A 57671-nucleotide genomic window follows, 5' to 3' on the forward strand; every position below is an offset into this window, starting at 1 on the left:
AACTTACCTTCTTTACCTGCGAAAGGAGAGGTGTTCACCTGGAAAGTCATGGTCACAGTTGGTTCGTCAACAGACAGCGCTGGCAGCGCTTCAACCGCGTTCACGTCACAGATGGTGTCAGAGATTTTCAGCTCACCCAGACCTGTGATTGCGATGATGTCACCAGCTGCTGCAGATGCAACGTCATGACGCTCAAGGCCCAGATAACCCAGTACAGTACCGACTTTACCATTACGGGTCTTACCGTCAGCACCTACGATGGTCACTTGCTGGTTAGGTTTTACAGAACCACGGGTCACACGGCCAACACCGATAACACCAACGTAAGAGCTGTAGTCCAGCTGAGAGATCTGCATTTGCAGAGAGCCGTCAGTATCAACTTCTGGTGCTGATACATTGTCAACGATAGCCTGGAACAGTGGTTCCATGTTCTCGCCGGTTTCGCCTTCTTCCAGCGTCGCCCAACCGTTCAGTGCTGATGCGTAAACCACTTGGAAGTCCAGCTGCTCGTCAGTAGCACCCAGGTTGTCGAACAGGTCAAATACCTGATCCATTACCCAGTCAGGACGTGCGCCAGGACGGTCGATTTTGTTGATAACAACGATTGGCTTCAGACCGTGTGCGAACGCTTTTTGCGTTACGAAGCGAGTTTGTGGCATTGGGCCATCAACTGCGTCAACGATCAGAAGTACAGAGTCAACCATCGACATGATACGTTCCACTTCGCCACCGAAGTCAGCGTGTCCTGGGGTATCTACGATGTTGATGCGGTAATCATTCCAGTTAATCGCGGTGTTCTTCGCCAGAATGGTAATGCCACGCTCTTTCTCGATGTCGTTCGAGTCCATGACGCGTTCTTCGTGCTCGCCACGGGTTTCCAGGGTGCCAGACTGCTGAAGCAGTTTGTCAACCAGGGTGGTTTTACCGTGGTCAACGTGCGCGATGATCGCGATGTTTCTCAGTTTATCTATCTGTAAAGTAGACATGGGTTCTCTTTCACTCAAAAAAGATGTGCCGCCAAAAGCTCCGGCTTTGCCGAAAGCGCTCACCGCCACTGATTAAAAATCCGGCCGTAATTTACCAGATTTTTATTGAAAACCCACGAAATATGTGACTTAGGATCAATTTATATTCGTTCTGCCTTGTTACCGACACAAAACGCCTACTGTGGAAGTCTGTCTCCATCCCTTATCCAATACTGCCTGCGGGCGAACAGTGCGCTACATTTGGGCAACATTTTTCTCCCTTATCACGGGTAGACTTCTTGCGCTTTTTATTGCGCCACAATAGGCCAACTTTCGATCCACATCACAGCTCCAACATTGTCTTTTCTTTACGTCCGCTCAGTCGTTGACAACCATAACGAACCGCTGCTGAATGAGTTGGTTGGCACGCAATCCTTCCCAATTGCACCACATTGGTGCGGACGCGCACCAAGATTGAACACTGCAACGCACTTTTTTAAGTCATTATCGTGTAACTACTGGTAATGACAGGGATTAGAAACTTGGCACACTTTTCGCTTTAGTGGAGCCAGACCAACTTTTTGGTGGAGCGCATAGAAGCAACTTCACCAAGTTAGAGAACAATGACACCGGAGGTTTATTCACATGTCAGTAGAAAACGTACTCGCCTTAATCCAAGAGCACGAAGTTAAGTTTGTTGACCTGCGCTTCACCGATACCAAAGGTAAAGAGCAACACATCTCAATCCCAGCACACCAGATCGACGCGGACTTCTTCGAAGAAGGTAAAATGTTCGACGGTTCATCTGTTGCAGGTTGGAAAGGCATTAACGAGTCAGACATGGTGATGATGCCTGACGCGTCTTCAGCAGTACTTGACCCATTCACGGAAGATGCAACGCTGAACGTACGTTGTGACATTCTTGAGCCAGCAACTATGCAAGGCTACGACCGTGACCCACGTTCTATCGCAAAACGCGCTGAAGACTACATGCGCTCTACCGGTATCGCAGACACTGTTCTGATCGGTCCTGAGCCAGAGTTCTTCCTGTTTGACGATGTGAAATTCGCGACTGACATGTCAGGTTCTTTCTTCAAGATTGACGACGTAGAAGCAGCATGGAACACAGGTTCTGATTTCGAAGGCGGTAACAAAGGTCACCGTCCTGGCGTTAAAGGTGGTTACTTCCCAGTAGCACCAGTTGATTCATCTCAAGACATCCGTTCAGCAATGTGTCTGGTAATGGAAGAGATGGGTCTGGTTGTTGAAGCACACCACCACGAAGTAGCAACTGCAGGTCAGAACGAAATCGCAACGCGTTTCAATACCCTGACCAGCAAAGCGGATGAAATCCAAATCTACAAGTACGTTGTTCACAACGTAGCGCACGCATTTGGTAAGACTGCGACCTTCATGCCTAAGCCACTGGTTGGCGATAACGGTTCAGGTATGCACGTTCACCAATCTCTGGCGAAAGACGGTCAAAACCTGTTCGCTGGCGACAAGTACGGCGGCCTGTCTGAAACTGCTCTGTACTACATCGGTGGTATCATCAAGCACGCTCGCGCAATCAACGCATTCGCGAACGCGTCTACCAACTCATACAAGCGTCTGGTTCCAGGCTTCGAAGCTCCTGTTATGCTGGCATACTCTGCACGTAACCGTTCTGCTTCTATCCGTATCCCAGTGGTACCAAGCCCGAAAGCACGTCGTATCGAAGTTCGCTTCGGCGATCCATCGGCTAACCCATACCTGGCGTTCGCAGCAATGCTGATGGCTGGTCTTGACGGTATTAAGAACAAGATCCACCCTGGCGATGCAATGGATAAAGACCTGTACGACCTGCCAGCAGAAGAAGCTGCAGAAATCCCAACTGTTGCTGAGTCTCTGCAGCAAGCTCTGCAAGCACTGAGCGACGATCGTGAGTTCCTGACTTCAGGCGGCGTATTCTCTGATGACTTCATCGATTCTTACATCGCACTGAAATCTCAGGACGTTGAGAAGGTGAACATGACCACTCACCCACTGGAATTCGAACTGTACTACTCAGTATAATTCAACGGGTTTTATACCAAATCAAAGGGCTCGCTCACAGGCGGGCCCTTTTTCTATTGTCTGGATTTCTCCCCCACGGAAAATAGGTTTGTTGGCATCCCGCCAGAAACTCAAGGAATTCATGATGCGCAAAATCGGCATGCTCCTTTTTGGTGCACTGTCTGTGTCCGCCAGCGCGGGGGAGTATTACCGCTGGGTTGATGAAAATGGCACTCTGCATTTCAGCGATTCGCCACCTTCCGCGAGTTTGGAGCTCGAGGTGGAGTTAGGTACGATTCCTCTACCCGCTCAGGGGGCATCCAATGTTGCTTCACCTGCCACGCCGAAAGCGCCGCCCATACCTGATGCCCCCGAAGCGCCGCCGCTGGCCAGCTCAATTTCCCTGCTCTCTCCTGGCGATGAGGCCACCATTCGCAGTAATGAAGGCAGTATCACCCTCAACATTTCTACCGATCTGCCACTAGGGAAAAATCAATCTGTTCGCGCCGTGATTGATGGAAAGAAACAGCCCGCCTCAAAAGGTGCATCTTTAACCCTAACCAACGTTGATCGGGGCACCCACACCATAAAGGTGCAATTACTACAAGATGGCAAGGTAATTGCAGCATCCCATTCAGTTACTGTGTATCTGCATCGGGCAACCAAGAAGAAAGCACTGCCTCCGGGCAAGCCAAGCCCCAGATAACACAGGCTGAGACGCTATTTGGCAGCGCTGCTGTAGAAAGTGGATTTTCTTCGCTGCACAACATCGCACTATCGAGTAAACTGGATTGCACCATATTAGTGCAATCAAAAGGAAGGTAATGTGGCCACGCTGACCGAAACTGTTATGGATAACCTGATCACTGCGGTGTTGGTGCTTGATAATGATCTTGTTGTCACCTATGCCAACCCTGCAGCCGAGCAACTGCTCTGCCTGAGTGCACGTCGTTTACTGGAGCATCCCCTTCCCGAACTATTGCAACACTGTTCAATCGACCTCAGCCTGGTCAAGGAAACGCTTTCTGGCGGTCAAGGACTCACCGACAGCGATGTCACCATCGTCGTAGATGGCCATCAGCGGAAAGTAGAACTGAGTGCCAGCCCTTTGATGTGGGCACGCAGTCCATCCATGCTGATTGAAATCAAAGCCATTGGCCATCAACAGCAAATCAGTAAAGAGTTGCAGCAGCAGGCACAACAACAGGCAGCTAAAGAGTTGGTGCGTGGCCTAGCTCATGAAATTAAAAACCCGCTCGGTGGCCTTCGAGGTGCGGCGCAGCTTTTGGAGAAAATGCTGCCTGATCCAAGCCTTGGGGAATATACCCGCATCATTATCGAGCAGGCCGATAGACTTCGGAATTTGGTGGACAGGTTACTGGGGCCCCAAAAGCCCGGTCACCACCAGCAAGAGAACATTCACGTGGTGCTTGAGAAAGTCCGCCAACTGGTCGAGCTCAGTGCAGGCAAGATCAATCTTGAGCGTGACTATGACCCGAGCTTACCCGATATAGAAATGGACCCTGAACAGATGGAGCAGGCCATTCTCAACGTGGTGAACAATGCGGCGCAAATTATGGGAGACAGCCCAAATGCCGAAATCACCCTCCGCACCCGCACTGAACATCAAGTCGTGATTGGCGGGAAGCGCCACCGTTTGGCTGCACGTATAGATATTTCTGACAATGGTCCTGGCATCGCCCCTGAGCTCCAGGACACCTTGTTTTATCCCATGGTGTCAGGGCGCCCCGGAGGCACAGGGCTTGGACTTTCCATTACCCGAAACCTCATAGATCAGCATAAAGGCAAGATTTACGTTAATAGCTGGCCGGGACACACCACTTTCACCATTTTGTTACCAATTCGTCGCTAAGGGGAGAATATGAGCAAAGGACTAATCTGGGTCGTCGATGACGACAGCTCAATCCGCTGGGTACTGGAACGCACCCTGAGCGCAGCCGGGCTTGCTTGTGAAACTTTCGCCGACGCTGACAGCGTGCTGGATGCATTAAACCGGGAAGTCCCGGATGTTCTTGTCTCTGATATCCGCATGCCTGGCACCGACGGCTTCACCCTGCTAAACCGTCTGCAATCTGAATACCCGACATTACCCGTCATCATCATGACGGCCCACTCGGATCTGGATGCTGCGGTGAGCGCCTATCAGAAAGGGGCATTTGAATACCTGCCAAAGCCGTTTGATATTGATGAAGCCGTTGCGTTGGTTGAGCGCGCCGTCTCCCACAGTCAAGAACAGAAGCGCCAGCGCTCCCCCAAGGAAACGATGGAAGCTGCGCCGGAAATCATTGGTGAAGCGCCGTCTATGCAGGAAGTTTTCCGCGCCATCGGTCGCCTTTCCCGTTCATCAATTTCCGTATTGATCAACGGTGAGTCAGGTACGGGTAAAGAATTGGTTGCCCATGCTCTTCACCGCCACAGCCCACGCGCGTCAAACTCTTTTATCGCGCTTAACATGGCGGCAATCCCTAAAGACTTGATTGAATCAGAACTGTTTGGTCACGAGAAAGGGGCCTTTACCGGTGCCAACAATGTCCGTCAGGGTCGCTTTGAGCAGGCCAATGGCGGCACCCTTTTTCTGGATGAAATCGGTGATATGCCGCTGGATATCCAAACCCGTTTGCTGCGCGTGCTGGCCGATGGGCAGTTTTATCGTGTCGGTGGCCATCAGGCCATTAATGTGGATGTCCGCATCATTGCAGCAACCCACCAGAACCTTGAAAGGTTGGTAGCCGAAGGCAGTTTTCGTGAAGACTTGTTCCACCGCCTGAACGTGATTCGTGTTCACCTGCCACCGCTTCGTGAGCGTCGTCAGGACATCGGTCAACTCGCCAAACACTTTCTCAAACGTGCTTCTGATGAGCTCGATATCGAAGTCAAATCACTGCACCCAACCACGCTGGATTTAATGTCAGGTCTTTCCTGGCCCGGTAACGTACGCCAGCTTGAAAATACCTGTCGCTGGCTAACAGTGATGGCGAGCGGTAAAGAAATTTTGCCCGAAGACTTACCGCCAGAACTGATGCAGCCTGAATCAATGGAAAATACCGGCGAAGGCGACAGCTGGCAGGCAGCGCTATCCCAATGGGCTCGTCTGTCGCTGGATAACGGTGATGACAACCTGCTCCGTGAAGCCTTGCCTGAATTTGAACGTATCTTGCTGCGTGAAGCACTCAGCCACACCCGGGGGCACAAGCAGGAAGCAGCAAAACTGCTTGGTTGGGGACGTAACACCCTGACCCGTAAGCTGAAAGAGCTTCAAATGCCTTAAAGTCTAGAAATAGCTCACCATTTAAACAAATTTGGTAAATAATTATTTCAAAACCGCCTTTTTCGGCGGTTTCCTTTTCCTGTCCTACTGACGGCCTTGTATTTAGTCCTTATACTTGCCAAAAGTTGATTTAAGGATATTCACATGATCGCAACCCACCTTCCTTTAACGGATCTGCACCGTCACCTTGATGGCAATATTCGTATTAATACTATTCTGGAACTGGGTCAGAAGTTCGGCATGACGCTTCCTGCTGACACTATCGACGCTCTCCGCCCACATGTTCAGGTTATGTCTAACGAGCCGGATTTGGTTGGTTTCCTGTCCAAGCTGGATTGGGGTGTCGCTGTACTGGGCGATCTGGATGCGGTCCGCCGTGTTGCCTATGAAAACGTCAAAGATGCCCTGAATGCGCGCATTGACTATGCAGAGCTGCGCTTCTCGCCTTACTACATGGCGATGAAGCACCAACTGCCAGTTCAAGGTGTGGTGGAGGCTGTTATTGATGGCGTTCAGGCTGGTAGCCGTGACTTCGGCGTGAAAACCAACCTGATTGGTATCATGAGCCGTACTTTTGGTGTGGAAGCCTGCATGCAGGAGCTGGATGCGCTGTTGGCACTGAAAGAACACCTGGTTGCTATCGATTTGGCCGGTGACGAGCTGGGCCAACCAGGTCACCAGTTCAACGACCACTTTGCCAAAGTGCGCAAAGCTAGCCTGAATGTGACTGTGCACGCTGGCGAAGCGGCTGGTGCAGAAAGCATGTGGCAGGCAATCAATGAGCTCGGGGCTACCCGTATCGGCCATGGTGTGAAAGCCATCGAAGACCCATCTTTGATGGAGTTTCTGGCGAAGAACCGTATCGGCATTGAGTCTTGCCTGACCTCTAACATGCAAACCAGCACCGTGGCTTCATTGGAAGCACACCCAGTGAAACAATTCCTGGCACAAGGCATTCTGGCGACGCTGAACACCGATGACCCTGCGGTATCAGGTATTGAGCTACCGTACGAGTACGAAGTGGCCGCACCACAGGCTGGTCTGAGCCAAGCGCAAATCACTCAGCTTCAAGCGAACGGCATGGAAATCGCGTTCCTGTCTGATAGCGAAAAAGCGGAACTGAAAGCCAAAGCGGTATCCCGTAGCTAAGCGACGACGAATAAAAATATCCTGAAAACACCGGCAAAATCCGGTGTTTTTTTGTTCAAAACTCAAGTAGAATGCCGCCGAATTTTAAGCAACCAAGGTCAATGCAAAGCCTTTGCTTTGATAATCCCCTTGGTTGAAAACCCATATTTACGCCGGATGAGAAGTATCATGTTCGACGCACTGTTTACCGCAAATGAAATTGTTGCTGCTGGCCCAGGTCAACTGGCAGCGGCAGCTCTGGCTGTGGTGCTGGCTATTTTCAGCATCAGCAGCGGCATATAACGCCCCATCAACAGCCAACAAAAAAGCCGCTATCAGCGGCTTTTTTCGATTCTTGTGGCGTGAGACAGTACTAAATCACACGGGAAAACTGCTGCTGACGCGCTCTGTCACGCAAGTAAGTGTCGAAGCACATGCAGATGTTGCGAATCAGCAGGCGCCCTTTCAGCGTTACTTTGATGGTATCTGCATCAACGCTCACCAGCTCGTCATCGACAAAGCACTGCAGCAATTCCAAATCTTCCGCAAAGTGGGTGTCGAAGGAAACATCGAACTCTCGTTCAATCGCACGTTTGTCGAGGGTGAAGTTGCAGATAAGCGATTTGATGACTTCGCGGCGAAGCAAGTCATCACCATCCAACATCACGCCTTTCCACAGCGCATGGCGTTGCTCGTCGACCTGACCGTAATATTTCTTCAGTTCTTTCTGATTCTGTGCATAGCAATCACCAATCATGGAAATCGCTGACACACCCAAGCCCAGCAGATCGCAATCGCCTTGAGTGGTATAACCCTGGAAGTTTCTGTGGAGGACACCTTCACGCTGCGCTACCGCCAGTTCATCATCCGGTAAGGCAAAGTGGTCCATACCGATAAACTGGTAGCCTGCACCAGTCAGGGTGCTGATGGTTTGCTCCAGCATCGCCAATTTTTCCTGAGGCGATGGCAAGTCGTCTTCTTTGATTTTTCGCTGCGCCGCGAAAAGTTGTGGCAGGTGCGCATAGTTAAAGACCGACAGGCGGCCCGGCTGCATCGTCAGAACCTGCTCCAACGTCTTAGCAAACGTCGCACCATTTTGGTGCGGAAGGCCATAAATCAGATCCAAATTGGTCGAGCGGAAGCCCAACTCTTTGGCACGCACCACCATGGCTTTGATAAAGTCTTCATCTTGCTCACGGTTCACCGCTTTCTGAACTGTCTTATCGAAATCCTGTACACCAATACTCAGGCGATTGAAGCCTTCAGAGCGCAGGTGGTCGAGCATGTCGAGTTCAATCTCACGCGGATCCACTTCGATACTGATTTCTGCATCGGCATTGAGGCGAAACTCTTCACGCAACAGGGACATCAGACGGGAAATCTGTTCCTTGGTCAGGAAAGTAGGCGTGCCGCCGCCCCAGTGCAGTTGAGTCACGTTGCGGTCGCGAAGCAGGTATGCACGTTGACGGATTTCCAGTTCCAGCGCATCTAGATACTGATCCGCTTTGTGTGCATGACGGGTGATCACCTTGTTACAGCCACAGTAGTAGCAAAGGGTGTGGCAGAACGGGATATGCACGTACAACGACAGATTGCGATCCGGGTATTGGGTACACGCCATATCAAACTCAGCCGCCGTGAAAACCTCATGGAATTCCAGTGCAGTTGGGTAAGAGGTGTAACGCGGCCCTGAGTAGTTATACTTCTCGATCAGTGCCTGATCCCAGATAATTTGCTGCTTAGACATGTATGTTCCCGCCAAAATGAGCAACCGGAAAGTGTAAGTTGGCTAATTCTGCCACACTCTCCGGCTGCTAAGAATTGTTCCCGCACAAGGAACGGGAAAATTGTTGGTCAGATCGTACCTTTAAGGGTGAGTCGTTAACTCGCCAAAGTACGCACTGGCGTCATTTTCGCACCAGTGAATGCAAGGATTTCTTCAAGTTCAGTATGAATGGCCTGCTGCAGACGGGATTCCGCCTTCATGCGCTCCATGTCATGGCGCATACGTTCACGCTTTTCGATCTTCTTACGCGCATCGCCGCGTGGCATGTCTTTGACCACATCATACAGCTCGTAAAGTGCTGGGAAGCGCTCTGGGAACTCCACACGCTTCTCTCCCTGCAGGTGGTCCATGATCATGTAAAGGCGGATAGCCGCTTCTGACAGGTCGCACTGCTCTTGCAGTGTCGCCATGGCAATCACATCCACACTCTCAATGATTTTCTCGTTGCGTTGTTTAATCGCGGCGTTCATCGCCTTTTCCTGCATTTTGGTTTGATGGCGAAGTTTCGACAACAACCAGCCTGCATAAACAGCCAAACCGAGAATGATGGCACCACCAAGTGCCACAACACCTATAGGAAGAGTTTCCAACACTTACTCCTGGTCAAATTTGAAGTTTTCAAACTCCGCCAGCAAATCGTCGTCGCCGCGGCGTTTGTTTTTCTTCGGTGCTTCTTCCACTTCAGGCTCGTCCTCTTCGAACAGACCCAATTGCTTCATTAGCACCTCAATGCGATCCAGCTTCTCATCAACATATTGCTGAAGGCCTTCGCCCAAACTGTCACCGTTTTCAATACGGTCGAGAAGCACATTTAGTTGCGCATCATTTTCCAACATTTCCAATTCCTGCTCAGCGCTCAGGCGACGGGCCTTCTTCGCTTCTGCAGATTTTGGATGTGGTTTGGCTTCTACCTCCAACTGGATAGGCTTTTTGCTGCCCAGACGTGGATCGCGCTGCGCTTGCGCCTGACGCTGTTGTGCGGTTTTGCCTTCCGAATGGCGTGAGCCAGACTTCAGACCTTTACGCTTACTCTTACGCTTGCGTGCCAGCGCAGCAATGTCTTCTTTAGTCAGCGACTTATCGCTGTATTGCGCAGGACCTTCAGAGCCAACTTTGCGGGCTTTTTTCTTGCGGGTCATTCGTTTTTCTTCCTCAGTAAAATTACGTCGTTACCAACAAAGTCCACGTCAAGACCATCACGCTCGGCCAAAAAGCGGAACGTTTCGCGACTGAAAAAACTCACGTGGGTTGGGTCATTTTTGTAATGCCAGCTTTTGAAAGCTGGAGCATCAATAACGAGCTTGGTCATAATGGCTAACCAGCCTCCCGGCTTGACCAAGTTCAGCAATTGTCTCCATTCCCTGTGAGGCATATAAAAGTGTTCAATAGCTTCTGTACAGGTCACGAAATCATACGTGGCGTCCAACGCAATGAGGTTAGGCGCAAAATACGGATCGTAAACAGCCATTTGATGTCCGGCTTCTTCCAGCATTGCGGCTAAAGCCGGACCGGGACCACATCCAAAGTCTAAGCCTTGCTTGGCACCCTCACCCATTTTTTCCATAAGCGGTGTCGCGAGACGGCTTAGGAAACGTCGATAGCCTTCATCTTCCACGACATTTTCGTGTTTGTCGTAAACGGCTTTTTCTTCTTCCGGTGACAACAGGCACTCAGGGTCAGCAAAGACCAGGTAGCATTCCTGACAACGGAAGTAACGGCGACGTCTATCCTGCTCGAAATCGGCTATATCAGCAGATTTACATAGAGGGCATTCAAGGGACATGGGGATTTCTGCACCAAATTGAATGGCGGGAAATGTAGCAGAAAGTTGAATAAGAAAAAAGCGACAGGCAAGACCTGTCGCTCTATAGCGTTCTAATGAACGGATTTACCGTTTTTATCCCTAACAGTAACACCACATCCCAGTGAATAAGGGTCCTTCTAAACGCGGGCGTCCTGCCGTTTTTATTTGAGTTATTACTCGCAACGTCCTGTCGTCATCACCGTCCTAGTGTGTGTCCTAACCTTTCTTCCTGAAGGTGGTCCATGCTGAGTGTGAATCCTTCACACTTTTGAATGCCTTCCTGACAACATAACGTCCTGGTGTTCCTGAGGCTTTCCTTAGCCAAAGTCCGTTTGAATCCTTGCCGCAGCCCTGCGAAATCGTCCTGATTGTCCTTTCCGTGTCGTGCTCCTGTCGACATGAATAAGTCTACGCTTTCTCACTTATCAAAACAGGCAATAACTCTCAATTCAAACAACCACCAAATTCACCCAAAAAGTATCTTTATGAAATATAGAAGAAAAAAACAAAAACCAGCAAATATTTAAGCACCTGTCTCTATAAATAATGGTCAATCGCTTACAAGATCATGGGAAAGAATAGAAACTAAAACGAAAAAAGGCAGCGAATGCTGCCTTTTCGACGTGTTATTGCGCAATCTCGCTATTGCACAATCTGTTAGTGCAGACCACCAACATAATTAGAAATGGCTTCGATCTCTTTGTCTGACAGCTTCTGCGCCACAATACGCATCATGCCGTTGAGGTCGTTGTTACGCTTACCGTCACGGAATGCCATCAGCTGTGCTTTCATGTAATCAGCATTCTGGCCGGAAATTTTCGGGAAGCCTGAAAGCGCGGTGCCATTACCTCGAGGGCCGTGACACGCGATACATGCTGCGATACCACGTTCTTGATCACCTGCCATATAAAGCTCCCTACCAATTTCGATAGACGATTCCGGCGTCGAACCCGGCTTAGCTGTTTGTGATGCGTAGTATGCCGCCAAATCTGCCATGTCTTGCTCAGACAGTGCAGCCACCATGCCAGCCATTACGGCATTGTTACGACCTTGTACACCACCAGTCGTCATACCCAGCTTGAACTCTTTGAGCTGTTTAAGAAGGTATTTTTCGTGCTGACCTGCAAGGCTAGGGTTGGCGGGAATGACGCTGTTACCATCCGCACCGTGACAAGCGGCGCAAGTGGCTGATTTTGCTTTACCTGCTTCCGCATCGCCTTGTGCAAAGGCGGTAAAGCTCGCGAATAAAGTGAGTAGTAGCGCTAATCTCTTCATGACATTCCATTTATAATTATCAAGCTTCCAATACCACGATGCCCACGCCATCATGATACAATCATCGAGCAAAAACCGAGCACGGTTATTTTACACAATTTCACATAAAAGTAATCAGTCGACTACATAAAGTCGAGACGGAGTTAACAGTGAATCCTTCACTCAACTATCGAAACACCCACTTTATTACCAGTGCACCAGATATCAGGGCTTTACCTCATGATACTGGCATCGAGATCGCGTTCGCAGGTCGTTCCAATGCTGGTAAATCTAGCTCAATAAACAGGCTTTGTGATCAAAAAAGCTTGGTGAAAACCAGTAAAACGCCGGGTCGCACACAATTAATCAACCTGTTTAAAGTTGATGAGGGATGCCACATTGTTGACTTGCCGGGTTACGGCTACGCGCAAGTTCCGTTGGAAATGAAGCTCAAATGGCAGAAATCTCTGGGCGAATACCTGCAAAAGCGTAACCAGCTAAAAGGGCTAGTGGTGTTGATGGACATCCGCCATCCGCTGAAAGAGCTGGATCAGGATTTGATTTTCTGGGCGGTAGACAGCAACTTGCCGGTGCTGGCGCTGTTGACCAAGTGTGACAAGCTGAAAAGTGGCGCACGCAAAGCAGAACTTTTGAAAGTGCGTGAAGCGGCCAAAGACTTTGGCGGGGATGTAGAAGTTGAGCTTTACTCGTCTTTAAAGGGTATTGGTGTCGATAAACTACGTAAAAAGCTGGATGGTTGGTACGCTCCGGCCCTTGAAATCGCGCAAGAACCAGACCTGCAAGATACTGAAAACGACGACGCTTAATCTGTCAGGACGCTGAAAATAAAGACCCCACCATGTAGGTGGGGTAACGGGAGAGAAATAGGAGGTTTTTTTAGTCGTTATAAGTCTAGTGTCAGTGATTTTCCCCAACCCCGCAAGTTCGCCCCGCCCAAACTATTACCATATTTGCCTCAAAGCGCAGTCATTTTATAGCTACCATATTTCAACCTAATGATTTCTATTCACTTTATTGTTATTCTCAAAACTTATTTTTTAATAAAAAAAATCATCTATATCGCATGGATGACAATCGATAAGATCTTGGAAGTGAATTACAGGATTGATTGGATAAAAAAAACCGAATCGATCGCTCAATTCGGTCAGAAATAACGTGTGAGTCGCCTATCGTAAGTTGGATTGCAGACCACTCTGACACATCAAGAACAAGAAGCAGTGGTCATTATAGCGCCAATGCATTCAAATTAAAGCAATTACTCTAATGAGTGGTAAGAAAATACATACAGACCAAAAAGATAAAGATATAAATAACTGTATTTAAAGTAAATAATGAAGTTATCACAGAGACGAGAAAAGATAGGGAAAGTACAATAAAAAATGCCCCGGCTGACATTTGTCAACCGGGGCTGCTGAATCAGCTAAATCCAATAACGTGAAACAAAAGGTCTGAAAGATAGAACATCTTACCTCTGTACCCTACGCCTCTTACTGTATATCAAATGGCCGATTAAGAAAACCCTTTACGTAGTTTTTTTTCATAAAATTATAAAAATGGACACCTGATGTATTCATATTGTTTCATTCAAGGAATAAAAAAGCCCGCAGTAGCGGGCTTTTTTCGCGTTAAATTTTAAGTATTTGTGCGAGTCAGGTCGGAATCAATCGCCTGATTTAATGCGCCTGATCCCAGTTTTCGCCGCTACCAGACTCAGCGACCAGCGGAACTTCCAGCAGCGCAGCAGATTCCATTAACTTACAAACCTGTTGCTCAATGTCAGAAAGGTGTTCGGTATCTACTTCCAGCACCAATTCATCGTGAACCTGCATGATGAGCGCCACACGCCCCTCAGGTTGGGTTTGAATCCACGCATCCACCAAAATCATCGCACGTTTGATAATGTCAGCCGCGGTTCCTTGCATCGGGGCGTTGATTGCAGCGCGCTCTGCCCCTTTACGGCGCATGGCATTACTGGATTTTATTTCCGGCAGGTGAAGACGGCGGCCAAAGATTGTTTCTACATAGCCCTGCTCCGCCGCCTGCAATCGGGTGGTTTCCATGTATTGGCGCACACCTGGGTAGCGCTCGAAGTAGCGTTCCATGTATTGCTGCGCTTCGCCACGAGGAATACCCAGCTGTTTTGCCAGACCAAACGCACTCATGCCATAGATAAGGCCGAAGTTAATCGCTTTTGCACGGCGACGCATTTCAGAGGTGACGTCACTGATATCAATCCCCATCACCTCTGCAGCAGTCGCCGCATGAATGTCTTTGCCGTGACGGAAAGCGTCAATCAGGGCTTCATCACCCGACAGATGCGCCATGATACGAAGTTCGATTTGCGAGTAGTCGACTGCCAGGATGGTCTTACCTGCCGGTGCGATAAACGCCTGACGGATACGACGCCCTTCTTCATTACGGATTGGAATGTTCTGAAGGTTCGGATCGGTTGATGACAAACGACCCGTTGCCGTGACTGCCTGATGATAAGAAGTGTGCACACGGCCAGTAGCCGGCTTAACCATCTTCGGCAGTTTGTCGGTATAAGTGGATTTCAGCTTCGCCAGTCCGCGGTATTCCAGAATGCGTTTTGGCAGCGGGTAATCCAGCGCCAGCTCCTGAAGCACTTCTTCATTGGTAGAAGGGGTGCCTGATGGTGTCTTCTTCAACACTGGCAGACCCATTTTCTCGAACAGGATCGCCTGAAGCTGCTTGGGTGAACTCAGGTTAAATTCTTCGCCAGCAATCTCATAAGTTTCCTTTTCGAGCTCATCCAAGCGAATCGCAATTTCCTGAGATTGCTTCGCCAGCATTTCCGCACTGATCAACACACCATGGCGCTCAATACGCGAAAGAACTGGCACCAGCGGCATTTCGTACTGCTCGAAAATAACTTTCAGTTTCTCGTCATTGTTGAGCTGTGCCATCAGGGCATTGTGCAAACGCAGGGTGACATCAGCGTCTTCTGCTGCGTAAGGAGACGCCTGATCCATTTCAATCTGATTGAACGTCAGCTGCTTCTTGCCCTTACCGGCAATCTCTTCAAAGCTGATGCACTTATGCTGCAGGTAGCGAAGTGCCAGACTGTCCATGTCATGCTTACCTGCCACGCTGTTGAACACGTAAGATTCCAACATGGTGTCGTAAGCAATGCCGCGCATCGCGATATCGTAACGAGCAAGCACGCTCGCATCGTATTTCAGGTTCTGGCCGACTTTCAGGGCACCAGCGTTTTCGAGCCAGGCTTTCATTTCTTCCAGCACCCAGTCTCGGTCGAGCTGCTTCGGCGCATCCAGATAGTCGTGAGTCAGCGGCAGGTAAGCCGCTTCGCCTTCAGCAACGGCAAAGGAAATCCCCACCAGATTGGCTTCCATGTAGTCTAGGCTATCGGTTTCGGTATCGAAAGCCACGACATTGGTTTTCTTCAGCTTCTCCATCCAGCGCTGGAAGTCTTCTTCTGTCAGGATGGTTTCGTATTGGCCGCGATCAATCGCAGCGGCCTCGAATGTCGCTTCTGCTTTGGCAGACGATTTCGCTGATGAAGCGCCAGAAGCTGCGCGCTCTGCAACAGCATCGACACCTGCGATGCCACTTTGGGCTTCTGCCAGCCAGCGCTTGAAGTTCAGTTCAGTGAAAAGCTCAACCAGCTTTTCGTTATCTGCCGCGCGGTTGATCAGCTCTTCCGGCTTAAACGGCAACTCACAATCAAGCTTGATAGTCGCAAGCTGATAAGAGAGGTAAGCATTCTCTTTATTATCTTCCAGCTTCTTCGCCATGGTTTTTGAGCCACGAAAGCTAAGGTCTGCGATCTTATCAAGGTTGTCATACAGCGCATCGATGCCGCCGATACCAGCGATAAGCGCAGTAGCGGTTTTCTCACCCACACCCGGTACACCCGGGATGTTATCCACTTTATCGCCCATCAGAGCGAGATAGTCGATGATGTGCTCTGGGCCAAAGCCGTATTTGTCATGCACGCCCTGTGGCGTCATGATCACGTTGGTCATGGTGTTGATCAGGGTGACGTTTTCATCCACCAACTGCGCCATGTCTTTATCACCGGTACTGATAAGAATTGGCATCCCTGCTTTGGAACCTTGCACCGCTAATGTGCCGATAACGTCATCCGCTTCAACGCCTTCAATCACAAGCATCGGGAAGCCCATGGCTTCGATGATTTGATGCAGCGGGGCAATTTGGCTGCGCAGATCATCCGGCATTGGCGGCCGGTGCGCTTTGTATTCCGTATACATGTCGTCACGGAAGGTTTTGCCTTTGGCGTCGAAAATCACCGCCACATGAGATTGCGGATACTGTTTCACCAAGCTGCGCAGCATATTCACCACGCCATAAACGGCACCTGTTGGCTCGCCATTGGCATTGGTCAGGTTGGGAGAAGCGTGGTACGCGCGGTAGAGATAAGAAGAGCCGTCGACCAGGATCAACGGGTTATCAGAAGTCGTCGCCATAACGTTATAAGCTAACCGGAAAATGATTGATGGGTAAGGATGCCACGAGTTCCGGAGTCTGTTAACCCGAGATTTCGCTCTTCGGCTCAGGAATGCCAAGGTGATCGCTTTGGATTTACACCATTATTCCTTGCTGTTTAATCGACCCCACCTACCCTGTGTATGAGCCTTATACACAACTCACTCACTGAAATTATCTGTGGATAAGTTTGTTGGTATTTATTTTAAGGTCTTTAGATCAGATTAAAAATATCACGGAGAAAAGATTTTTACCTTTTATTTTTCTGATACTTAACCTTAAGTTATTGATCGTGATCAGGATCGATCGCCGATCATCGACTGTGGAAAAAGAAATTAGTGCCATGATCGAGTTATCCAGAAAAATTTTCTTTTATAGATCTGTAAGGATGTGATCCGGTTAGATTCAAATCCCTACCAGTTTGCTCATAAACTAGCCTAGCATTGATGAGCTGACAGGCTAGGAATAAGCGGTGATTGCCTGTCCCGAATTTATGATGAGGACGCATTTATGAAGAAAGTGGCAGTCATTCTGGCTGGTTGTGGTGTTTACGACGGCGCAGAGATCCATGAGTCCGTTTTATCCCTGCTAGCAATTGAGCAGGCGGGGGCTTCCTGGCATTGTTTCGCGCCGGATGTTGACCAACACCATGTGATTAATCACGCCGCCGGTGAAGAGTCCGGTGAAACACGCAATGTTCTGGTAGAGGCGGCACGCATTGCCCGTGGTGATGTAAAGCCACTTAGTGAACTCAATGTGAATGAGTTTGATGCCCTTCTGCTACCTGGCGGATTTGGCGTGGCTAAGAACCTGAGCACCTTTGCCACCGGCGATGAGGAAATGGAGATCGAGAAAGAAGTGCTTCGCGTGTGTAAGGCGTTTGCCACCGCGGAAAAGCCAGCTGGTTATGTTTGTATATCTCCGGTACTGATCCCGAAAGTATACGGCCCGGGAGCAAAAGGTACGATTGGCAACGACCCACAAACAGCCGCCGCTTTCAATGCCATGGGCGGTGAACACATTGATTGTCCGGTGGATGACTTCGTGCTGGATCAAAGCCGTCGCCTACTCTCAACGCCAGCATACATGCTCGCCACCTCTGTCAGTCAGGCAAATGCGGGGATCGCTAAGCTGGTCAGTAAGCTGGTTGAACTGGCGTAAGCGTTTCGAAAGACCGGAAAGATAGAAAAGAAAAAAGCGACGCTTTTGAGCAAAAGCGTCGCCTGCATCAGGGTCAACTGCACAACATAAGCAGTTTCATGCAAAAACATATACTGGAAGCAATGTGAGCAATGTCGTGTGTCCGAAAGTAAGTTTCCCACTTGCCCTCGAACAAGACAAATAATAATCATTCTCATTACTATTTAGCAAGCAGTATTTTGATTGTTTTTTACCTTCATTCCATAGGTGTGATTTTCTTCACAAAATGAAGGCGATATTGCTCCAATACATCTTTTTTCTCCAGATGCTCAATCTGGTAGTGGTTGTTAAGCAGCAAACACAGCATGCCTGCAAAGCAATTACGAGACTTTATCCTGAGACTGGTATAGCCATGTTTTTTCACCCAACGCTCCTGTGCATGCAGCAATGCCTGTGCAATACCGCGACGACGACCAGCCTTCGTGACACCACCCAGCCAACTATAAAAACACTCGTTATCTAACTGGTAGCCAATTTTGATGCCACAAAGTTCGCCGTCGATATCAGCAACCAATACCAATGATGGTTTATCACCAATACGTTTTTTTAGCGACGCGAGAGTTTCCTGATGGGCAAATTCATCAATTTGGCTGAGCACGTTCACAGCTTCCGCCAACGTGCCTTCTCGAATGATCATGAGGGATTCCTTGAAATAGTCAGCGCCAAGACGCTCGTGATTCGATTATAGCGCTTGAAGATAGGACATAAAAAAGCCGGTCTTTCGACCGGCTCTCTTTCCCTCAATATTCTGCGTTGATTTCTCTGTTAAACCAGTTTGGTTTCAGCCGCTTCATTCACCCGGGTAATGCGGCTGACAATATAGTTCAGCAGCACACCATACATAGGAACGAACAAGCCGAGGCTGATCACCAGTTTAAATGCATAATCGACCAGCGCGATTTCCACCCAGTTCTCCGCCATAAAGGCATCCGGACTGTTGTAGAAAGCAATCGCAAAGAACGCCAAGGTATCAATCGCATTACCAAACAGCGTTGAACAGCTTGGTGCCACCCACCATTGCTTGGTTTTGCGCAGACGGTTGAACACATGGATATCGAGGATTTGTCCCAACAGGTAAGCCATAAAGCTTGCTGCAGCGATACGCGCAACGAAAAGATTAAACTCAGTCAGATGACCCAGTCCCTGATATTCGCCTTGGTAGAAAAGAACCGACAGCACATAGGAGATCAACAACGACGGTACCATGACCGCGAATATGATCCTGCGTGCAAGGCCTGCACCAAAGATGCGAACAGTTAGATCAGTTGCCAGAAAAATGAACGGGAAAGTAAACGCACCCCAAGTGGTGTGAAACCCGAAAACGGTAAATGGCAGCTGAACCAGGTAATTACTGGATGCAATGATAACCAGGTGGAAAACCACCAGGAAGGAAAGGGCTTTGCGCTGTTGCGCGGGCGTAAAAGTGCTCATTGTGAACCTTTTTGTCATTGGGGGTGAGGGAACCCAAATTAAAAACTCACCAGATTCTGTGATCTGGCTCCTAAGAAGGTGGCGAATTATACATCAATTCAGGCGAATGCCAACTGCTGCAAATTGGTCAATTTCTAATGCGACTTAGCCAAGCTGTTTCGACAGCCAGGTATTCAGAAAGGCAAGCTCTTCATCACCCTCTGCGCCCAGCCTTTCCAGCCAAACACTGGCGCTGTAATGCTCGGCTCGTAGCATAAATGGCACACCTTCAAAGTCGATAAGCCAGCTCAGTAAATCCGCGTCGGTTTGTTTTTCCGTGACCTTAGCGTCAATCAGTTGGCAAAACGCGATCAGATGTTGCTCGGCATTATCAAAATCCAGCGCATCTGTAGCCAGCACCAGCCGACCTGCTTCGCTGTCATGGTGGGAAAGACGGAAAGTAGGGTTATCCATAACTCGGCTCGTCGTCATTAAGGGTGATATGGTCTTCAATCACATCGAGGAATACGTTGCCGTATTTTTCGAGCTTGCGCTGACCGACACCATTCACTGCTAACAGCTCACCTTGCGAGGTTGGGATCATCTCTGCCATCTCAATCAAGGTGGCATCGTTGAAGACCACGTATGGTGGAATGTCTTCTTCATCCGCAATCGCTTTACGGAGCTTACGGAGCTTGGCAAACAGCTTCTTGTCGTAGTTACGCTTACCAAGCTTGTCAGCTTTGCTACGTGGCGACAGACCTAATCTCGGCACTGCAAGTTCTAGCGCAATTTCCCCGCGAAGCAACGGACGCGCCTCTTCGGTCAATTGCAGCACAGAGCTTCGGGCGATATTCTGCACCAGATAACCACGGTGGATAAGCTGACGGAAAATGCTGACCCAGTATTCATGGCTGAACTCTTTCCCCAGACCATAGGTGCTGAGCTTATCGTGTCCATATTCCTTGATACGCTGACTCTGCATCCCACGCAGCACTTCGACTGTGTAGCCCACACCGAAATTCTGGTTCACGCGGTACACGCAGGACAGCGCCTTTTGCGCTTGTTCAGTACCATCAAACAGCGTCGGCGGGTCAAGGCAGACATCGCAGTTGCCGCAAGGTTTCTCGCGATACTCACCAAAGTAGTTCAGCAGCACCAGACGGCGACATGTCAGCGCTTCGGCAAATGCGCCCATGGCATTGAGCTTGTGGCTTTCCACCAGCTTTTGCGGACCATCCGGTTTTTCTTCAAGGCAGCGGTGCAGCCAGCCAATGTCTGACGGGTCATAAAACATCACTGCTTCTGCAGGCAGGCCATCACGTCCGGCGCGGCCGGTCTCCTGATAGTAGGATTCGATATTGCGCGGTATATCGTAGTGCACCACAAAACGCACATTGGGTTTGTTGATGCCCATGCCGAAAGCCACTGTCGCGACGACTATCTGCACATCATCACGCTGGAACGCTTCCTGTACCCAGGCACGTTGCTCGTTCGTCATGCCAGCATGGTAAGCCGCAGCGCGGATATTACTGCCAATCAGCTTTTCTGCCACCTGCTCGACACGTTTACGGCTGTTGCAGTAAACAATGCCGCCCTGACCGGACTGGGTTGCCAGAAACTGGGTCAATTGCGCCAGAGGCTTGTGCTTTTCCACTAAGGTGTAGCGGATATTCGGGCGGTCAAAACTGCCAAGATAAATGTGCGGGTCATTGAGGGCCAGACGCTGGCAGATATCCTGACGCGTGGTGTCATCTGCCGTTGCGGTCAGCGCCATCACAGGAACATCAAGGAAATGCTGCTTCAGGCTGCCAAGTTGGGCGTACTCAGGGCGAAAGTCGTGTCCCCACTGACTAATACAGTGTGCTTCATCGACCGCAATCAGGCCAAGGTTTACAGACTGCAGGCGCTCGATGAAATCACGCATCAGAATGCGCTCTGGTGATACATACAACAGCTTGAGCGAGCCATTGCGCAGCGATTGCCACGTGGCCGATTGCTCATCTGGATTCATCGAAGAATTAAGACATGCTGCTTGCACGCCGTTTGCCAGCAATTGGTCAACCTGATCTTTCATCAAGGAGATCAGCGGTGAGATCACGATGGTGAGGCCATCACGCACCAAGGCAGGGATTTGATAACAGAGACTCTTGCCACCGCCTGTTGGCATGATCACCAATGAGTCACGTCCACCAACTGCGGCATCGATAATTTCTTTCTGACCGTCGCGGTAACTGTGATAGCCGAACACTTCCTGCAGAACAGTTTCGTCGTGCGCCAGTGGTGGTGTCATTTCGGCCGAATCGGTAACGGTCATAGAGCCTCTCATCATTTAATAGCCGCTCATTCTAAACGCAGCGGAGCATGGATAAAAGGTCAACGACGACGAACTGTCAGTTCAATTTTTCTCAACAGAAAAGGTGTGCTTCAAAAAGGGAAGTCCATATACTGGCCAAAGCAGCAAAAACTTTTACAAAAGAAGCGTCATCAGGCTTTCTTTCAGTCTGTTACCCTTTAACTCATTATTTTTCGCTGCATGCACCGCCATCAGGCGGTTTTTGCTCTTTAGCGTTTTTAGATGTAGAGATTTCGCAGTGAATGATGCGCAACAAACCCGCCGCGGCGTGATGCTGGCGCTGGGCGCTTACACCATGTGGGGCGTCGCTCCGCTTTACTTTAAGGCTCTAACCGATGTGCCACCGATGGAAGTGTTGGTGCACCGCGTGATTTGGTCTTTCTTCTTCCTAGCTCTCATCCTTCATGCCAGCGGTGGCCTTGCGCGCGTCAAATTGCTGTTGAAAGACAAAAAGCGTCTTGGCGTTCTGACCATTACCGCCATAGTGATCGCTGCTAACTGGCTGATTTTTATCTGGGCGGTCAAAAACGACCTGATGCTCGATGCCAGTCTTGGCTACTACATCAACCCGCTTATCAATGTGGTGCTTGGTATGGTCTTCCTTGGTGAGCGTTTCAGAAAGCTACAATGGGTTGCCGTAATCTTGGCATTTCTCGGTGTGGCTATTCAAGTCATCACCTTTGGCTCACTGCCTTGGGTCGCACTGGTGCTGGCATGCAGCTTTGGCTGTTACGGTCTGCTGCGTAAGAAGATTAACGTTGATGCTGCTACCGGGCTTTTCATAGAAACTCTGGTGCTGATGCCAATGTCGCTGATTTATATTTTGTTTATCGCCAGCAGTAGCACCTCGGACATGATGCAAAACAGTTGGGGATTGAACCTCCTCCTGATCGCTGCCGGTGTGGTGACAACACTGCCACTGCTTTGCTTTAACGGCGCGGCGACGAAATTACGTCTCTCGACGCTGGGCTTTTTCCAGTACATAGGCCCAACCATCATGTTTATGCTGGCCGTTGGTCTCTACAACGAACCTTTCACGGCAGATAAAGCAACCACTTTTGCTTTTATCTGGACCGCTTTGGCGATCTTTACTTTCGATGCTGTCAGAAAACGTAACAAGCAGCGAGCGAGTCGCTAAACACTAAAAATGGCACCTTGGGGTGCCGTTTTTTCTTCCTCAAAAACCTCACGCTATCTTGCTGCTATTGCGGGAAAAATCAGGCTAACTGCCTCGATAATCCGACACTCTTCTCTTCCTTTTGCGGACTATACTCAAAGTCCAACTTTTGGGCGTTAAAAGGAATTACAATGAAACAACACCCTACCCCTTTTATTTCCGCGCTGGCACTCAGCCTTGCACTCGCTTTTCCTGTGTCCGCCACCACCAAGGGTGAAGCCGCTGACGCCGTTGCACCGGAGCTTGCGACCGGTAGCGTGATGCGTAAAGCCGTAAAAGGTAAAGAGTGGATGGTGGCCTCTGCCAACCCCCATGCCAGTAAAGCCGGTGAAGCCATGCTGCGTGCGGGCGGTAATGCCATTGACGCCATGGTCGCAGTCCAAACGGTTTTGGGGTTGGTCGAGCCGCAAAGCTCAGGCATTGGAGGCGGCGCACTGCTGGTGTATTGGGATAGTGATGCACAGGCACTCACCACGTTTGATGGACGCGAAACCGCACCAAAAGACGCCACTCCGACCCTGTTCCAAAATAAAAATGGCGAGCCGCTGAAGTTCTATGATGCTGTGGTCGGTGGGCGCTCTGTGGGCACGCCGGGCACCCTACGCCTGATGCACGATACTCACGCCAAATTCGGAAATCTTTCATGGCGCACAGTACTGACGCCGGCCATTGAACTGGCAGAAAGTGGCTTTGAAGTCTCACCCCGTTTAGCGGGTCTGATTGAGCGCGATACCGATCGACTGCGCCGTTACCCATACACCTACCAGTATTTCTTTGACGACAATGGTAATCCGCTTACTGTCGGTCACCGTCTGGTGAATCAGGAATATGCCAATACATTAAAACTGGTTGCTGAAGACATTGATAACTTCTACGAAGGTGAGATTGCCGCCGACATCGTGGCGACAGTGCAAAATGCCGCAGGCAATCCAGGCATTCTGAGCAAAGACGATCTGAAAGATTACCGCATTGTGGAGCGTAAACCTGTCTGCGCGCCTTACCACCAGTACCGTATTTGTGGCATGGGGCCGCCAACTTCAGGTGGTATCACGGTAGGACAAATTCTGGGGGTTCTGAGCCATTTTCCTATGAAGTCACTGGGTAAAGATAATCCTGAAAGCTGGCGCTTGATTGGTGATGCCTCACGGATGGCGTTTGCAGACCGTGGCCGCTACATTGCCGACAGCGATTTTGTGCCGGTTCCAACAGAAGGCCTGCTGGCTCCGGAATACCTCAAAGCCCGCGCGGAAATAATCCCAGCGGAAGGTGCAATGAAAGAAGTTAGCCCGGGTGAGCCCAAGTTCAGCCACGCTAGCGTTGCACCAAAACTTGCCGATGACGAGTCTATTGAGTTGCCTTCCACCAGCCATTTCTCAATTGTGGATAAAGATGGCAACATCGTTTCCATCACCACCACCATCGAGAACGGCTTTGGCTCACGCCTGATGACACGAGGCTTCTTGCTCAACAACGAGCTCACAGACTTCTCGTTCAAAACCCACGCTAACGGGTATCCGATTGCCAACCGTGTTGAGCCGGGCAAACGTCCCCGCTCATCCATGTCGCCAACTATCGTGATGCGCGATGGCAAACCATACATGGCAGTTGGTTCACCTGGCGGTAGCCGCATTATCGGTTATGTAGCAAAAACCCTTGTCGCGCACCTCGATTGGGGACTCGACATTCAGTCAGCCATCGACCTGCCTCACCTTGTAAACCGTTTCGGCACCTATGATCTTGAAGCCGGGACGGACGCAGAAAGTTTCAAGCCCGCGCTTGAAGCAATGGGATATGAAGTCAATATTCGTGACTTAACCTCGGGTATACACGGTATTGTTATCGATAGCAGCACCTTGGTAGGCGGAGCTGACCCAAGGCGCGAAGGTTTAGTTGTGGCGGAATAACGTCAGGAGCAAAAGAATGTTGCGTAGAGTGAATATGATTGCGCTGTGTACCCTTATGGGCACAGCGAGTATCCCAGCACAGGCGACCGACTTGGGTAGCCTGCTTGGCAGTGCCGAGAAAGAAGCGTCGAACCTGTTGGAAGGCGTGAGCAGCGAAACAGCCAGCAACCCGCTGACTGAGCTGCTTTCCACTGATCTGGGTGTTGACGACAAGCAAGCTGCAGGCGGTGCTGGTGCACTGCTGGCAATGGCTTACGAGACACTGGGTGAAAGCCAAAGCAGTGAACTTCTGAAAATGGTACCGGGTATGGATTCACTGACCAGCATGATCCCTGGTGATTTGGGCAGCAACCTGTCGAATATGGAGTCAGTAGACAAAGTGTTCAACATGTTGGGAATGGACTCAGGTATGGTGCAGAAATTCGCACCTGTCATTTTAAAGCACCTGACAGGCGCTGGCGCGAGTGAATCACTCATCAGCGATCTGGCAAGTGCCTGGGGTACACCCGCTTAATCCAATATATCGACATGCCAAAAAAGAAAGGGTGGCTCCATGCCACCCTTTCTTTTTTAAAAAACCGAATCACATCGCTTCAAGCTTGGCGTATTGGGTAACCAACCATTTGATACCCTCCCCGTTAAACGCCACCTGTACACGACTCTGCTGACCACTACCTTCAAAGTTGATGATGGTGCCTTCACCGAATTTCGGGTGCTGCACTCGCTGGCCAAGCGAGAACCCGGTCTGGTTAAAGTTCTCTTGGGTCTGGGTTTGCGAGAAACGCCCGGATGCTGCGGCTGGACGCGACACTTTCGCGCGCATTCGCACTTCTTCCAGGCAATCTTCAGGCAGTTCGCGGATAAATCGCGACGCCTTATGGAACATGTCTTTGCCGTAAACACGGCGCATTTCCGCGTGGGTGATGTAGAGCTTTTTCATCGCACGGGTCATGCCGACATAACAAAGGCGACGCTCTTCTTCCAAACGTCCGGCTTCTTCCGCCGACATCTGGCTTGGGAACATGCCTTCTTCAACACCCACCATGAACACCATGGGAAACTCAAGGCCTTTGGCACTGTGCAATGTCATTAGCTGTGCCGCATCGTCAAACTCATCAGCCTGACCTTCACCAGCTTCAAGCGCGGCATGAGAGAGGAACGCCGACAGTGGCGACATTTCTTCCTGCACCTCTTCCGGCACTTCAAACTGACGGGTAGCTGTGACCAGTTCTTCAAGGTTATCAATGCGCGCTTGCGCTTTTTCACCTTTCTCTGCTTCGTACATAGCGCGAAGGCCGGAGTGCTGGATCACGTAGTCCGTTTGCTGGAAAAGCGCCATTTCGCGGGTGTCATCTTCCAGCGCATTCACCAGCTCGACAAAACGGCGCAAAGAGTTTGCAGCGCGGCCTGCCAGCACCTGCTCTTCAAGCAGCTGGTTACTCGCTTCCCACATGGTTGCTCCGCGATCACGCGCAGCAAGACGGATGGTTTCGAGGGTGCGATCGCCAAGACCACGTGCTGGCGTATTCACCACGCGTTCGAAAGCCGCATCATCAAAACGGTTACCAATCATGCGAAGGTACGCCAGCGCATCTTTGATTTCCTGACGTTCGAAGAATCGCATACCACCGTAAATGCGGTACGGCAGACCTGCCTGAATCAAGGCCTCTTCAAGCACACGGGATTGGGCGTTGTTTCGGTATAAAATCGCAGTGTCATTCAGCGCGCCGCCTTCGTCTTGCCAGGCTTTGATTTTGCCCACTACGAAGCGGGCTTCATCTAACTCGTTAAACGCACTGTATACAGAAATTAATTCACCTTCCTGACCTTCCGTCCACAGGCTCTTTCCCATGCGCTCGGCATTGTTTTCAATCAGGTGGTTAGACGCTTTCAGGATGTTGCCGGTCGAGCGGTAATTCTGCTCAAGACGGATGGTTTCAGCGCCAGGGAAGTCCTGCAGGAAGCGAGAGATGTTCTCGATTTTCGCACCGCGCCAACCATAGATGGACTGGTCGTCATCACCTACGATCATCACTTTGGCACTGTTGCCCGCCATCATACGCAGCCAAGCATATTGGATGTTGTTGGTATCCTGGAACTCATCCACCAGAATGTGCTGGAAACGCGCTTGATAGTGCTCACGGATATGTTCTTTATCACGCAGCAGCTCGTGGCAACGCAGCAGCAATTCCGCAAAATCCACCAAACCTGCACGGTCACAGGCTTCCTGATAAGCAGCGTAAACACGCAGCCAGGTTTTCTCTACCGGATCAAACTGGGCATCGATGTGATGCGGGCGCAGGCCCTCGTCTTTCTTGGCGTTGATGTACCAAGACGCCTGACGCGCAGGCCAATGTTTTTCATCCAGATTCTGCGCTTTGATCAGGCGGCGAAGCAGACGCTGTTGATCGTCTGAGTCCAGGATCTGAAAGTCCTGCGGCAGGTTTGCATCCAGATGGTGGGCACGGAGAATACGGTGACACAAACCGTGGAAAGTGCCGCACCAAAGACCGGAAGCCGTGCCCTGCATCAACTGCTCAATACGCCCGCGCATTTCTGCAGCGGCTTTGTTGGTAAAAGTTACCGCCATCACCGAAAACGGCGAAGCATATTCAACCTGCATTAACCAGGCAATACGATGAACCAGCACACGTGTTTTACCACTGCCTGCGCCCGCCAGAACAAGATAGTTGCCAAGCTGAGCAGCCACTGCCTCGCGTTGTTTGTCATTCAGACCGTCAATCAGGTGGGATACGTCCATCGTTCATTCACTGGTTATTTATACACTGGTTGACGATTATACCCATAAACCGTCGTGAGTTGCAGATCTGCTTATCGCACTGCGCTTGTTTTTGAATCTGTAACGGCTTCTGCCTCTTTCTCACTTCATGAATAGCTTTCACGTCTGCCGTTTCAAGACAAAAAACACCCAAAAATTAAAACCAATAAAATCAGATTCATAAGTACATCTTTACCTATTTAAAGAAAAATAAGCTTAAAAAAAACCGTAATAACGAAAGTTTTTATGCCAGAGACCTATCCTTTTGGAAGAGCACTGAATAACCAACAGTGCCATCAGGGGCTCCCTGAATAACGTATTGATTATCTTGATGACAAAAGTCTGTAAAGAGAGGAACCATCATGAAAAAGACCAATTTTGCTGTCGCTGCTGCTGTTACTAGTCTTCTTGCTGTAGGTGCAACTACCCTGACAGCTGCTCCCGCTCAAGCAGCAGAGAAAGAAAAATGCTATGGCGTGGTGAAAGCCGGTAAAAACGACTGTGCAACGAACAACAGCTCTTGTGCGGGTACATCTACCAAAGACTCACAAACTGACGCATTCGTTGTCGTACCAAAAGGTCTGTGTGAGCGTCTGGTTGGCGGTTCAACCACTTCGTCTTAATTGGCATTGAAGGGTCCCGGTATGGAAAAGGTATCTCCTTGGGTGGGCGTTGGACTGAGACAGCCACACCACGCTCACTTTCTTAATCATTCCCCGGATATCGGATGGTTAGAAGTACACAGTGAGAACTTTTTCCTGCCGCACTCAAAGGCCTTTGAGGCGCTGCATACGCTGCGGCGCCACTATGACATCAGTTGCCACGGTGTGGGTTTGTCACTGGGATCGGTCGATCCTGTGAATAAACACCATCTTGGCAAGCTGAAACATCTGGTCGACTCCATCGACCCCCTCTTTGTTTCCGACCATTTAAGCTGGAGTTCGGTCGACGGCGAATACTTCAATGACCTGCTGCCTCTGCCGTATACAGAAGAAGCGCTGGAGGTGTTTTGCCGCAATGTCGACGCGACGCAAGACCATCTGAGCCGCCAGATACTGGTCGAAAACCCATCGAGCTACTTAAGTTTCAGTCACTCCACCATTCCTGAGTGGGAGTTCCTCGCCGAAGTGGCGAGGCGTACTGGCTGTGGTTTATTACTCGATCTGAATAACATTCATGTCAGCGCCTTCAATCATGGCTTTGATACCGACACTTACCTCGCGGCAATTAATCCTGAGTGGGTACAGGAAATTCATCTGGCCGGCTTTACCGTGAAGCAGTTAGACGAAGGGGAAATCTGGATTGATACCCACAGCCAACCCGTGTCTGAGCCTGTGTGGTCGCTTTATGAAAAATGGATTGCCGAGCACGGCGCGCGCCATACCTTGATTGAATGGGATCGCGATATCCCCACGCCGGACGTTTTACTCGGTGAAGCAGCAAAAGCCGATCGCATCGTCAAAGCCCTCTCGCCATCCGTGAAGGAGGCATCATGAGCGCACCTAGCCTTGCTTCGCTGCAGCATCAATTTCGCGATGCCCTGCATTATGAGTCACACGATTTACCTGTTGCAGAAGGCGTGACAGAGCCTGAAGCGCTGATACAGGTTTACCGCAACAACTTTGTGATGACCCTGACTGAATGCCTCGAGAACATTTACCCCGTCGCCAATGCTCTGGTGGGTGAAGAGTGCTTTCAGGCCATTGCCCGTCACCACGTACTTGGCACCACCATGGATAACGCCTGCGCCGATCGCTATGGCGCCGGGTTTGCTGACACCATTCGCGCGCTGCCCAACATCATCGAAGCCGTGCCGTATCTGGCAGATATCGCTGAGATTGAATGGCATATCCAATGCGTGAACAGAGCGCCATTGCCTGAGGCTTTTCCGGTCGAGGCCTTGTCAGAAATACCACCGGAAGATTTTCCGCGTATTCAGCTCACGGTTTCTCCGGCATCCGCTGTGATGAAAAGTGACTTCGCTATCGCCACACTTTGGCAAGCGGTCAGCAATCAGGATGAGGAAGCCTTGAATCAGCTGGATTTGATGCGTCCAGAAGCCCTGTTGGTGCAGAAAGATGACGAAGGGATCAGTGTCACCACTATCAGCGATGAAGAAGCCTCGCTGATCCTCGCTTGCAAAGATTTCGCGTTTGGGGAGATTGACCCCGAGCTTTTGCCACACATTTCCGGCGCCATGCAACGCGGTGTATTCAGCAGCTTTGCACTGGCCGGTGATTAACAAGAAAAAGGAAATCGCACATGTTCGCTGTGATCAATAAAATCGACGACTTGATGGAATCTGCGCTTAAGCCTTTGGTTCCGGTTCTTCTGCTGGTTAGCCGCCTTTGGGTAGCTTGGGTATTTTTCAAATCCGGCCAGACCAAAATCGCCAGTTGGGACAGTACACTGTTCCTGTTCGAATACGAATATCAGGTACCGTTTATTCCTTGGGAAATGGCTGCCTACCTCGGCACAGCGGCGGAACTCATTTTACCTATCTTCCTGGCACTCGGCCTTTTAACCCGCCCAGCGGCTTTTGCCCTGTTTGCGTTTAACATTGTCGCGGTGGTGTCTTATCCCGCGCTGTGGCCAAAAGGCTTTTTCGACCACCAGATGTGGGGCGTGATGCTTCTCGTCACCATGATTTGGGGACCAGGTATGGCAGCAGTCGATAACTGGTTGAAGAACCGTAACTAACTGAGTGCGAGCAACTCGGAAAGGTTGGAAACTTCCACGTCCGGCAGTAACGAAGCGCGCCGCTGCAATGTCAGCGGCGTTTTTGTGTCGTTAAACCAACACGCTTTAAAGCCAGCCAGTTTCGCCCCGCATACATCGGCTTTAAGGTGGTCGCCAACATGGAGAATGGTGTCTGCGGGAATATTCAGAATGGATTGCGCCTTGGTAAACAGTGCACCGTCAGGTTTCGCAGCACCATCAGGGCCTGCCTGAAGCACTTTTTTGAACAGTGGCGTCAGGCCCAGCTTGTCACAATCGACATTCCCGTTGGTGATCGCCACCAGCGGATAACGGACAGCCAGTTCACCCATGATCTGCATCGCTTCTTCCGGAACAATAAAATTACTGCGCTCATGAAGGAAAAATGCCACGCCATCATCGGCGAGAGATTTGGCATCAGCATCACTCAGGCCGCAACGTAAAGCCGCCAAGGTAAGCTGAGCGCGGCGAATTTCGGTGACAAACCCCACCAGCGACGCATCCGCTGCAATCACTTCTGCACGCATCACCTGCCACTGCGGCCAGTCAAAATTAGTCATCGCCGGGCATCGCGCTTCCAGCCAGTCCAGTAACATTTGCTCTGCACGGATAATCACCACCCGGTTGTCATACAGGGTGTCATCCAAATCAAACGTCATGGCAGAGATAGGCTGCCAGCGGCGATAGAACTTCATGCGCGCTCCTTGAAGTAGTGCGGTTAGTCGTCGTTTTTACGCTTACGCGCTCTGGGGTGCGCGGCGTCGTACACTTTGGCCAGATGCTGGAAGTCGAGGTGGGTATAGACTTGGGTGGTGGAGAGGTCAGCATGGCCCAGAAGCTCCTGCACCGCCCTCAAGTCACCAGAAGATTCCAGCATGTGGGTAGCAAAACTATGACGCAATTTGTGGGGATTGATATGGCTGCTAACCGCCTGTTTCTGTCCCCATTCCGCCATACGTTTTTGTACGCTGCGCGGAGAGATACGGTTTCCCAGCTTCGACAGGAAAAGGGCATCTTCCGGCCCTTTAAGCAGTTGGTTACGCACTTTCAGCCAGTTGAACAGCCATTCTTTCGCCATACCGGTAAAAGGCACAACGCGCTCTTTGTCACCTTTACCGATTACACGCAAATCGCCCTTTCGCATCGCCACATCACGAACGTTAAGGCCAATAAGCTCAGACAGACGAAGTCCTGCGCCGTACATCAGCTCCATCATGGCGCGATCACGCACGGCTAATGGATCGTCTGCATCCACCGACAGCAACTGATTCACTTCATCGACATCAAGGTTCTTTGGCAGCGTGCGACCTTGCTTGGGCGCTGCGACGCCTTTCGCGGGATTCGCCGCCAGTGCGCCGTCTGACACCATAAAGTCAAAAAAACTGCGAAGGGCAGATAGGCGAAGCGCAATACTGCCCGCTTTCAGACGTTCGCGCTTGGCTTGGGCTGCAATCTGGCGCACCCATGCGGCATCAACATCCTGCCATTTGGTCACACCAGCACCCACCAGAAACTCAGCACTGGCGGTCAGTTGTTGGCGGTAATTGTTTTCGGTGTGGCGGCTTAAGCCCCGCTCGCGGATCATGTAATCAAAGAATCGCGCCAGCGGTTTTTCGATGCTGGCAGGCAAACTCATTCGTTCGCCTGCCACTTGGTGAGGAGAATGGCGATGTGCTCGGCGATCTGCTCGACGAACAGGGTATCCATGCTGGGCTGAAAGTGACCGCCATCTTGGCTGGCAAAGGTCAGGAAACCCAGTTCTTTGCCTTTAAACACAGGGACCAGCGCATAGGAGCCAAGCTCAGGTGCCTGAGTGACGAACTGGTCGCCATCGACTTTGCGCAATCTGCCCAGATAGATTCGCTGGCCACAGAAATGTGCCGCTTTCACCGCATCCACACTCTTGCGGTTTAATTGATGGTGGCCACCGTCATAGAGACGAAGGCTCACAACCAAGTGCAGTGAGTTGGCAAGTTCCAACAAGGCTTTATGAATATCGTCTTCACTTTCTGCCGCAAACAACGCCTTGTGCGCGTGGGAGAAAGCGCGAAACAGGTTTTCATTACCCGCCGCGATACTCATCAGTTGGGTAATATCTTCTTCAAGCTCGGCCACACGCTCACGCAAACGGCCAAGTTGGATTTCGACGAGAGATACCGCACCACGTTCAGCATGAGGCACTCTCAATTGCGCCGCCAGTTGAGGTTGGCGGTGGAAGAAGTCTGGATTGTCTTTCAAAAAAGCGGCCACGGCTTCTTCGGTCAATGCCTCAGCCAGTGGCCCTTCGAGCTTGGAAAGCTCCGTCATACTGTTATCTGTCCATCATATACGTGTGAAGCCGGACCCGTCATGTAAAGCGGATGCCCTACGCCTTTCCAACGGATTTTCAGATCGCCGCCTGGCAGGTGGACTTTCACCGATTCATCAAGCAAACCCTGCAAAATACCTACAGCGACTGCAGCACAAGCACCACTGCCACACGCCTGAGTTTCCCCCGCACCGCGCTCGTAAACGCGAAGACGGATTTCATTGCGCGACACCACCTGCATAAAGCCAGCGTTAACACGCTCAGGGAAACGCTCGTGGGATTCCACCAGCGGACCCAGGCCTTCCACGTCATAGGTATCGACGTCATCGACCACAGTGACGCAATGTGGATTGCCCATACTGACCGCGCCCACAAACAGGGTTTTATCTTCTACACGTAAAATATAGGTTTTTTCTTCAGCGTTTGCGCGGAAGGGGATTTTAGACGGCGCCCAGATAGGTTCACCCATATTGGCAGTAACCAGTTCGTCACTGTCCATCTTGAGTATCATCTTGCCGCCTTTGGTACTGACCTGAATTTGGTTTTTGTTGGTCAGCCCTTTCATCCGCACAAAACGGGCAAAGCAGCGCGCACCATTGCCGCACTGCTCCACTTCGCTGCTGTCAGCATTAAATATCCGGTAATGGAAATCACTTTCCGGATCATAAGGTGGCTCAACCACCAACAGCTGATCAAACCCCACTCCGGTATTTCTGTCCGCCAGACGGCGGATCATGTCCGGAGAGAAGTATGCATTTTGCGTCACGCAATCAACGACCATAAAGTCGTTGCCGAGACCATGCATTTTGGAAAATTGTATCTGCATCCGGATCCTTTTACTCAGGCAGTACCTGTTCTAACTCCCACAGTGATGCCAGCGGCTCACGCTGGCGCACCAAGTGGGATTGGTCGCCATCTACCATCACTTCTGCCGCACGGCAGCGGGTGTTGTAGTTAGACGACATCACAAAGCCATAAGCACCTGATGAACGCACCGCCAGCAGGTCGCCCGCTTCAAGCACCAGCGCACGGTCTTTACCGAGGTAATCGCCGGTTTCGCACACAGGACCAACCAAATCATACGTTTTGGCTTCACCCTGACGTGGCTGCACAGGAACAATATCCTGCCAAGCCTGATAAAGCGCTGGACGCAGTAAGTCGTTCATTGCCGCATCAATGATGGCGAAATTCTTTTCTTCGTTGTGCTTGAGGAACTCAACCTGGGTCAGCAGCACACCGGCATTAGCGGCGATGGCACGACCTGGCTCAAACACCAGCTCGATATCCTGATGGTTCGACAAACGGTCAAGCAAGGCTTTCGCATAGTCAGACGGCTCTGGCGGCTTCTCATCGCTGTAAGTCACACCCAAACCACCACCCACATCAAGGTGATCGATAGAGATGCCATCCTGACCCAGCGCATCAATCAACCCCAGCAGGCGATCGGTCGACTCGATAAACGGCGCCAACTCTGTCAGCTGTGAACCGATATGGCAGTCGATACCATGCACAGAAAGGTGTGGCAGGCTATTCGCGTATTGGTAAACCTCACGGGCTCTATCAAACGCGATGCCGAATTTGTTTTCTTTCAGACCGGTAGAAATATACGGGTGGGTTTTGGCATCCACGTCCGGGTTGATACGCAGGCTGATTGGCGCCACTTTACCCAGCTCGCCCGCCACTTTGTTCAAGCGATCCAGCTCGGCTTCTGATTCGACGTTAAAGCATTTAATGCCCAGCTCCAGCGCACGCGCCATTTCCGGTTCGGTTTTACCCACGCCAGAGAACACCACTTTCTTCGGATCGCCGCCAGCCGCTAATACGCGCTCCAGTTCACCCTGTGAAACGATATCAAAACCTGAGCCCAGACGCGCCAATACATTTAGTACGCCAAGGTTACTGTTCGCCTTCACGGCGTAACAAATCAGGTGCGGATGGTCACCCACGGCTTTATCAAACGCATGCCAATGACGCTCCAGCGTCGCACGCGAATATACGTAAAGCGGTGTGCCGTATTGCTCTGCAAGCTGCGCCAATGGCAGATCTTCTGCCCACAGTTGCCCGTCATCCTGATAATTGAAGTAGTCCAACGTTGTCCTTCCCTGTCCAAAGTGTTATGGCTGAGTAGATTCCTGAGTATCCTGCGGCGTTTCCGAATTTACCTGCTCATTTTGCGCGGGTGCATCTTCTGGAAAGTAGAGAGGTCCTTGCTGACCGCATGCCGAAATCAGGGCTACTGTTGCCAGTGCGGCAAGTTTCAGGGTTAATCGCATCATTTCTGCCAGTGATCTAAAAGTTAATGCCCTCTATAATCGCATCAACGCACTGAAAAGCAATAGGACGACTGAGAATGAACACAAGCCAATACCATGAACTGGTTGACGAGCAATGGATGGCGATTGAAGACGGCATCGACGAGAGTGGCGCGGATATCGATTACGAAACGAATGGTAATGTTCTGACACTGGATTTTGAAGACCGCAGCCAGATCATCATCAACCGTCAGGAACCGATGAAAGAAATCTGGTTGGCATCGCGCTCAGGCGGATTCCACTTCAGCTACCAGGACGGCCAATGGCTGTGCAGCAAGAGTGGCATGGAATTTATGGATATGGTGAAGCAAGAATGTTCCAAACACGCTGGCGAGAGTGTGGACTGGTAACAAGCTGCTTGATTTAAAGTGTATTAATAAAGGCTGACAACATGTGTTGTCAGCCTTTTTTCTGAAATCGGGATTGATTCAGCGGGACGCGTATTGGGCTGCGTCAGTATTCGCATCTGCACGTTGCCACTGACGCTCACTCTTGTAGGGGATGACCTGCGCTCGACCATCGGCTTGATGGATGATGTCGTAGAACTGTGGCAGGTTGAAATTCACGCCTTTACCAGCAAAGTTAGTGGTTTCCTGCGGAGAAGTATAGAAGCGGTTTACGCCCTGTACCATCTCTTCTTTGTCACCGCTGCACTGGCGGTACACTTCCACGCGATTGTTTTCATCCAGTACATAGATGTGGAACCCATCATCGCAATCTTCAAAGAAAAACTGGATAAGACCTTCACTGGCGTAAGCATCGACCACTTCCGGCGGATGGATATCGGCATCTTTGTCCAATACCATGACCGGTGAACCATGAACCTTATTGGTTGAAATCGAACGGTAGAACTCGACGGAGTTTTCTAGTTTCTGCACTGACACACCGCGGCGCTCAAAGAATAGACCGAAGGTTTGGTCTGCTACACGAATCGCTTTAAAGCGGCGGCGTTTTTCCTGATCGACCGGTTTCAAGCGCATATCGATACACTCTGCCACCAGTTGATAAACCAGGTTACGAATCAAACCACGCATCTTGCCCGCATAACAGAATACATCCACTGACTCAGGTGGAATAGCATCCTGGTGCATTTTACCCAGCAGAGTTTTCAACACATCGAGAATGGCGTTCTCGCCCTTAAAGTTCAGGGTACGCACTTCGTTCCAGCTGTTGCGGTAAACCAAATCAACACTGCCAACCAAACACTGCTGCTCAGCACCGTAGCTGAAAATGTCCGTGTTTTTGAAATCGAAACGCACCGCAGGCTGCTTAAGCTCTGTGGTCGGGTCGTTTTCAAGGTTGATGAACAGCGCCAGTTTACGCACTTCACAAGGGCTCGACAGCGCCTGCAGAGAAGGCTGCGGACGACGCACCGAGAAGGTGTTGCGTAGGTCACTGACCAGTTGGTAAAGCTTATCGATGTCGACATTGCTGTTACGTGCCACTGAATGGAGGCGGCTTGATTCGGTCAACAGACCATTGAAATACGCCCATGCCACCAGCTTGGACAGGTAGCGGTTATGTTCGAGCGGCGAGCGGCCGATGATTTCAACAGGCTTCAATGATTGCTTATAGAGATACCAACCCGGTGGGTTACTGCGCCCTTCTTGCACCTGAATAAAGCTAAGGTCCGCTTCATGCAAATCTGGTGACAGTTGCGGGTTAAGCAAGGTCACTTTGCCCGGCAACACCTCAAACGCAGCATAAAGCTTACGTGCCAGAATGCTGATGTCTTCAGGGCTAATTGCAGAGGTGATGTCATTGCGACGCGCGAACCGGATAAGGTTTCGGTAGCTCAACATCAAGGCTTCAAGCAGTTCGTTGTGCGCTTCTTTAACCTCTTCCACTTTCCAGTTACGGCGATTGTCCAGACGCGCGATGTCTTCCTGTGTCCAGCCCCATTCACGGGTCAGAATACAGAGCACTTCACGGCGCCATGGCACTGAGCCAGGGCCAGGTTCACGGGTCAGCTTCTCGTGGGTTTTGAGGTAAAAGCAGCGACGCACCAGATCAAGACGGCGGTGGTCATCGATGCGCTCAAGATAGCGGGTGACTTTCTCCAGCATCAGGTAATAAGCGTCAGACTGGTAAACGTCCAACATGCCAGAGAAGAAACGGCGTTTGCCGTCAACGCTCAGAAGCTGGGTGCCTGGGTACTCCCAAGAATAAGCTTCAAGCAGAATTGCTTTGAGTACCGACTTATAGGGTGAATCAATACTTTTATACAGTTGCCAGAGGCTAGAGCCGAAGTACTCTTCCGCCGGGATCGATGGCAAACCGCCAAAGTCCACCCAGTCGTCGCGCTTAATAGCACCACTGGCAATCATCTCTCCGACATAATCTTCGTAGCAACCTTCCATCTCCGGCGGTACCAGATACCAAAGAAGATGTTGGCCAGCGAGATGCACGGCGGAGCGGTAGAATTCATCGAGCAGCAGGTAATGTTGGGTTGAGCCACAGTTTTCTGTGGTCATCGCCTGCGCCATGTTCTGGCGGAAACGCTGCTCGCAAATCACAAAGAAGTTCACTTCCACACCCTGAGACATTGCCCAGTCGGAGATCAGTGAACATTTGGCGTCCAGCATGTCACGTTCATCATGCGCGACCCAATCCTGCACACAGACCCAAATATCCAAATCACTAGAAAGGCTTTGGCCCATTGACGCGGTACTACCCATCGAGAATAGGCCCTTGATTGGGTGCTCTTGGGAGAACGGCTTAACAGGAGAGGGGGTATTCAGTGCGAGAGCACAATCGTTTACAAAGTCTTGCTGGACATCAGAAAGAGAGAAATTGCAGATACCATGAACGACGCTACGCTCGAGGTAACCAGGAACAGCAGGATGATTAAAGTGCAGCAAGGCAGGCAATACGTTAAAAACATTAACGGCCTGAGAGTGCATAGCGCTTCGGGCGCGCTCCAACCTAACGTGGTTGAAGGCATTAAGACGCTCTAATTGCTGATCAACATAGTTTTGCAAGATAAACATCCAAAGTTGCCGACATCCTAGTCAACGAAACGGGAGCTAAGTCTAAAAGACTCCGGCGCCCATGGATAAAAACGTGATCAATTTAACAGTTTTTCTTTGGAGCGTAAAGCGAGCAATGACTCATCATTTCTGCTTCACTTTGTTCACTATATGAACAAAACTGTGAGAGAGACAACGCTTTATCTCAAATTTGATTCGAAATAAGGTGAACCACGTTGGGTTTTACCCCTGTGAACCGCCCCGAAAACATGATCAATATCACATCATCATAGCCGAAGCCGCATGGATTCGCACCTTTTTATCGCCGCTATCACCTTAAGTTCTCAAGGAATAACAAGGGGTGGTACGATTAGCCTAAGCAAATCAAATGGACGTAATTATGACTTCAACACCCGTTCGTATCGCCACCCGCCAGAGCCCACTTGCCCTGTGGCAGGCTGAATTTGTTAAAGCTGCTCTGGAAGAAACCCATCCGGGTTTGACCGTGGAGCTGGTTCCTATGGTGACCAAAGGCGACATTATTCTCGACACTCCACTGGCCAAAGTTGGCGGTAAAGGATTGTTTGTGAAAGAGCTGGAGCAGGCAATGCTGGATGGCCGAGCAGACATTGCGGTCCATTCCATGAAAGACGTACCGGTAGAGTTCCCTGAAGGGCTGGGGTTGGTCACTATCTGTGAGCGTGAAGACCCACGTGACGCCTTTGTTTCCAACAATTATGAAAGCATCAATGCACTGCCTGAAGGTGCAGTTGTCGGCACATCAAGCCTTCGCCGCCAGTGTCAGGTTCGTGCCATGCGCCCTGATTTGGTGGTGAAAGATCTGCGCGGCAACGTCGGCACCCGCTTGGGCAAACTGGATAATGGCGAATACGACGCCATCATTCTTGCATCGGCAGGTCTGAAACGTCTGAATCTTCATGACCGTATCCGCAATGAAATTGAACCGGAAGAAATTCTGCCAGCAGTTGGCCAAGGTGCTGTCGGCATTGAGTGCCGTCTGGATGATGAACGCGTCCGTGCGCTGCTGGAACCATTGGCCGATGCCAACACCACTTACCGCGTGCTGTGTGAGCGTGCAATGAACAACCGTCTGATGGGCGGATGTCAGGTGCCCATTGGTAGCTACTCAGAAATCCACGGTGACCAAATCCATCTGCGCGCACTGGTAGGCGAGCCGGATGGCAGCAAAATCGTCAGTGGTGAAGTGACAGGCCCGCTTGAAAAAGCCGAAGAGCTGGGCACTGGTCTTGCTGAACAGCTGCTTGAAGACGGAGCGCGTGTGATTCTGGAAAAACTTTATCAGGACGAAGTATGACCGTACTGGTGGTGCGCCCTGCACCTGCCTGCTATGAACTTGCCGAAACGCTGAACCAATCAGGAATAAAGGCGCTTCCCGCGCCTTTATTGTCTTTTTCTGCCGGAATCGACCTTCCCTCTCTGACTCAATGCTTTAATACACTCCCACCACACAGCGTGGTCGTGGCAGTGAGTCCCCGCGCGATTGAATACGCCCATCAACAACTTCAAGACGAAAACGCCAGCTGGCGTGACGATCTGCATTATGTGGCAGTCGGAGAAAAAACAGCGCAGGTCTGGAAAACCAAAAGCGGTGTGAATGCGATTCAGCCAACGACAGAAGACAGCGAAGGCATGGTGTCCTTGTCTGTTTTCGAAAAGCCGCAAAGTCTTCAGGTCGTGATCTTGCGTGGCAACGGCGGACGGGCATTTTTGGGCGACACCCTGACAAATCACGGTGCCAAGGTGCGCTATTTTGAAGCCTATCAACGACATTGGACCAGTGAATCTCTATCATCACTGGCAAAGCAATGGCGGGCGGAAAATGTCGACACCTTGGTCATCACCAGTGGTGAACAACTTTCGCTTTTGTGCCAGACAATCTCAGAGTGTGACCAGCAATGGTTACGAGAATGCCATATACTGGTGCCAAGCAAACGGATTTACAATCAAGCAATTGGCCTTGGTTTTAATGCAATCAGCTGCGTAAACAGCGCCTCCAATCACGCCCTGTTTCACGCGTTAAACGAGATGATTAACTCGGGACATTCGGATGACAGACAACAATAAGACTTCAGGCACGGATAAAGACACGTCGGCGCCAGCATCCCCTACCGGCAAGGAAACGCCATCGTCTTCCAAGCAAAGCGGTAAGCCTTCTGCGATCGACAAATCCGCTGCCAAGTCCACGCCTACTGATACGCCAGCCAGTGACAAAAATACAGCAACTCCGCCTCCTCAGGCAAAAGAGAAAAAAGGGGGTAACAAACTCTCTATTGTCGCCATTATTTTGGTGATAACACTCGGTGGTGGTCTTTATTACCATGGCCATCAGCAAAGCCAACAGCTTACAGCCAATATCTCTGCCCTAACTGATGAAGTCAGCTCACTGAAGTCGGCGCTGGCTAATAGCGAAAAGCAAAGTCAGGAAGCGGTAAAAAAAGCCGTGCAAGATACTCAGGTGCTGATTGAACAGCAGGACACCACTATCCAGAGCCTGCAATCAGCGCTGGCTGATGTAAAAGGCCGTCGTCCGAATGACTGGCTGTTAGCAGAAGCGGATTACCTGGTGAATCAGGCCGCACGTAAGCTTTGGCTGGAACACGATGTACTGACAGCCACCACCCTGATGCAAAATGCTGATCAGCGCATTGCTGAGCTTAATGACCCGTCGCTGACGCCTATCCGTCAGGCGATGGCAAAAGACATCCAACAGCTAAAAGCCGTGAAACGCATTGATCGCGACGGTATTGTGCTTCGCCTGAACTCACTACAACAGGAAGTCGACAAACTGCCGCTTGCCAATGCCATCATGCCAGAAGCAGAAGAAGTCGCTACGCAGCAGGTCTCTGGCAATGTCGACGACTGGCAGCAAAACCTGAAAGCATCTTTCAGTGATTTCGTCGGTCAGTTCATCACCTACCGAAAGCGTGAAGGCGATGTGGTACCACTGCTGACACCGGCGCAAACTTTCTACCTGCAGGAAAACCTCAAGGCGAAGCTGGATCAGGCCGTGACGTCGGTATATCGCGAGAATGGCCGCCTGTATGCCGAGTCACTGAAAACCGCTAAAGCGTGGGCTGAGCGCTTTTACAACCAAGACGCCGACATCACTAAGAGCTTCGTTGCGACTCTGACCAACCTCAGCCAGCAAACCATCGAGGTGAGCTACCCTGAGGCCCTGGAAAGCCAAGCGCTGATTAGTGACATGCTAGCTGACCGCCTGCGACGCGATTTAGCGCCACTGCAAACCGGGGAGAATAACTAATGATTAAAATTCTCCTGCTGGTTATCGCACTGATTGCAGGCCTTATTGTTGGGCCGGATCTGGCGGGTAATCAGGGTTATGTTCTGATTTCCGCGGCCAACCAAACCATCGAGATGAGTGTATCCACGCTCATCATTCTGGTGGTGTTCGCTTTTGCTGCACTGTTCATCTTTGAATGGCTCATTCGCAAAGTGTTCTCGCTATCAAGCTCCACCCGTGGCTGGTTTTCCGGCCGTAAGAGTAAGAAAGCACGCGCGCTGACCAACGATGGCTTGCTGAAACTACTGGAAGGTGACTGGAAGCTATCTGAAAAGCTGGTGATGAAAGGTGCAGCTCACAGCGATGCCCCTTTACTGAACTACCTGGCGGCAGCAGAAGCAGCGCAAGGCCGTGGCGACGTAGACAGCCGTGACCGATACTTGCAACAAGCATCGGACTTTGGGACTGATCGTCTGGCAACCTCACTGACACGCGCCAAGCTACAATTCCGCCAAGGCCAATATGAAGAAGCGCTCGCGAGCCTTCAAGGACTGGTCGATGCCAATCCGCGCAACTCGATTTTGTTGAACTTACTGAAAGATACTTACCTGCAGCTTCAGGACTGGCAGGCGCTGCTGCGTTTGATGCCATCACTGAAACGCGTGAAAGCCGTCACTGAAACGGAAGCAGAAAAGCTGGAACAGAAAGCCGAATGTGGCCTGATGGCTCATATCGCAACACAGAAAGGCAGCGATGGCCTTCTGGCTCACTGGAATAGCCTAAGCCGCGCAGCCCGCCAGCAACCTAAGCTTATTGCTTGTTTGGTCAAACAGCTGATTTCACGTCATGCTGATTCAGAGGCTTACATCATTCTCCGTGAGAACCTGAAAAAGCATCCTGATGAAACTCTGATCTCTCTGGTACCTGAACTGAAACTGCCTGATTACCATCCGGCTATTCTCAAACTTCAGGAACTGCTGCGCTACAACGAGAATAACCCCGTAACACACAGCGCATTAGGTCAGCTTTACTTCCGTGAAGGAAAATGGGCAGAGGCGCGCACTCACTTTGAAAAAGCGCTGGAAATCCGGCCTGACGTGACCGATTACGCTTGGCTGGTGGATACGTTAGAAAAGCTTAACGAGTCCGGCGCCGCCAACAGTCTTTCACGCGAAGCACTCAAGCTTGCACTACCTCACAAAGAGTGAAACATTTCACGAACAAAAAACGCCCGAAAGGGCGTTTTTTTATTCACGATTAACACGGTTAGACCTAAAAACAACCCAAGTTGTTTCAGCCTGTTAATAATGATTAACTGCTATTTACCAGCCATTGTTAAGACAAAGTAGCTGTTATCAAATAGGGGCGTAACAAATTATAATTTGCCGGTTTCAGTTGTTAATCAATTCGCAGGCTTTTATCAGTCAGCATGAGCAACAAATGGCGTCGGCTTTGCCAATCCCTTTTGAAAGTGAGCCCATCCATCATGGATATGTTACCTTGGATCCTGGTGTCAGGCCTGTTGGTTTCAGTTGTTACTGGTCTGCTGACAGTTCTGCTGGTTAAAGGTATGGAGTAATCCGACCCTTTGCACCCCACGCCTCCGCTTCGGAGGCGTTTTGGTTTCTGGAGGAGAGGAATCTAGGGTCTGTTGACCTTTGGTGATGAGGACTATCGCATTGCCGCTTTGACATAGACATCAAAGCGGTTCTTCTTGGTTTCAATTTGAGTAGACGGCGTTTTACCGGCCAGAAACTCGGCATAATCCGGACGCTTGACCACCACACGTTTGGTCGCCAGTGTATAAGCAGGGCCATACAGTTCATCCGCGTCATCATCCGCGCCCACCAGCGACTGGAATACACGCATCTCTTTTTTCACCAATGCTGACTTTTTCTTGTGCGGGTACATGGGGTCGAGGTACACCACATCCGGGCGTTCCAAGTTTCCGTCATTAACGAGCTTCACCAGAGCGTCATGACTTGAAGCATGCAGAAGCGATATACGCTCGCTCACCCAACCGCCAATTTCCGGATCCACTTTGGCACGAGCAAGGCCATCATCCAGCAAGGCAGCAACTACTGGATGACGTTCAACCATCTGTACCTTACAGCCAAGAGATGCCAGCACAAAAGCATCACGCCCTAACCCTGCTGTGGCATCTAGCACCGTTGGCGTCGCGCCTTTATTGAGTCCGACTGCTTTGGCAATCGACTGCCCTTTACCACCCCCGAATTTACGACGATGACCAACAGCCCCGCCGACCAAATCGACGAAAACCGCGCCGAGCTTTGGCTCGTCCAGCTTTCTAAGCTCCAATTGGTTTTCGGTCAGTACCAACGCAAACAGGGCGTTCTCATTGTGGATAAGCCCCCAACGGTTGGCAATCTCGTTGAGGATGTCAGCGCGCTCTGGCGCTTCGCAGGTTAAAGCTATCTGCACCTGGGTTCTCCGGCGTAATATTCGCCGAGAGTATATACCCAAACGACCTGAAGATGCAGAATTCGGGTCGTTTGGGTAGATAGTGAAAGGATAAGGTTCTAGGAGAAATAGAAAATTGGCTGGGGCACCCTGTTAGAGCACCGCTTCTTTTTCACTGGCTGCCGTTTCGAGAATCAACTGCTCCATCGGTTTCGGTACGCTGAAGAAATAGCCTTGCGCATAATCGACACCAAGTGAGCGTAAGCGCATCAAGATGGCATCATTTTCCACAAACTCTGCCACGGTTTTCTTTCCCATCTGGGTCGCCAGTTGGTGAATCGCCCGAACCATTACATAGTCGGTTTCATCCTCTGCGATATCTCGCACGAATTGGCCGTCAATCTTGATGATGTCTACTGGAAGGCGCTTGAGGTAGCCAAATGATGAGAGCCCAGAGCCAAAATCATCCAGCGCGATGGTGCAACCCAGTTGTTTAAGCTTTTTGAATAGTTCAATCGCATCACTAAGGTTACCAATCGCTGCCGTTTCCGTGATTTCGAGGCTGATAGACGTACTTGGAATGGTACTGGTTTTCAGTGCTTCAATCAGGAACTGGATAAAACCTTCATCGCTCATGGAGCGGCCGGAAAGGTTAATCGAGACCATACCCACAGAATCGACATATTCTGGATAACGCTCAAACCAACCCAAGGTTTTCTCAATCACCCGCTTATCAATCAAATGCGCCATGTTGTAGCGCTCGGCAGCAGGTATAAACTGTCCCGGAGCCACATTGTCACCTTGAGTGTCACGCATCCGCACCAAGACTTCGAAATAGAGCTTCTCTTTCAAACGGGAAGTAACGCTGACAATAGGCTGGGCATAAACCTCAAAACGATCTTCTGCCAATGCATCATGGATTTTGCTGACAAAGGACATTTCACGCTCATGGCGGCGAAGTTCCTGATCATCTGGGCGGTAGAGGTGAACCCGACTGCGGCCATCATGCTTGGCGGCATAACAAGCTGTATCAGCTTGAGCATGCACCTGCTGCGGCGTGCCCGCGGTTTTATCCAACATCCGAATACCAACAGAGCACCCCAACGCAAGGCGGGTATTCTTCCAGTAAAAGTCGAGTTCACTTAGGGTATCGAGAATTTTTCTGCCCTGATCCAGCGCATCCTGCTCATTGCAGTCATAGCAAATCACTGCAAACTCGTCACCGCCAAGACGCGCCAGTGTGGCACCAATAGGCAGCAACTCACGCAGAACCTGCGCCGTTTGTTTGAGCGCCTCATCACCCGCTTCATGACCCACAGTGTCGTTAATCACGCGAAACTGGTCCAGATCGATATAGAACATGGCGTGTACCGCGCCGTTTTCAGTCAAGGTGCCCAGTACATCAACCAATCTGGCTTCAAAGTAGTTACGGTTCAGCAAACCTGTCAGGAAATCATGTTGCGCCTGATAACGGAGCTGTTGCTCCATTCGGCGGTTTTCTGTGATGTCTTCGCCAACCAGTAACAGTTGTGATTGCACTTGAGTCGAACGGATGCTTTCTCGGATCCAGCGCTCTTTGCCATCACTGGTGCGGTAGCGGATCTCACGGCGACGGATCCCGAACCGCTCCCGATCCTTACTATTCAAAAGGCTTCTCGGCGGCAGGCTGCCGTCAGCATAAAAGTCTGTCACTTTATGTCCGAGCATATGGCGCTTAGAAAAGCCTAACCATTCGGTAGTGCACTGGTTGACGGACTGGATTCGCGACTGTTGGTCGATAGTCAGCAGCATCACAGGTTGCTGCTCATAGAGCATACGGTATTCAACCTCGCTGCGCTGAAGCTTTTGCTCTGCCAGTTTTCGCTGGCTGATATCGCGGGCTTCAAACAGAATTTGCGCGTCGGCATGACTGTGATCTGGCAAGGCTTTGAGCGCCACGTCCAGAATCACTTCGTTTTGCTGCTCGGACAAAAGACAAACTTCAAAACGACTCGCCTGCCCCTCAATCAAGGATTCAAGGTGAAGTTTTAACCTGTCAGCACTGAGCCATTCTGACCAACGCCATAATGGCAGGAAACCGCGGTTGCCAAACTCGGGAAACAAACGCTGGAAGGCGCCGTTGGCCGAAATCACACGCCCTTGATAATCCAGCAAAGCAATGTATTGATGGCTTTGGTCAAAGACACCTTTGAACAGCGCCCGGCTTTGTGCCAGCGCCCGCTCACCCTGCTTCTGGCGGTTCATGTGCTTGGTGAGAATACCAATGATCACCATGGCGACAAACATGATGGCGAGGCTGCTCAACAAAGCATCACGGTTGGCTTGCCAGAAGGGAGGGGGCTGGTTATTGATGGTGGCTTGAGGGAACTGTCTTATGTCGATTTGACGCTTTTTAGCGACATCGTATTCAAAGATAAGCTGATTGGCGTCAGAAATAATCTTTGGCATTTCATCATTGTTCAGCGCTTCAATCAGCAAGCCTGCCTGTACCTTTCCATGGTGTTCGCCATCGACCATGATGCCGCCGACAATACCATAAGGCAGCATAAAGCTGTTCGCGCCGTAAACCGGCACCGTAGTCGCTTGCGTGACCTTGGTGAGCAAATCGCCATGCTCCATAAAGTCGCCATTGGCATCTTTGAAGAAAGAGACAAACAGAATCACATCGCCCTCTTCCAGCCCGGCGCTCTGCTCAACCAGCTGCTCAAAGCTCACTTTGTGCATGCGGCGGATATCCACACCTAACTCGTCCATGCTGTTATCCAACTGACGTGAAATCGCCTGCCAATACTGGCGGCTGGAGTAAGCATCATCAAGTGCAAGCCAGACTCGCTGGGTATCTGGGTGTAGAGCTTTAATCAGGGCGACATTGGCGGGTACATTGATCAGTTCTTCAACACCACCGAGCATATTAATGTTCTGATACGGCTCAAGACTGGCACTGTTCAAACCGGAAAACACCACTGGCACATTGCCAATTTCTTCAGCAAGTTCGTTGACCAGCCAGAGCGCGGCATTGTCTGTAGTCAGCACGGCATCATATCGATGCTCTTCAAGGCGGGTAAGATAGAGACGTTTCAGCTCTTCATGATAATCAGGGGATTGGATTCTCTTGGTATCAAGATAAGTATGCTCAACAACAATGTCCTGCCCTTCGACACCTTTTTCAATTCCGCGCACAATGGACTCCGTCCAGAAAAAGTCCGGATGGTAGGAATGAATGGCGAGAACCTGATAGGCTGCTAGTGCTGCGCCGCTTTGAAGAAAGAGAACAGTAACAAAAAGCCACTTAAATATTTGGCGCATAGAATGAAGTAGGTTTGTCTTAATTCTGTATCAGTTGTACCACACGGTATTGGGAAGGCTATCAATTGGTCAAGTTTTATGCACGGAAACTGCGGGTAACATGGAGTTTAGTGAATCGCTATGAATGAAATTGCAAAATTAGATGATTTAGATCGCCAAATTCTACGAACCCTGATGGCGGATGCCAAAGTGCCCTATGCGGAAATGGGAAAACGTTTTTCTGTCAGCCCAGCCACAGTGCATGTGCGGGTTGAAAAGATGAAATCGGCGGGCATCATCACTGGCACCGAAGTCTTGGTGAATACCAAAGCATTAGGCTACGACGTGTGCTGTTTTATCGGCATCAACCTCTATGCAGCACGGGACTACCACTCGGCGCTGGAAAAGCTTCAACAACTTGATGAAGTGGTGGAAGCCTATTACACCACGGGCGCCTATAACATCTTCGTCAAACTGATGTGCCGCTCGATTGAAGAGTTGCAATACGTGTTGATTGATAAGCTCCAGGCTATCGACGAAGTACAATCGACGGAAACCCTGATTTCCCTGCAAAACCCCATTAAGCGAAATGTCGCGCCTTAATTAAAAGACTCCGGCGTATGGAGACAAAAATGCCAGCGAGTCGCTGGCATTTTTCATTGGGGTTAGGGTTATTCTGCGCCTTCTTGATTCGGCAGGTCAGGGATATCCATCTGCTGCTCTTCGGCCAGCCAACGCGCCACGTCTTTGGCAAAGTACGTAAGGATACCGTCTGCGCCAGCACGCTTGAAGCACATCAGGGATTCGATCACGGTTTTACGCTCATCAAGCCAACCATTCATCGAAGCCGCTTTGTGCATCGCGTACTCACCGGAAACCTGATAAGCAAAGGTCGGCACCTTAAGCTCCGCCTTCACGCGGCGAACCACGTCAAGGTAAGGCATACCCGGTTTGACCATCACCATGTCCGCGCCTTCATTAACGTCCATTGCCACTTCATGGATGGCTTCATCACTGTTGGCCGGATCCATCTGATAGGTTTTCTTGTCGCCGCCTTTGAGGTTGGCCGCCGAGCCGACCGCATCGCGGAATGGGCCATAGTAAGCTGACGCATACTTCGCCGAGTACGCCATGATTTGGGTGTGAATGTAACCCGCCTCTTCCAGCGCTCCACGGATAGCACCGATGCGGCCGTCCATCATGTCTGACGGTGCCACGATATCTGCGCCAGCTTCCGCATGGGACAAGGCCTGCTGAATAAGCACCTGGGTGGTTTCATCATTCAGCACATAACCGTCTTCGTCGGTCAAGCCGTCTTGACCCGACAAGGTGTATGGGTCGAGTGCGACATCAGTGATCACGCCCATTTGTGGTACGTGCTCTTTCAGCAAACGCACGGCACGCTGCACCAAACCTTCCGGGTTATGCGCCTCGTCAGCAGTGGCTGATTTGAATTCTTTCGGTACAACAGGGAACAAGGCAATCGCAGGTACGCCCAGTTTTGCCAGATATTCTGCTTCGTACAGCATGAGATCGATGGACAAACGCTCAATGCCAGGCATCGACTCTATCGCTTCACGACGGTTTTTCCCCATCAGAATGAACATCGGGTAAATCAGATCGCTGGCGGAAAGCTGGTTTTCCGCCATCAGGCGGCGGCTGAAATCATGTTTGCGTAGACGGCGCATACGACGGGCCGGAAACGCGCCCTGAATGGATACGGTCACGGTATCCTCCTTAATCCAAGTGCTTGAGCTTTGACAGCATCATAGCGGTTACAGTCCAAAGAATCGACGGGTGTTGAGCGTGGTTTGTGTGATCAACTGCTCAGTGTCCTGCTGACGTAATGCAGCAATTTCTGATGCTATATGAGGCAAATAGCAGGGTTCATTGCGACGTGATTTGGGTTTTGGCTTGAGATCCCGCGGCAAAAGATACGGTGCATCGGTTTCAATCATCAACTTGTGATCCGGGATGAGTGGTACAATGGCACGCAAGGCTTCACCGCGCCTTTCATCACACACCCAGCCGGTAATGCCGATATAAAGCCCAGCTTCCAAGCATGCTTTCAGCTCATCCTCCGAGCCCGTAAAGCAGTGCAGCACAGCCCCCGGCAATTTATCAAGATAAGGCATCAAAATGGCCATAAAGCGCTCATGGGCGTCACGGCAATGAAGAAACACGGGCATGTTGAGCTCAACGGCGAGTTTAAGATGCGCTTCAAACACCGCCTCTTGCTGCGGTCTTGGTGAAAAGTCGCGGTTAAAGTCGAGCCCGCACTCACCAATGGCTACCACCTGAGGCTGGTTGGCTAAAGCGCGGATAGACGGAAGCGTCAAATCGTCCACGGTTTTGGCATCGTGGGGATGAACACCGGCAGTGGAAAACGCAAAACCCGGCATAGATGCGGCCATAGCGGCAGCCTCTGGGCTGGATTCCAGATCCGTCCCTGTCAGCACCATGGCACTGATACCAGCTTCTTTAGCGCGCGACACAACATCTTCTCTGTCTTTGTCGAACTGGCTGCTGGTGAGGTTCACCCCAATATCAATCACGCTCAATCCTTTTCATTTGATCTGAATAAGAAAAAAGCCAGTGTATCACTGGCTTTCTGGTTCAGCACTCGCTCAGATTAACCCTGGCTTTGCTCTTCATTCTCTTCATTTTCTTCGCCGCGCGGTTTGTAGAAGCGGGAGAAGAAAAGGCCGACTTCAAACAGCAGACACATAGGGATCGCCAGAAGCGTCTGTGAAATGATGTCTGGTGGTGTCAGCAGCATACCGACTACAAACGCCGCGACGACGATGTATGGGCGCTTCTTGCGCAGATCATCAGGCTCTACCGCACCCGTCCAAGTCAGCAGCAAAATCGCTACCGGGATCTCAAACGCCAGACCAAAGGCCATAAATAGCGCCAGAATGAAATCCAGATAGCTGGCAATGTCTGTGGCTATCTGAACATCTACCGGGGCAATCGAGGTAAAAAAGCCAAATACCAGCGGGAAAACCACGAAATAAGCAAATGCCACACCGCAATAGAACAACAGTGAACTGGAGGCTAACAGCGGGAATATCAGGCGCTTTTCATGTTTGTACAGACCCGGGGCAATAAATGCCCAAACCTGATAGAGGATCATCGGCACCGCAACAAACACCGACACCACCAAAGTCAGCTTGATGGGCGTGAAGAAGGGCGAGGCCACATCCGTCGCAATCATGCTAGTACCTTCCGGCAACTGGGAAACCAGTGGCTCGGAAATGAAGGTGTAAATGTCGTTGGCAAAGTAAACCAGCGCCAGAAACACCACCAGCACCGCCAGCAATGCGCGCAGCAGACGATCTCTCAGCTCGGTAAGATGGCTGATGAGCGGTTGGGTATCTTCAACAGATGACATAGTTTCTCGACAAAAACTGAAGCCCGGATAAAACCTTACTCGGTTTTATCCTTGGTTGGGCTGGAAGCATTGGCAGCGTCTGCAGCAGGCTCACTTTCGCTTTTCGGGGCGTAAGGGCGCTGAACATCTTCCGCTGCTTTTTTTAGCTCATCTACAGACTGTTGCAGATCTGGTGACAGGTTTTGCATACCCATCTGCTCGGCTTTTTTCAGGTTCTCCTGAAGCTCCTGGATTTTCAGCTCTTGTTCGAGCTCATCTCTCACGGAGCCTGCCATTCTTCGCGCCGCACCCACCCATCGGGACACATTGCGGATAGCCACAGGTAAACGTTCGGGGCCAAGCACCACCAGACCGACAACGGCGATCAGGATCAGCTCCCAAAAACCGATATCAAACACGGATTATGCCTGCTCTTTGTCTTTCGCTTCGCTTTTTTGAGCTGTGTTGTTGCCTTTTTCTTCCAGTTTTTCCTGGCCGAAATCAGCATCTTTTTTGTCTTCGTCAGACATGGCTTTCTTGAAGCCTTTTACCGCCGAACCCAAGTCGCCACCGATGTTACGCAGCTTTTTAGTTCCGAACAGAAGAATAACGATGACTGCTACGATCAGCAGTTGCCAAATACTAATACCACCCATGCTAGTGTTACCTCTGCGTTATGTGGTGAATAAAAAAGTAACCGGAGTTTATCCCCTCAATGTTACAACTTATTTCTTTAATTTCACTTATTAAATGCGCGCCATGCTAATAACCAGCTAAACAGCGCGGTGCCACCAGTCAACTGAGGTAAAAGTTCTACCTGATTGCTATACAGTATGGCAGAAGTCACCAGCAGCGTAGCGCCAACACCCATCAGGAATCGGGCTCGGTTTTGCTGCTTACGCGCCAGCATAAATTCGCGGTACATGGCATCCATTCGCTGATTAACCTGACGGCCTTGCTTGAGGCTGTCGTAAACCAGCTCTGGCAACTCGGGCAGTTTCTCCGCCCAGAACGGCGCTCTTTCTTTGATGGCGTTGATCACAGCCTGAGGGCCGACCTGACGTGACATCCAATCTTCCAAGAACGGCTTGGCGGTATCCCACAAATCCAGTTGCGGATAAAGTTGGCGACCCAACCCTTCCACATAAAGCAGTGTTTTTTGCAGCAAAACCAACTGAGGTTGCACTTCCATGTTGAAGCGGCGCGCAGTGTTAAACAGGTTCAGCAGCACATGCCCAAATGAAATATCGCACAATGGCTTTTCGAAAATTGGCTCACACACGGTACGGATAGCAAATTCGAACTCATCGACATTGGTATCGTGCGGCACCCAGCCTGAATCGACGTGCAGTTCTGCCACTTTGCGGTAGTCACGGTTGAAGAAGGCGAGGAAGTTTTCCGCCAGATAACGCTTATCTTCACGGTTCAGCGTGCCAACAATGCCGCAATCAAGACCAATCCACTGCGGGTCTTCCGGGTGCTCATAGGAAACGAACACATTGCCCGGGTGCATGTCTGCATGGAAGAAACTGTCTCGGAACACCTGGGTGAAGAATACCTGCACGCCGCGCTCAGCCAGAAGCTTGAGATCGGTACCGTTGGCTTTCAGCCCTTCGATATCAGACACCTGAATGCCATAGATGCGCTCAGACACCATCAGGCTCGAGCGGCAGTAATCGCTGAACACTTCCGGCACATAGAGAATATGGTCGTTCTCAAAGTTGCGGCGAAGCTGAATCGCATTGGCCGCTTCACGCATCAAATCCAGCTCGTCGAGCAAGGTCTTTTCGTACTCACGCACCACCTCCACCGGCTTTAAGCGTCTTGCTTCCGGCAGGAAGCGCGCCACCAAACGCGCCATGCGGTACATGAGTTTGATGTCAGCCTGAATGACAGGGAGGATGTCAGGGCGGATTACCTTCAGCACGACTTCGCGACCGTTTTCCTTTAAGGTCGCGGTATGAACCTGTGCAATCGAGGCCGATGCCAGCGGGGTTTCGCTGAAATCGTCAAACCAGTTTTCCAGCTGACCACCAAGGGCTTTTTCCATTTGCGCTTTGGCAAGCTTGCCATCAAACGGCTCTACCTGGTCTTGCAGCAAAGCAAGCTGGTCAGCAATCGCAGGCGGAAAAAGGTCACGGCGGGTCGACATCATCTGACCGAACTTGATCCACACAGGACCCAACTCTTGAAGCGCCAAACGCAGGCGCTCACCGAGTTGCTTTTCCGGATGTTCATTCTTCATCCAGAACAGTAATTTGCGCATCAATTGCGGGCCACGGGTTATCGGCTGGTCCGGCAACAGTTCATCCAGTCCGTAACTGAGCTGGACCTGAGTAATTTTGTAGAGGCGGCGAATTTCGCTGGGTGTCATGCGCTCTCCACCTCTGCCCATTTCTTTTCAAACGCTTCAAGTCGGGCTGACAGGCGGGAAGCCTGACTCTGAACATCATCGACTTGATCGGCAAAATAGGCGACTTCCAGCGCACCTGGGGCCAGTCGCCACTCTTCGACCACCAGCTCACCCACATAACGTTGGTTACGCTCGGTCATCTGCTTGAGAAATGCCAACCCTTGCTGAGCACCTCGAACTAAGGTGTGTGCGACCACATCACCGGTGTAGTGCGAGAGCCACTCTGCGATATCCGGGTTAAGGCCATTCAGAAGATTGGAAAATTGCTGGGCGACATCAATATCACCGTCCAGATGCAATTTGTCTTCTTTGATGAGTTTGGTCAGGTTGGCTTTGTCTTTAAGCTGCGGCGCAACGGAAATGGCCAGTGCCAAGTCGCAGTCTGCGTCACCTTCAAAACCCGCCAGCACATCGATTTGCTGACTGAACACAAACACCAACTGCTTGTTGATGTCTGTCAGGCGCACACGCAGCACTTTGCCTTTAAGTCTCGCCAGTCGGCGTTGGCTCTCTACATCCTGCTTGAGCAGAGTGTTTAAGCTGGTCTCAACAACGGCGGTGACTAATGAGTCTAATGGCATTCCCAACCCCTTAGAATTTGTAGCCGCGGTGCAGAGCAACAATACCACCTGTCAGGTTGAAGTATTTGGTTTGCTCGAAACCTGCGTCTTCCATCATCCCCTTCAGGGTGTCTTGATCGGGATGCATGCGAATAGACTCTGCTAAATAACGATAGCTTTCGCCGTCATTGGCGATAATTTCGCCCATTTTCGGCAGCAGGTGGAAAGAGTAAGCATCATAGACTTTTGACAGCGGCTCAACGATTGGCTTGGAGAATTCCAGTACCAGCAGACGGCCACCCGGCTTCAGTACGCGGTACATGGAACGCAGTGCTTTGTCTTTGTCAGTGACGTTACGAAGACCAAAGCCGATGGTGATGCAATCAAAGTGGTTATCGGGGAATGGCAGCTCTTCCGCGTTCGCCTGCACGTAATTCACGTTGCCAACGATACCCAGATCGCGCAGTTTGTCGCGACCGACATTCAACATGGAGTTGTTGATGTCTGCCAACACCACCTGACCTTTCTCACCCACGATGCGGGAGAATTTAGCTGTCAGATCGCCAGTACCGCCAGCCAGGTCGAGGACACGATGACCCGGACGTACGCCGCTGCAGTCAATGGTAAAGCGTTTCCAGATACGGTGAATACCCATGGACATCACATCGTTCATGATGTCGTACTTTGCCGCCACATTGTGGAAGACGTTGGCAACCATACCGGCTTTCTCATCTTTAGCGACGGTCTTGAAGCCAAAGTGGGTGGTATTCTGTTCCGCGTCTTGCGTCACGCCCTGTGTCATATCTGTCATTATTAACCCCTGAGTAACACCGGGCCGGAAAAGAAGAAAACGCCCGATATTTTTGCGCTTAGTGTACTTTATACGCAGAGCATGCTCAAAGCGCTTAGTGCGCCAAGTGACTGTCCGTTTAATCCTTTGAGACGGGTAAGGTCACAACATCATCATTCTCTTCTGTCGTATCTCTTTTCAGCATAGCCGGGCTGATATCGCGCTTCACTTCCACACCCAGCGTTTTAAAGCTCTCCGCCTGACGCAGAATATTGCCACGCCCACTGGAAAGCTTGTTCACCGCGTTTTGATAGCTGTCTGACGCTTTATCGAGTGCCGAGCCCATGGCTTCCATGTCCGACACAAACAGACGAATTTTGTCGTAAAGCTTGCCGGCTTTTTCTGCAATCACGCGGGCATTCTGGTTCTGATGCTCAAAGCGCCACAAATTATTGATGGTACGGAGCGCCACCAGCAAAGTGGTTGGGCTCACCAACATGATGTTGTGGTCCAGCGCTTCTCGGATAAGGGAGGGCTCAGCCTCGATGGCAATCTGGAATGCAGGTTCAACAGGAATAAACATCAGCACATAATCGAGGCTTTGAATGCCATGAAGCTGATGGTAATCCTTACGGCCAAGACCACGGATATGACCGCGAATGGCGGCAATGTGCTCACGTAGTGCGCTGTCTTTATCCACCAACGATTCAGCGTGGTAATAACGTTCATACGCCACCAAGGCCATCTTGGCATCAATCACCACATCCTTCCCTTGCGGCAAGCGTACGATGACGTCTGGCTGGTAGCGTTTACCCTGCTCGTTCTCAAGGCTGACCTGAGTTTCGTATTCATACCCTTCACGAAGTCCGGACTCTTCCAGCACGCGGGCCAGAACCACTTCCCCCCAGTTGCCCTGCTGCTTGTTGTCGCCTTTGAGCGCCTGAGTCAGGTTCACCGCTTCACGGGTCATGGCCTCATTAAGCTGCTGGAGGTTTTTGATTTCATGCACCAGGGTGTGACGCTCTTTGGCTTGCTCGCCAAAACTGTCGCTGACTTGCTTACGGAAACCTTCCAGCTCGTTTTTCAAAGGGCTAAGGAGAGATTTGAGACTCTGACGGTTTTGCTCATCCACGGTGCGGGTTTTGTGGTCGAAGACTTTGTTGGCAAGGGCTTCAAACTGAACACGAAGACGCTCTTCTGCCCCTTCCAGCAGTTTGATTTTCTCTTCTGCGGCTTCGAGCTGCTCTTCGGTACGGGTTTGCTGCTCGCGAAGGGTCAGCTCCAGTGCGGCCTTGGTATCACGGAGGTTATCAACGGTATCGGCCAGTTGGGCTTTTTCGGCGCGCAGGGTTTCCATCTGGCGCAGCTTTTCTGCCGCTGCTGCGAGCTTGCCATATTGAGTGCGAAGCTCGGAGCTTAAGCGATCACGTTCCAGATCCATGCCATCAAGCTCATCCTGCAAGGTCTGGTTTTCGCCTTTCAGCCGACCAATCTCAGACTGGCTGTGCTTTTCGTCAGCTTCCCGCAATTGCTCATGCAAGGCCTGCAGATTTTGTTTTGCCATACGATGGTAAAGCGCTGCCAATAACGCTGTGAGACCTGCGCTAGCCCCTGCTGCCATCCATACCAGACTGTCTGAAAACAGCGCTTCAAGCTGCATGCCGATACCCTTTTATTTCCAATACGCTAACTGTATTGAAGGCTAATCAGACACTGGATAAATGTCCAGCTTTTCTATTGAGCAGATCTTACTCTAGACTGCCGCATTCTCTCCTTCATTTTTTATAAGTGATTCTCCTATGAACGACCGCCTTGCGATTGGCTACGGATTGGCTGCGGTGCTCCTTTGGTCGACCGTCGCGACGGCTTTTAAAATCACCTTAAGCTACATGACTCCGATTCAGATGCTGGCTGCCGCCAGTGTGGTGTCGGCAATTTCTCTGGCTGCAGTGGCAGGCTTTCAGGGCAAGTTACACCTTCTGACGTCTACCTTTGCCAAACGACCGCTGTATTATCTGCTGCTCGGGCTTATCAACCCACTGATTTATTATCTGGTGCTGTTCAAAGCCTATGATTTGTTGCCCGCTTCCCTCGCCCAGCCATTGAACTACAGCTGGGCGATCACCCTGACTCTTATGGCAGCGGTATTCTTAGGCCAGAAAATTCGTAAACAGGATTGGATTGCGGCAGCGCTGGGTTATGCCGGTGTGGTGGTCATTGCCACCAAAGGGGATATCTTCGGCCTGCAATTCGACAGCCCATTGGGTGTCGGGTTGGCGCTGCTTTCCACGGTTTTGTGGGCGGGTTACTGGATTTTGAATGCAAAAAACCAAGCCGACCCAGTGATTGGGTTGCTGCTTGGTTTCTTACTTTCTTTGCCGTTTTCGATTGGACTTAGCCTTTACACCAGCGACTGGAGTGGCATTCCATGGCAAGGCTGGGCGGCAGTGACCTATGTCGGTCTGTTTGAGATGGGCATTACTTTTGTGCTTTGGCTGAATGCCATGAAGCTTGCCACCAATACCGCCAAGATCAGTAACCTGATCTTTATTTCGCCTTTTATTTCGCTGATTTTGCTGTCGCAAATTATTGGAGAACAAATTCATCAAACAACCTTAATCGGTCTGGTGATGATTGTTGTCGGTTTGCTGATTCAGCAGCGAAAAGGGAAAGCGAAATAATCAGGCGCTGCGCTGCGCGAGATAGTCGCGCAGCTCATCGACAGAAATACCGTCGTTTGCCAGCTCTTGCGCCAATTCCAGCACACGCTCACCTTTGCGCTCATCAATCACTTTATTGAACTGGTGTACCAGCTCGCGAAGACCACTGATTGGCACCTGACGCGCGGCGCTTTTTACGCGCTCTTCACTCATGCCGCTCAATTCAGTGAGCAATTTACCGAACATCATTTTTTCCGGAGATTCTTCTAGCATCTCCAGATGACGAGCTAATTCAATTGTCGACATCGACATAATATTCAACTGCCTGTGTATGTATTTACGAAGGAGTGTGCGAACAGCCTTTGATTTGGCTGGCACCCCGAAATCGGGAAGATCTGAGAAATTCGCACACTAAATATACTTCCCAAGCCAAATAAGCAACAAAAAAATACCCGCTAATGAGCAATTAGCGGGTAAATGGTGGAATAACGGTTGTCGAGACCGTCGCGCTTTTCGCGTCTTATTAGTGAATTCGCTAAGTTTTACGCTTCTGCGGTATGCCAGCGTTTACCTTTCGACGACCACAGCAGTAAAAGGCCTGGTGCCAGCAGCAACATGTGAAAGACCAGAAGGTGTGGCTCAGAGAGACCTGCGCGTTGTGTCAGGCTGACCAACACACCTGCACCACTCATCTGGAAAAGACCTAGCAGTGCGGCTGCCGTGCCCGCGCGTTGACCAAACGGCTCCAGCGCTTTACCCGCCGCTGAGCCCAGAATCCAGGCGAAACCAAATGATGACAGGAAGACAGGTACCATAAATGCCCAAGCCGCTTGTGTGGTACTGAGTACTGCCATCAGGCCACCTGCAAACACCAATAGCAGCATGCCCGCATTCAGGGTTTTACGGCTGCCAAATTTGTCCATCACTTTAGGTGCCGACATGGATGCCGTAATGTTCAGCACCGCATTGACACCAAACCACAGG

At 50.8% G+C, this 57671-nt stretch carries 55 protein-coding genes (2 of these 55 running past the window's edge); 22 read left to right on the top strand and 33 right to left on the bottom strand.

All coding sequences use genetic code 11. The annotated features are described in order from the left end of the window. Nucleotides 1-986, bottom strand: partial view of a translational GTPase TypA gene (gene typA / locus K6Q96_RS16280; RefSeq protein ID WP_251876850.1) — the 5' portion only. It extends 844 nt beyond the left edge of the window; the window shows 986 of its 1830 coding nt (coding positions 1-986); the start codon lies at nucleotides 984-986; its stop codon lies beyond the left edge, outside the window. A 624-nt stretch (nucleotides 987-1610) separates the two neighbouring features. Between typA and glnA the strand changes: the two genes are divergently transcribed. The 5 genes from glnA to add all read left to right on the top strand — a co-directional run bounded on the left by glnA (nucleotide 1611) and on the right by add (nucleotide 7437). After that, complete coding sequence (glnA, locus tag K6Q96_RS16285) at nucleotides 1611-3020, top strand: glutamate--ammonia ligase (protein ID WP_002539711.1); 1410 nt, start codon at nucleotides 1611-1613, stop codon at nucleotides 3018-3020. Nucleotides 3021-3141: 121 nt separating this feature from the next. Beyond that, entirely contained in the window at nucleotides 3142-3705 is a 564-nt protein-coding gene (locus K6Q96_RS16290) for a DUF4124 domain-containing protein (protein ID WP_251876851.1), read from the top strand. Nucleotides 3706-3825: 120 nt separating this feature from the next. Beyond that, the gene (gene glnL / locus K6Q96_RS16295) at nucleotides 3826-4872 is read left to right on the top strand and encodes a nitrogen regulation protein NR(II) (protein ID WP_256481802.1); all 1047 of its coding nucleotides are present in this window, start codon (nucleotides 3826-3828) and stop codon (nucleotides 4870-4872) included. Nucleotides 4873-4881: 9 nt separating this feature from the next. Next, nucleotides 4882-6288: a nitrogen regulation protein NR(I) gene (gene glnG / locus K6Q96_RS16300; RefSeq protein ID WP_251876852.1), complete on the top strand. Its 1407-nt coding sequence runs from the start codon at nucleotides 4882-4884 to the stop codon at nucleotides 6286-6288. Nucleotides 6289-6432: 144 nt separating this feature from the next. After that, nucleotides 6433-7437, top strand: a complete 1005-nt coding sequence (add, locus tag K6Q96_RS16305) for an adenosine deaminase (protein WP_251876853.1) — start codon at nucleotides 6433-6435, stop codon at nucleotides 7435-7437. A 352-nt stretch (nucleotides 7438-7789) separates the two neighbouring features. Here the strand turns inward: add and hemN are convergent, their stop codons facing one another. The 5 genes from hemN to K6Q96_RS16330 all read right to left on the bottom strand — a co-directional run bounded on the left by hemN (nucleotide 7790) and on the right by K6Q96_RS16330 (nucleotide 12281). Further along, nucleotides 7790-9163, bottom strand: a complete 1374-nt coding sequence (gene hemN / locus K6Q96_RS16310; RefSeq protein ID WP_251876854.1) for an oxygen-independent coproporphyrinogen III oxidase — start codon at nucleotides 9161-9163, stop codon at nucleotides 7790-7792. Between the two features lie 134 nt (nucleotides 9164-9297). After that, the gene (locus K6Q96_RS16315) at nucleotides 9298-9795 is read right to left on the bottom strand and encodes a DUF2489 domain-containing protein (protein ID WP_062708698.1); all 498 of its coding nucleotides are present in this window, start codon (nucleotides 9793-9795) and stop codon (nucleotides 9298-9300) included. Further along, the gene (gene yihI / locus K6Q96_RS16320) at nucleotides 9796-10341 is read right to left on the bottom strand and encodes a Der GTPase-activating protein YihI (RefSeq protein ID WP_251876855.1); all 546 of its coding nucleotides are present in this window, start codon (nucleotides 10339-10341) and stop codon (nucleotides 9796-9798) included. Beyond that, nucleotides 10338-10985: a class I SAM-dependent methyltransferase gene (locus tag K6Q96_RS16325; protein WP_251876856.1), complete on the bottom strand. Its 648-nt coding sequence runs from the start codon at nucleotides 10983-10985 to the stop codon at nucleotides 10338-10340. Before K6Q96_RS16325 ends, yihI begins: the two co-directional genes overlap by 4 nt. A 678-nt stretch (nucleotides 10986-11663) precedes the next feature. Next, a complete protein-coding gene (locus K6Q96_RS16330; RefSeq protein WP_251876857.1) occupies nucleotides 11664-12281 on the bottom strand; it encodes a c-type cytochrome in 618 nt (205 codons plus the stop codon). A 149-nt stretch (nucleotides 12282-12430) separates the two neighbouring features. On the opposite strand from K6Q96_RS16330, the gene yihA reads away from it, so the two are divergent. After that, entirely contained in the window at nucleotides 12431-13087 is a 657-nt protein-coding gene (gene yihA, locus K6Q96_RS16335; RefSeq protein ID WP_251876858.1) for a ribosome biogenesis GTP-binding protein YihA/YsxC, read from the top strand. A 610-nt stretch (nucleotides 13088-13697) separates the two neighbouring features. On the opposite strand, the gene spfP is transcribed toward yihA, so the two are convergent. Continuing rightward, a complete protein-coding gene (gene spfP, locus K6Q96_RS25050) occupies nucleotides 13698-13745 on the bottom strand; it encodes a small protein SpfP (protein WP_438356882.1) in 48 nt (15 codons plus the stop codon). Between the two features lie 209 nt (nucleotides 13746-13954). Continuing rightward, nucleotides 13955-16750, bottom strand: a complete 2796-nt coding sequence (gene polA / locus K6Q96_RS16340) for a DNA polymerase I (protein WP_251876859.1) — start codon at nucleotides 16748-16750, stop codon at nucleotides 13955-13957. Between the two features lie 529 nt (nucleotides 16751-17279). Between polA and elbB the strand changes: the two genes are divergently transcribed. Further along, nucleotides 17280-17930: an isoprenoid biosynthesis glyoxalase ElbB gene (gene elbB / locus K6Q96_RS16345; protein ID WP_251876860.1), complete on the top strand. Its 651-nt coding sequence runs from the start codon at nucleotides 17280-17282 to the stop codon at nucleotides 17928-17930. A 235-nt stretch (nucleotides 17931-18165) separates the two neighbouring features. Here the strand turns inward: elbB and K6Q96_RS16350 are convergent, their stop codons facing one another. From K6Q96_RS16350 to recQ, 4 genes are all read right to left on the bottom strand, one after another. Continuing rightward, the gene (locus K6Q96_RS16350; RefSeq protein WP_251876861.1) at nucleotides 18166-18606 is read right to left on the bottom strand and encodes a GNAT family N-acetyltransferase; all 441 of its coding nucleotides are present in this window, start codon (nucleotides 18604-18606) and stop codon (nucleotides 18166-18168) included. 128 nt (nucleotides 18607-18734) lie between these two features. Further along, entirely contained in the window at nucleotides 18735-19400 is a 666-nt protein-coding gene (locus tag K6Q96_RS16355; RefSeq protein ID WP_251876862.1) for a 7-cyano-7-deazaguanine/7-aminomethyl-7-deazaguanine transporter, read from the bottom strand. A 144-nt stretch (nucleotides 19401-19544) separates the two neighbouring features. Beyond that, on the bottom strand, nucleotides 19545-19853 hold the full coding sequence (locus K6Q96_RS16360; protein ID WP_251876863.1) for a DUF3630 family protein: 309 nt from the start codon (nucleotides 19851-19853) through the stop codon (nucleotides 19545-19547). Then, entirely contained in the window at nucleotides 19846-21696 is a 1851-nt protein-coding gene (gene recQ / locus K6Q96_RS16365) for an ATP-dependent DNA helicase RecQ (RefSeq protein ID WP_251876864.1), read from the bottom strand. Before recQ ends, K6Q96_RS16360 begins: the two co-directional genes overlap by 8 nt. Nucleotides 21697-21973: 277 nt before the next feature. Here recQ and rarD point away from each other — a divergent pair, with 277 nt between their 5' ends. The 3 genes from rarD to K6Q96_RS16380 all read left to right on the top strand — a co-directional run bounded on the left by rarD (nucleotide 21974) and on the right by K6Q96_RS16380 (nucleotide 25330). Further along, complete coding sequence (gene rarD / locus K6Q96_RS16370) at nucleotides 21974-22873, top strand: EamA family transporter RarD (RefSeq protein WP_251876865.1); 900 nt, start codon at nucleotides 21974-21976, stop codon at nucleotides 22871-22873. Between the two features lie 170 nt (nucleotides 22874-23043). After that, nucleotides 23044-24816, top strand: coding sequence for a gamma-glutamyltransferase (gene ggt / locus K6Q96_RS16375; protein WP_251876866.1), 1773 nt, complete (start codon nucleotides 23044-23046; stop codon nucleotides 24814-24816). Nucleotides 24817-24832: 16 nt separating this feature from the next. Beyond that, the gene (locus tag K6Q96_RS16380) at nucleotides 24833-25330 is read left to right on the top strand and encodes a DUF2780 domain-containing protein (protein WP_251876867.1); all 498 of its coding nucleotides are present in this window, start codon (nucleotides 24833-24835) and stop codon (nucleotides 25328-25330) included. 69 nt (nucleotides 25331-25399) lie between these two features. Here K6Q96_RS16380 and uvrD read toward each other — a convergent pair whose 3' ends face one another. After that, nucleotides 25400-27577 (bottom strand): DNA helicase II, encoded by a 2178-nt coding sequence (gene uvrD, locus K6Q96_RS16385; RefSeq protein WP_251876868.1) that lies wholly within the window; start codon nucleotides 27575-27577, stop codon nucleotides 25400-25402. Between the two features lie 380 nt (nucleotides 27578-27957). On the opposite strand from uvrD, the gene K6Q96_RS16390 reads away from it, so the two are divergent. Genes K6Q96_RS16390 through K6Q96_RS16405 form a run of 4 tightly spaced genes read left to right on the top strand, consistent with a single transcriptional unit; the run spans nucleotide 27958 to nucleotide 30295 of the window. Then, on the top strand, nucleotides 27958-28218 hold the full coding sequence (locus K6Q96_RS16390; protein ID WP_062667406.1) for a BufA1 family periplasmic bufferin-type metallophore: 261 nt from the start codon (nucleotides 27958-27960) through the stop codon (nucleotides 28216-28218). A gap of 21 nt (nucleotides 28219-28239) precedes the next feature. Continuing rightward, nucleotides 28240-29091, top strand: a complete 852-nt coding sequence (gene bufB, locus K6Q96_RS16395) for an MNIO family bufferin maturase (RefSeq protein WP_251876869.1) — start codon at nucleotides 28240-28242, stop codon at nucleotides 29089-29091. Next, nucleotides 29088-29837 (top strand): HvfC/BufC N-terminal domain-containing protein, encoded by a 750-nt coding sequence (locus K6Q96_RS16400; RefSeq protein ID WP_251876870.1) that lies wholly within the window; start codon nucleotides 29088-29090, stop codon nucleotides 29835-29837. The genes bufB and K6Q96_RS16400 overlap by 4 nt, the downstream gene beginning before the upstream one ends. A 20-nt stretch (nucleotides 29838-29857) precedes the next feature. Further along, nucleotides 29858-30295 (top strand): DoxX family protein, encoded by a 438-nt coding sequence (locus K6Q96_RS16405; RefSeq protein WP_251876871.1) that lies wholly within the window; start codon nucleotides 29858-29860, stop codon nucleotides 30293-30295. Here the strand turns inward: K6Q96_RS16405 and K6Q96_RS16410 are convergent. Genes K6Q96_RS16410 through lptM form a run of 6 tightly spaced genes read right to left on the bottom strand, consistent with a single transcriptional unit; the run spans nucleotide 30292 to nucleotide 34897 of the window. Next, on the bottom strand, nucleotides 30292-31008 hold the full coding sequence (locus tag K6Q96_RS16410; protein WP_251876872.1) for an HAD-IA family hydrolase: 717 nt from the start codon (nucleotides 31006-31008) through the stop codon (nucleotides 30292-30294). The genes K6Q96_RS16405 and K6Q96_RS16410 overlap by 4 nt on opposite strands. Nucleotides 31009-31031: 23 nt before the next feature. Continuing rightward, nucleotides 31032-31949, bottom strand: a complete 918-nt coding sequence (xerC, locus tag K6Q96_RS16415) for a tyrosine recombinase XerC (protein ID WP_046305546.1) — start codon at nucleotides 31947-31949, stop codon at nucleotides 31032-31034. Then, nucleotides 31946-32620, bottom strand: a complete 675-nt coding sequence (locus K6Q96_RS16420; protein ID WP_002539666.1) for a DUF484 family protein — start codon at nucleotides 32618-32620, stop codon at nucleotides 31946-31948. The genes xerC and K6Q96_RS16420 overlap by 4 nt, the downstream gene beginning before the upstream one ends. Beyond that, nucleotides 32617-33447, bottom strand: coding sequence for a diaminopimelate epimerase (gene dapF, locus K6Q96_RS16425; protein ID WP_002539665.1), 831 nt, complete (start codon nucleotides 33445-33447; stop codon nucleotides 32617-32619). Before dapF ends, K6Q96_RS16420 begins: the two co-directional genes overlap by 4 nt. Before the next feature lie 10 nt (nucleotides 33448-33457). Continuing rightward, nucleotides 33458-34711, bottom strand: a complete 1254-nt coding sequence (gene lysA / locus K6Q96_RS16430; protein ID WP_251876873.1) for a diaminopimelate decarboxylase — start codon at nucleotides 34709-34711, stop codon at nucleotides 33458-33460. 24 nt (nucleotides 34712-34735) lie between these two features. Next, nucleotides 34736-34897 (bottom strand): LPS translocon maturation chaperone LptM, encoded by a 162-nt coding sequence (gene lptM / locus K6Q96_RS16435; protein ID WP_251876874.1) that lies wholly within the window; start codon nucleotides 34895-34897, stop codon nucleotides 34736-34738. 74 nt (nucleotides 34898-34971) lie between these two features. On the opposite strand from lptM, the gene cyaY reads away from it, so the two are divergent. Next, entirely contained in the window at nucleotides 34972-35283 is a 312-nt protein-coding gene (cyaY, locus tag K6Q96_RS16440) for an iron donor protein CyaY (RefSeq protein ID WP_039850150.1), read from the top strand. Nucleotides 35284-35361: 78 nt separating this feature from the next. Here the strand turns inward: cyaY and K6Q96_RS16445 are convergent, their stop codons facing one another. Beyond that, a complete protein-coding gene (locus K6Q96_RS16445; protein ID WP_491899754.1) occupies nucleotides 35362-37914 on the bottom strand; it encodes a class I adenylate cyclase in 2553 nt (850 codons plus the stop codon). Nucleotides 37915-38302: 388 nt separating this feature from the next. On the opposite strand from K6Q96_RS16445, the gene hemC reads away from it, so the two are divergent. The 5 genes from hemC to K6Q96_RS16470 all read left to right on the top strand — a co-directional run bounded on the left by hemC (nucleotide 38303) and on the right by K6Q96_RS16470 (nucleotide 42764). Continuing rightward, nucleotides 38303-39238 (top strand): hydroxymethylbilane synthase, encoded by a 936-nt coding sequence (gene hemC, locus K6Q96_RS16450; RefSeq protein WP_251879668.1) that lies wholly within the window; start codon nucleotides 38303-38305, stop codon nucleotides 39236-39238. Next, nucleotides 39235-40008 carry a uroporphyrinogen-III synthase gene (locus K6Q96_RS16455; protein WP_251876876.1) on the top strand — a complete coding sequence of 258 codons (774 nt, stop codon included), beginning with the start codon at nucleotides 39235-39237 and terminating at the stop codon, nucleotides 40006-40008. Before hemC ends, K6Q96_RS16455 begins: the two co-directional genes overlap by 4 nt. Continuing rightward, the gene (locus tag K6Q96_RS16460; protein ID WP_251876877.1) at nucleotides 39992-41206 is read left to right on the top strand and encodes a uroporphyrinogen-III C-methyltransferase; all 1215 of its coding nucleotides are present in this window, start codon (nucleotides 39992-39994) and stop codon (nucleotides 41204-41206) included. Before K6Q96_RS16455 ends, K6Q96_RS16460 begins: the two co-directional genes overlap by 17 nt. Continuing rightward, the gene (locus K6Q96_RS16465) at nucleotides 41206-42393 is read left to right on the top strand and encodes a heme biosynthesis HemY N-terminal domain-containing protein (RefSeq protein WP_251876878.1); all 1188 of its coding nucleotides are present in this window, start codon (nucleotides 41206-41208) and stop codon (nucleotides 42391-42393) included. The genes K6Q96_RS16460 and K6Q96_RS16465 overlap by 1 nt, the downstream gene beginning before the upstream one ends. A gap of 221 nt (nucleotides 42394-42614) precedes the next feature. Next, nucleotides 42615-42764, top strand: coding sequence for a hypothetical protein (locus K6Q96_RS16470; RefSeq protein WP_251876879.1), 150 nt, complete (start codon nucleotides 42615-42617; stop codon nucleotides 42762-42764). A gap of 92 nt (nucleotides 42765-42856) precedes the next feature. Here K6Q96_RS16470 and K6Q96_RS16475 read toward each other — a convergent pair whose 3' ends face one another. Both K6Q96_RS16475 and K6Q96_RS16480 read right to left on the bottom strand, forming a co-directional pair. Further along, the gene (locus tag K6Q96_RS16475) at nucleotides 42857-43627 is read right to left on the bottom strand and encodes a class I SAM-dependent methyltransferase (protein WP_251876880.1); all 771 of its coding nucleotides are present in this window, start codon (nucleotides 43625-43627) and stop codon (nucleotides 42857-42859) included. Nucleotides 43628-43759: 132 nt separating this feature from the next. Further along, nucleotides 43760-46912 carry an EAL domain-containing protein gene (locus K6Q96_RS16480; protein WP_353621770.1) on the bottom strand — a complete coding sequence of 1051 codons (3153 nt, stop codon included), beginning with the start codon at nucleotides 46910-46912 and terminating at the stop codon, nucleotides 43760-43762. 120 nt (nucleotides 46913-47032) lie between these two features. On the opposite strand from K6Q96_RS16480, the gene asnC reads away from it, so the two are divergent. Further along, a complete protein-coding gene (asnC, locus tag K6Q96_RS16485; RefSeq protein WP_002541578.1) occupies nucleotides 47033-47494 on the top strand; it encodes a transcriptional regulator AsnC in 462 nt (153 codons plus the stop codon). 68 nt (nucleotides 47495-47562) lie between these two features. Here asnC and hemB read toward each other — a convergent pair whose 3' ends face one another. The 9 genes from hemB to rmuC form a co-directional block, all read right to left on the bottom strand. Beyond that, a complete protein-coding gene (hemB, locus tag K6Q96_RS16490; protein ID WP_251876882.1) occupies nucleotides 47563-48618 on the bottom strand; it encodes a porphobilinogen synthase in 1056 nt (351 codons plus the stop codon). A gap of 48 nt (nucleotides 48619-48666) precedes the next feature. Then, nucleotides 48667-49446 carry a 3'-5' ssDNA/RNA exonuclease TatD gene (gene tatD, locus K6Q96_RS16495; protein ID WP_251876883.1) on the bottom strand — a complete coding sequence of 260 codons (780 nt, stop codon included), beginning with the start codon at nucleotides 49444-49446 and terminating at the stop codon, nucleotides 48667-48669. A gap of 77 nt (nucleotides 49447-49523) precedes the next feature. Continuing rightward, nucleotides 49524-50285: a Sec-independent protein translocase subunit TatC gene (gene tatC / locus K6Q96_RS16500; protein ID WP_002541581.1), complete on the bottom strand. Its 762-nt coding sequence runs from the start codon at nucleotides 50283-50285 to the stop codon at nucleotides 49524-49526. Nucleotides 50286-50320: 35 nt separating this feature from the next. Further along, nucleotides 50321-50683 (bottom strand): Sec-independent protein translocase protein TatB, encoded by a 363-nt coding sequence (tatB, locus tag K6Q96_RS16505; RefSeq protein WP_002541582.1) that lies wholly within the window; start codon nucleotides 50681-50683, stop codon nucleotides 50321-50323. Nucleotides 50684-50686: 3 nt separating this feature from the next. Beyond that, a complete protein-coding gene (tatA, locus tag K6Q96_RS16510; RefSeq protein ID WP_062667372.1) occupies nucleotides 50687-50920 on the bottom strand; it encodes a Sec-independent protein translocase subunit TatA in 234 nt (77 codons plus the stop codon). An 83-nt stretch (nucleotides 50921-51003) separates the two neighbouring features. After that, nucleotides 51004-52638 carry a ubiquinone biosynthesis regulatory protein kinase UbiB gene (ubiB, locus tag K6Q96_RS16515; protein WP_251876884.1) on the bottom strand — a complete coding sequence of 545 codons (1635 nt, stop codon included), beginning with the start codon at nucleotides 52636-52638 and terminating at the stop codon, nucleotides 51004-51006. Continuing rightward, nucleotides 52635-53258: a ubiquinone biosynthesis accessory factor UbiJ gene (locus K6Q96_RS16520; protein ID WP_251876885.1), complete on the bottom strand. Its 624-nt coding sequence runs from the start codon at nucleotides 53256-53258 to the stop codon at nucleotides 52635-52637. Before K6Q96_RS16520 ends, ubiB begins: the two co-directional genes overlap by 4 nt. 10 nt (nucleotides 53259-53268) lie before the next feature. After that, entirely contained in the window at nucleotides 53269-54048 is a 780-nt protein-coding gene (gene ubiE / locus K6Q96_RS16525) for a bifunctional demethylmenaquinone methyltransferase/2-methoxy-6-polyprenyl-1,4-benzoquinol methylase UbiE (protein WP_251876886.1), read from the bottom strand. A 118-nt stretch (nucleotides 54049-54166) separates the two neighbouring features. Next, entirely contained in the window at nucleotides 54167-55687 is a 1521-nt protein-coding gene (rmuC, locus tag K6Q96_RS16530) for a DNA recombination protein RmuC (RefSeq protein ID WP_434802151.1), read from the bottom strand. A 139-nt stretch (nucleotides 55688-55826) separates the two neighbouring features. On the opposite strand from rmuC, the gene K6Q96_RS16535 reads away from it, so the two are divergent. Continuing rightward, nucleotides 55827-56708 (top strand): DMT family transporter, encoded by an 882-nt coding sequence (locus tag K6Q96_RS16535; RefSeq protein ID WP_251876887.1) that lies wholly within the window; start codon nucleotides 55827-55829, stop codon nucleotides 56706-56708. Here the strand turns inward: K6Q96_RS16535 and tsrA are convergent, their stop codons facing one another. Continuing rightward, entirely contained in the window at nucleotides 56709-56999 is a 291-nt protein-coding gene (gene tsrA / locus K6Q96_RS16540; protein WP_002541590.1) for an H-NS-like global regulator TsrA, read from the bottom strand. 230 nt (nucleotides 57000-57229) lie between these two features. Further along, nucleotides 57230-57671, bottom strand: partial view of a multidrug effflux MFS transporter gene (locus K6Q96_RS16545; RefSeq protein ID WP_251876888.1) — the 3' portion only. It continues 755 nt past the right edge of the window; only the last 442 of its 1197 coding nucleotides appear in the window; its start codon lies beyond the right edge, outside the window; it ends in the stop codon at nucleotides 57230-57232.

Source organism: Grimontia kaedaensis, assembly GCF_023746615.1.
Taxonomy (GTDB): Bacteria; Pseudomonadota; Gammaproteobacteria; order Enterobacterales; family Vibrionaceae; genus Enterovibrio; species Enterovibrio kaedaensis.

Coding starts and splice junctions, on each gene's coding strand:
- glnA (WP_002539711.1), top strand. CDS start 1,611: ATGTCAGTAGAAAACGTACTCGCCTTAATCCAAGAGCACGAAGTTAAG.
- K6Q96_RS16290 (WP_251876851.1), top strand. CDS start 3,142: ATGATGCGCAAAATCGGCATGCTCCTTTTTGGTGCACTGTCTGTGTCC.
- glnG (WP_251876852.1), top strand. CDS start 4,882: ATGAGCAAAGGACTAATCTGGGTCGTCGATGACGACAGCTCAATCCGC.
- add (WP_251876853.1), top strand. CDS start 6,433: ATGATCGCAACCCACCTTCCTTTAACGGATCTGCACCGTCACCTTGAT.
- hemN (WP_251876854.1), bottom strand. CDS start 9,163: ATGTCTAAGCAGCAAATTATCTGGGATCAGGCACTGATCGAGAAGTAT.
- yihI (WP_251876855.1), bottom strand. CDS start 10,341: ATGACCCGCAAGAAAAAAGCCCGCAAAGTTGGCTCTGAAGGTCCTGCG.
- K6Q96_RS16325 (WP_251876856.1), bottom strand. CDS start 10,985: ATGTCCCTTGAATGCCCTCTATGTAAATCTGCTGATATAGCCGATTTC.
- K6Q96_RS16330 (WP_251876857.1), bottom strand. CDS start 12,281: ATGAAGAGATTAGCGCTACTACTCACTTTATTCGCGAGCTTTACCGCC.
- polA (WP_251876859.1), bottom strand. CDS start 16,750: ATGGCGACGACTTCTGATAACCCGTTGATCCTGGTCGACGGCTCTTCT.
- elbB (WP_251876860.1), top strand. CDS start 17,280: ATGAAGAAAGTGGCAGTCATTCTGGCTGGTTGTGGTGTTTACGACGGC.
- K6Q96_RS16350 (WP_251876861.1), bottom strand. CDS start 18,606: ATGATCATTCGAGAAGGCACGTTGGCGGAAGCTGTGAACGTGCTCAGC.
- K6Q96_RS16355 (WP_251876862.1), bottom strand. CDS start 19,400: ATGAGCACTTTTACGCCCGCGCAACAGCGCAAAGCCCTTTCCTTCCTG.
- K6Q96_RS16360 (WP_251876863.1), bottom strand. CDS start 19,853: ATGGATAACCCTACTTTCCGTCTTTCCCACCATGACAGCGAAGCAGGT.
- recQ (WP_251876864.1), bottom strand. CDS start 21,696: ATGACCGTTACCGATTCGGCCGAAATGACACCACCACTGGCGCACGAC.
- ggt (WP_251876866.1), top strand. CDS start 23,044: ATGAAACAACACCCTACCCCTTTTATTTCCGCGCTGGCACTCAGCCTT.
- K6Q96_RS16380 (WP_251876867.1), top strand. CDS start 24,833: ATGTTGCGTAGAGTGAATATGATTGCGCTGTGTACCCTTATGGGCACA.
- uvrD (WP_251876868.1), bottom strand. CDS start 27,577: ATGGACGTATCCCACCTGATTGACGGTCTGAATGACAAACAACGCGAG.
- K6Q96_RS16390 (WP_062667406.1), top strand. CDS start 27,958: ATGAAAAAGACCAATTTTGCTGTCGCTGCTGCTGTTACTAGTCTTCTT.
- bufB (WP_251876869.1), top strand. CDS start 28,240: ATGGAAAAGGTATCTCCTTGGGTGGGCGTTGGACTGAGACAGCCACAC.
- K6Q96_RS16400 (WP_251876870.1), top strand. CDS start 29,088: ATGAGCGCACCTAGCCTTGCTTCGCTGCAGCATCAATTTCGCGATGCC.
- K6Q96_RS16405 (WP_251876871.1), top strand. CDS start 29,858: ATGTTCGCTGTGATCAATAAAATCGACGACTTGATGGAATCTGCGCTT.
- K6Q96_RS16410 (WP_251876872.1), bottom strand. CDS start 31,008: ATGAAGTTCTATCGCCGCTGGCAGCCTATCTCTGCCATGACGTTTGAT.
- xerC (WP_046305546.1), bottom strand. CDS start 31,949: ATGAGTTTGCCTGCCAGCATCGAAAAACCGCTGGCGCGATTCTTTGAT.
- K6Q96_RS16420 (WP_002539666.1), bottom strand. CDS start 32,620: ATGACGGAGCTTTCCAAGCTCGAAGGGCCACTGGCTGAGGCATTGACC.
- dapF (WP_002539665.1), bottom strand. CDS start 33,447: ATGCAGATACAATTTTCCAAAATGCATGGTCTCGGCAACGACTTTATG.
- lptM (WP_251876874.1), bottom strand. CDS start 34,897: ATGATGCGATTAACCCTGAAACTTGCCGCACTGGCAACAGTAGCCCTG.
- cyaY (WP_039850150.1), top strand. CDS start 34,972: ATGAACACAAGCCAATACCATGAACTGGTTGACGAGCAATGGATGGCG.
- hemC (WP_251879668.1), top strand. CDS start 38,303: ATGACTTCAACACCCGTTCGTATCGCCACCCGCCAGAGCCCACTTGCC.
- K6Q96_RS16455 (WP_251876876.1), top strand. CDS start 39,235: ATGACCGTACTGGTGGTGCGCCCTGCACCTGCCTGCTATGAACTTGCC.
- K6Q96_RS16460 (WP_251876877.1), top strand. CDS start 39,992: ATGACAGACAACAATAAGACTTCAGGCACGGATAAAGACACGTCGGCG.
- K6Q96_RS16465 (WP_251876878.1), top strand. CDS start 41,206: ATGATTAAAATTCTCCTGCTGGTTATCGCACTGATTGCAGGCCTTATT.
- K6Q96_RS16470 (WP_251876879.1), top strand. CDS start 42,615: ATGAGCAACAAATGGCGTCGGCTTTGCCAATCCCTTTTGAAAGTGAGC.
- K6Q96_RS16480 (WP_353621770.1), bottom strand. CDS start 46,912: ATGCGCCAAATATTTAAGTGGCTTTTTGTTACTGTTCTCTTTCTTCAA.
- asnC (WP_002541578.1), top strand. CDS start 47,033: ATGAATGAAATTGCAAAATTAGATGATTTAGATCGCCAAATTCTACGA.
- tatC (WP_002541581.1), bottom strand. CDS start 50,285: ATGTCATCTGTTGAAGATACCCAACCGCTCATCAGCCATCTTACCGAG.
- tatA (WP_062667372.1), bottom strand. CDS start 50,920: ATGGGTGGTATTAGTATTTGGCAACTGCTGATCGTAGCAGTCATCGTT.
- ubiB (WP_251876884.1), bottom strand. CDS start 52,638: ATGACACCCAGCGAAATTCGCCGCCTCTACAAAATTACTCAGGTCCAG.
- K6Q96_RS16520 (WP_251876885.1), bottom strand. CDS start 53,258: ATGCCATTAGACTCATTAGTCACCGCCGTTGTTGAGACCAGCTTAAAC.
- ubiE (WP_251876886.1), bottom strand. CDS start 54,048: ATGACAGATATGACACAGGGCGTGACGCAAGACGCGGAACAGAATACC.
- rmuC (WP_434802151.1), bottom strand. CDS start 55,687: ATGCAGCTTGAAGCGCTGTTTTCAGACAGTCTGGTATGGATGGCAGCA.
- K6Q96_RS16535 (WP_251876887.1), top strand. CDS start 55,827: ATGAACGACCGCCTTGCGATTGGCTACGGATTGGCTGCGGTGCTCCTT.
- tsrA (WP_002541590.1), bottom strand. CDS start 56,999: ATGTCGATGTCGACAATTGAATTAGCTCGTCATCTGGAGATGCTAGAA.